This window comes from Streptomyces sp. NPDC111516 (assembly GCF_055635345.1).
Genome location: NZ_JBVKBV010000016.1, coordinates 112451 through 170121, shown reverse-complemented (window position 1 = coordinate 170121; position 57671 = coordinate 112451). Strand labels below are relative to the sequence as shown.

Sequence of the window (57671 nt, the reverse complement as noted above, 5' to 3'; positions counted from 1 at the left end):
GCTCGGCCAGCCGGGGGACATCGGCCCCGATCGCGTACCCGGTCAGGAACAGCTCGGGGCAGACCAGCAGCCGGGCCCCAGCGTCCGCGGCCCGCTGCGCCGCTTGGTCGAGCACCTTGATGTTCTCGTCCACGTGCCCGGGTCGTCCGGAGCTCTGGAGCAGGGCGGTGCGCAACGGCGGCATGGCTGACCTCGGGCGGTACGGGCGGGGCGGGGACGTATAGACCGTACGGTCCACCGCGCGGGCCCGACAAGGCACGACCGTTGCGCGCACACCATCGATCCATTGCGCGCCGACGGCCGGTGGCGGCGATTCATTGCGCGCGACGTCTTCGCAGGTCAAGCGGGTGACCCAGGTCTCGGCCCAGCAGGCGGATCAAGCCCGCCCGGCACCTGGGCCCCTCTTACTCGGGCGCCCCCGACGAGTACCGCCGCAACAGCGGCGAAAGCACCAGCACGGACTTCGTCCGCTCCACGTACGGCTCGCCCGCGATCTGTTCGAGCACCTGCTCGAAGTGGCGCATGTCTGCGGCGAAGACCTGCACGATCGCGTCGGCCTCCCCCGTCACCGTGGAGGCCGAGGCGATCTCCGGATACCGGGCGAGCCCCCGCTTGATCGCCTCCGGCGACGTGTTCCGGCTGCAGTAGATCTCGATGAACCCCTCGGTCTCCCACCCCAGCGCCGCCGGATCCACCCGCACCGTGAAGCCGGTGATCGCGCCCTCGGCGCGCAGCCTGTCCACCCGGCGCTTCACGGCGGGCGCGGACAGGCCGATGATCGCGCCGATGTCCGCGTAGGAGCGCCGGGCGTCTTCGGCGAGGGCGTGGACGATGCGTTCGTCGAGGTCGTTCAGGCGCACTTCGGGCGGTTCACTTCTCTGCGATGGTCTACTTCGGGGGCGGCAGGAGCCGCCCCCGAAGTAGACCATGGCGCCGCCTCGCCGGGCGCGCTCACCGCATCCGGTGACCGGTCAGAACGGGAACTGCGAGCGGCCGTGCTGCACCGAGATCCACTTCTGCGTGGTGAAGGCATCGACCATCGAATCGCCGTTCAGGCGGCCGAGGCCGGAACTCTTCTCGCCGCCGAACGGGACGATCGGCTCGTCGTGGACCGTGCCGTCGTTGATGTGGATCATGCCGGTGTGGACGCGCTGCCCGATCCGGACACCGCGCTCGATGTCGCCGGTGTGCACCGCACCGCTCAGGCCGTACGGGGTGTCGTTGGCGATCCGTACCGCCTCGTCGTCACCGTCGAACGGCACGAGAAGTGCGACCGGCCCGAAGATCTCCTGGGAGAGGACGGGAGAATCGGCGGCCAGCCCGGTCAGCACGGACGGGCTCACCAGGTTGCCGTCGGCCCGGCCGTGCAGCAGGGCGGTCGCACCGGCCTCGACGGTCTGGTCGACGAGCGAGGAAATGGCCTCGGCCTGCGAGGAGTTGATCAGCGGGCCGATCACGGTCTCCGGGTCGGCCGGGTCACCGACCCGGAGCGACGCGACCTTGGCGACGAACTTCTCGGTGAACTCCTTCTCCACCGCCCGGTCGACCAGGATCCGGTTCGCGGCCATGCAGACCTGGCCCTGGTGCACGTACCGACTGAAGACGGCCGCGTCCACGGCGTAGTCCAGATCGGCGTCGTCGAGGACGATGAGCGCGCTGTTGCCGCCGAGTTCGAGCACGGCGCGCTTGAGGTTCGCCGCGCACACCGTGGCGACGTGCCGTCCCACCTTGTCCGAACCGGTGAAGGAGATGACCTGCGGAATGGGGTGCTCCAGCAGTGCGTCACCGATCTCGGCGATGTCGGTGACCACGACGTTCAGGAGACCGGCCGGCAGCCCCGCCTCCTCGAACACCTTCGCCACCAGCGTGCCGCCGCAGACCGGCGTGTTCTGGTGCGGCTTGAGCACCACCGCGTTGCCGAGCGCCAGCGCGGGGGCGACGGACTTCAGCGAGAGCAGGAACGGGAAGTTGAACGGGCTGATGACGCCCACGACACCGACGGGCACCCGGTAGACGCGGTTCTCCTTGCCCTCGGTCGGCGAGGGCAGAATCTGTCCGACGGGCCGCAGCGCGAGCTGGATCGACTCCCGCAGGAACTCCTTGGCGAGATGCAGTTCGAAGGCCGCCTTCAGCCGGGTGCCGCCCAGCTCCGCGACGATCGCGTCACTGATCTCGGGCTCACGTTCCTCGACGACGCGCAGCACCCGCTCCAGCACCTGCCGTCGGGCATACGGGTTGGTGTCGCCCCACGCCCGCTGCGCGGCCTCGGCGGACCGGTAGGCCTGGTCCACCTCGTCGGTCGTGGCGACCGTGATCGAGGCGAGCTTCTCCCCGTTGTACGGATTGAAGTCGATGATGTCCCAGGACCCCTTGCCCGGCCTCCACTCGCCGTCGATGTACTGATGGGCCAGATCGGTGAAGAAGGACATGAGATCCCTTACCACAGAGGAACAGGCGGCTGATTGGGTTTCATGTTACTTACATTCCAACGAGGTTGAGGCGGATCGCGGCGGTATCCAGGGGCCGGATTCGGACATCCGTGCCACCCTCGAAGGCACCCGGAAACGCCGTTGCCCCCCATGGCCCGAACGGCCGTGGAGGGCAACGGCGTTGCCGGATTACGGGATCAACTCCAGCTGGCGTGCAGCGGTTTGCCCTCGGCGTATCCGGCGGCGCTCTGCACCCCGACGACCGCCCTCTCGGCGAACTCCTCCAGGGAGGCCGCACCGGCATAGGTGCAGGAGGAACGGACGCCCGCGATGATCGAGTCGATCAGGTCCTCGACGCCGGGCCGGGCCGGGTCGAGGAACATCCGAGAGGTGGAGATGCCCTCCTCGAAGAGCGCCTTGCGAGCCCGGTCGTACGCCGACTCGTCCGACGTACGGTTCTTCACGGCGCGGGCGGATGCCATGCCGAAGGACTCCTTGTAGAAGCGGCCGTCGGCGGACTGCTGGAGGTCGCCGGGCGACTCGTACGTACCGGCGAACCAGGAGCCGATCATCACGTTGGACGCACCCGCGGCGAGCGCCATCGCGACATCGCGAGGGTGGCGCACACCACCGTCGGCCCAGACGTGCTTGCCGTACTTCTTCGCCTCGGCGGCGCACTCCAGGACGGCGGAGAACTGCGGCCGCCCCACGCCCGTCATCATCCGGGTGGTGCACATGGCGCCCGGTCCGACACCGACCTTGATGATGTCCGCACCGGCCTCGACGAGGTCGCGCACGCCCTCGGCGGCGACGATGTTGCCCGCGACGACGGGCACCTGCGGGTCGAGCCCGCGAACGGCCCGGACCGCGTTGATCATGGACTCCTGATGGCCGTGGGCGGTGTCCACGACGAGCGCGTCGATGCCCGCGTCGAGGAGCTGCTTGGCCTTGCCCGCGACATCGCCGTTGATCCCGACGGCGGCGGCGATCCGCAGCTTGCCGCCGGCGTCGGTCGCGGGGGTGTACAGGGTGGCGCGGAGCGCGGCCTTCCGGGTGAGGATGCCGACGAGCCGGCCGTCCGCGTCGACCGCGGGGGCGAGCTTGCGGTGGGCGCCGTCGAGCTTGTTGAACGCGTCGCGCGGGTCGATGTCCGCGTCGAGCAGCACCAGGTCCCTGGACATGATCTCGGAGAGCTGGGTGAAGCGGTCGACACCGGTCAGGTCGTGATCGGTGACGACACCGACGGGCCGCTGCTCCTCGTCGACGACGACGCCGGCGCCGTGCGCGCGCTTGGGCAGCAGGGACAGGGCGTCGGCGACTGTCTGGCCGGGGGCCAGCACGATCGGCGTATCGAGCACCAGATGGCGCGTTTTCACCCACGAGACGACGTCGGCGACGACCTCGAGCGGGATGTCCTGCGGGATGACGACGAGCCCGCCGCGGCGGGCGACCGTTTCGGCCATCCGGCGGCCCGCGATGGCCGTCATGTTCGCCACCACGAGGGGGATGGTGGTGCCGGTACCGTCGGGGGAGGAGAGATCGACACCCTGGCGGGATCCGACCGCCGAACGGCCCGGGACCATGAAGACATCGTCGTACGTGAGGTCGTACGGGACCGAGGGGGAGTCTGTGTAGCGACCGGTGCCGGGCTCAAGAAAACGCATAACACTCATGTTTTCACACGAAACGGAGCAGGTCGCTTCCACGAAGACACAGCAAATACCCCCCACGTTCGTACGTTCCTCCAGAGGAACCGGGCGGGAGTACCGGGCAAGTGGAACCTGCCTTGCCGACGGACCCTACCCGAACCGCGTCCGAATCATTCGCGATCAGACCTTCCCTGGACCTGGTGGAAGGGGTCGGGTAGCTTCCAACCCGCAGGTCCCGTGGGTCGCCGCGTCGCCCCGGAGGAACATGCGGAAGGGTCACAACTTCCGTAATCCACACGACCGGAGAGGATCACGACCCACCCGTGGAGAGCGAACTTCCGGACATCTACTGCCCGTTCCCCCAGCGGACGAATCCGCACGTCGGGGACACCAGAGTTCATCTCGACGACTGGATCCGCAACACCGGTCTGGTACACCGCGATTCAGCCAGGGAACGCTTCGAGCAGGCGGACTTCGGGGCGTTCGTCGGCATGGTGTACCCGACCGCCGACGGCAAGAATCTCGAGCTCGTCGCCGACTGGTTCGTGTGGCTGTTCCTCGTCGACGACCAGCTCGACGACGGTCATCTCGGCCGCAGCCCGGAGCGGGTGCGGGACGTGGTCGCGGTGATGCGGTCCGTGATCGAGGGCAACGGTACGGGCGGTCCGGCGGACCATGAGCTCCCCGCCGCCGTGGTCGCTCTGGTCGATCTGTGGGAACGGACGACGCCGGCCGCGGCCGCACACTGGCGCGCCCGGTTCGGTCGGCACCTGGTCACGTATCTCACGACGGCCACCACCTGGGAGGCCGGGAATCGGGCCGCGGGTGTGGTGCCGCCCGAGGAGACGTACATCGCCAAGCGCCGCCACACCGGCGCGATACATGTCTGCATGGACCTGATAGAGATCGTGGCCGGGATCGAGGCACCCGAATCGATCCACAACGACCCCCGGTTCATCACTGCGGTGGAAGCCTCGTGCAACGTCGTGTGCTGGGCCAACGATGTGTACTCCTACGAGAAGGAGCAGGTGCTCGGCGAGATCCACAATCTCGTCCACCTGGTCCGCCACCACCGCGGTCACGGCAAGCAGCAGGCGCTGGAACACGTCTGCGCGGAGATCGCCACGGAGACGGAGCGGTTCCTCGCCGCCGAGGCCGAGCTGCTGGCCGCGCACCCGCAGCTGTCCTGGATGCTCACGCCGTACCTGGACGGGATGCGGAGCTGGATGCGCGGCAACCTGGACTGGTCCCGGCAGACCCCCCGCTACAACCCGGCCGATGTGAGCCAGTACGAGAAGCCGGAGCAGTACCTGGAGGCCTCGGTCCTGGGCATGGCCCAGGACTGAAGCGGCGAACCGCCCGGGCAGCTCACCCGCTGTCCGGGCACATCACTCGCCGCCACCCGCACGGCTCGACAGCCGTGCGGCACAATCGAGCCCGTCCGGCGATCGAGGACAGAACGCTCACCGGGTGGCCCCGGCAACGACCACCGCTGCCGCCGCCCCCGGCGCCCCTCAGACGCCGTCCGGATCCGCCCGCTCCAGGGCCGGCCGCCGCGGCGCCGACGACTCCGTCAGCAGGTAGTCCGCCGCCGCCGTGTCCGTCACCAGGCTGGTGACCAGACCGGACCGCAGGACCGCCCCGATCGCCGCGGCCTTCCGCTGGCCGCCCGCGATCGCCACCACCTCGGGGATCCGGCGCAGCCGGTCGGCCTCGACCGTGATGCAACGCTCCCCCAGGTCCCGGCCGACCCGCCGTCCCTCCGTGTCGAAGAGGTGCGCGGACATCTCGGCGGCGACGCCGAGCGACGCGTAGTGCGCGCGCTCCTCGTCCGTCAGCATGTCGTGGACGGTGGAGATGCCCGGCTCCCAGGAGCCGATGGACACCGCGGCGACCGTCACCTTGTCGAAGTACTCGAAGGCGCGGGCGATACCGGTCTGGTGGCGCAGCGCGGCGGCCGTGGCCGGGTCGGGCAGCAGCATCGGGGCGTAGATGGGGTGGGCCTCACCGCCGGCCACCTGGGCGGCCCGGCGGACCGCCTCGACCGAGCCGCGCTCGGCCGTCCCCGCGTCGTACACCCCGGTGAGCTGCACGACCGTGCACGGCGGCAGCCGGTCGAGGGCCGCCGCCATGTGGATCGTGGAGCGGCCCCAGGCCAGGCCGAGCACATCGCCCTCGTTCACCAGTTCGCCCAGGAGATCGGCCGCGACCTCCCCCAGGTTCTCCGGGTCGGGTGCGTCGTCCTGCTCCTCCGCGGGGGATTCGACGACGACCGCGTGACGCAGCCCGTAGCGGGCCCGGAGCGCGTCGGAGCGCTCGGCGTCGAGCTCGGCGGGGACCCGGATCTCGATCCGCACGAGGTCGCGTTCCAGTGCCGTCTCCAGGACCCGGGCCACCTTGAAGCGGCTGACGCCGAACTCCTCGGCGATCTGGATCTTCGACTTTCCTTCGAGGTAGAAGCGGCGGGCCATGGCCGCCGCCTGCACCAGCTCCGCGGGCCCCATCCGCAGGGCGGACCGGCCCGCCGACATTGCAGACACCGCGATCTCCTCACTGCTGTTCACACTCTCGATACGCCGTTCATCCTGTCAGATCCGGCGATCCTTGATCGGTCCCGTCGGACCACGTTCATCCGCCCTTGGCCGGGCCGACCCGCAATCGGGGGCCGGAGTGGCCGCCGGCTCCACTTCCGGGTTCAGTGGCCGCATGCCCAGGCCGCCGATGCCGTGGCCGCGTCGGCCCTGGCCCGCAGTGCGCGCACGGCTTCGGCCGGGTCAGCGGCCCCGTACACCGCCGAACCCGCTACGAACACGTCCGCACCGGCCTCGGCGCACCGCTCGATGGTGGACTCGGAGACGCCGCCGTCGACCTGGAGCCAGAGTTCGAGGCCGTGCTTGGAGATCAGCTCACGGGTGCGGCGGATCTTCGGCAGCATGATGTCCAGGAACGCCTGGCCGCCGAAGCCCGGCTCCACCGTCATGATCAGCAGCATGTCGAGCTCGGGCAACAGGTCCTCGTACGGCTCGATGGGCGTCGCGGGCTTGAGCGCCATGGAGGCTCGGGCGCCCTTGGCCCGGATCTCCCGCGCCAGCCGTACGGGGGCTGCCGCCGCCTCGACGTGGAAGGTGACGGAACCGGCGCCCGCCTCGATGTACTGCGGCGCCCAGCGGTCCGCGTCCTCGATCATCAGATGGCAGTCGAGGGGGGTGTCCGTGGCCCGGCTGAGCGATTCCACGATCGGCACGCCAAGGGTCAGATTGGGCACGAAGTGGTTGTCCATCACGTCGACGTGGAGCCAGTCGGCGCCTTCGACCGCCTTCGCCTCCTCGGCGAGACGGGCGAAATCGGCGGACAGGATGCTGGGGTTGATCTGGGCCATGTGCCAAGCCTGCCATGCTCGGCGCCACTTCCCAGCCCCGGTGCGGGCCAAAGCCTCACGGGATCATTACAGTTCGCTCGATCCGGGCCGCCCACTCCGCGCGATCCGGGCGTTTCCGCCCGCGTCGGACCCGTCAGGCGGTGCGCCGCAGCAGTGCCAGGTACATCGCGTCCGTGCCGTGCAGATGCGGCCACAGCTGGACGTCGGGGCCGTCGCCGAGCGCGGGCACGCCGGGCATCAGCGGGCGGGCGTCGACCCACTCCGCCTCGACCGGCTCTCCGCCCCGCCCCTTGAGCACGTCCTCGACGACGACCCGCGTCTCCGCGAGATGCGGTGAGCAGGTCGCGTATCCGACGATGCCGCCGACCCGCACCGCCTTCAACGCCTCGCGCAGCAGCCCGCGTTGCAGCGGTGCGAAGCTCTCCAGGTCCTCCGGGCGGCGCCGCCAGCGGGCCTCCGGGCGGCGCCGCAGCGCGCCGAGTCCCGAGCACGGCACGTCCATCAGGATCCGGTCGAAGGTGCCGGGGCGCCACGGCGGCCGGGTGCCGTCGGCAGTGATCACCTGGTACGGGCCGGGGTTGCCGGCCAGCGCGCGCTCGACGAGGCGGGCCCGGTGCGGCTGCTTCTCGGCGGCGAGCAGGGCCGCGCCCCGTTCGGCGGCGAGGGCCGCGAGCAGGGCGGCCTTGCCGCCGGGCCCGGCACAGCCGTCGAGCCAGCGGGTGTCGCTGCCCTCCACCGGCGCGTTGGCGAGGGCGGCGGCCACCAGCTGGCTGCCCTCGTCCTGGACTCCGGCGCGGCCCTCCTGCACGGCCGCGAGGGCGCCGGGCTCGCCGCCCTCGCCCATCCGTACGGCGTGGGGCGACCAGCGGCCGGGCAGGCCGTTCCCGTCGCCGAGGGCGGCGAGCAGCTCATCGGTGGTGGAGCGGCCGGGGCGGGCGACCAGCGTGACCTCGGGCCGTTCGTTGTCCGCCTCGAGGAGGTCCTCGATCCCGGCGCGGCCGCCGCCCAGTGCGTCCCAGAGCGCGGACACGATCCACCGCGGATGCGAGTGCACGACCGCGAGGTGGTCCTCGGCGTCCTCGTCGTACGACGGGGCGACGCGCGCCAGCCAGCCGTCGAGATCGTCCGCGGAGACCTTCCGGAGGACGGCGTTGACGAACTTGGCACGCCCCTCGCCGAGCACCACCCGGGCCAGCTCCACACTCGCGGAGACGGCGGCGTGGGTGGGGATACGGGTGCCGAGCAGCTGGTGCACGCCCATGTCGAGCACGTCGAGAACCGGCGGGTCGACCTCGCGCAGCGGCCGGTCGATGCAGGCGGCGACGATCGCGTCGTACGTGCCCTGGCGGCGCAGCGTCCCGTAGACCAGCTCGGTCGCCAGCGCCGCGTCCCTGGCGTCGAAGTCGCCCTTGGCGCGTGCCTTCTTCAGCAGCGGGGGCAGGACGAGGTTGGCGTACGCGTCGCGTTCGTCGACGGCCCTGAGCGCCTCGAAGGCGAGGAACCGGACCGGGTCCTTCTGGGGCCGGCGATGCGGCTTGGCGGGACGGCGACGCTGCTGGTCGTTCACGTGAAAGGTGCTCCGCTGATGGTGAGAGGACGAACCCTTCCAGCCTACGTCGCCGCCCCGGTCCGGATCTTCCTGGTGCCCCTCCCGGCAAGCTTTGCCCCGTCGGGGCGAACAATGCCGGTCACGGCACTTGGCCCTGTCCTGCCGGTCTTCGCGGGCCCGGAACGACTGGCACGGCACCTCGCCGCGTTGTCGTCAGTCGCCCAAGTACGTGTCCGGTACGAGGACGATCCTCCGCCTTGCGATGCACCGCACCAGACGCCCCGGGTCGATCCACGAAGATCGACAGGACAGAACCTAACTGCCCAGCAGCTCGCCGTGGACGATACGCACCCCGCGGGCCCAGTCCGCGGCCCGCATCGGCTTCTTGCCCTGCGGCTGGACCCAGAGCAGCTCGACGGCGTGCGATCCGGTGCCCACGTACACGTTGTTCTTGGCCGCCGACAGTTCGCCGGGGGCCAGGTCGGCGCGGTCCGGTACGGGCACCGCCTGGATCAGCTTCAGCCGTTCCCCGCGGAACAGCGTCCACGCCCCGGGAGCGGGTGCGCAGCCGCGCACCACCCGGTCGACCCGCAGGGCGGGGGCGGACCACTGCACCTGGGCGTCCTCGACGGTGATCTTCGGTGCGAGGGTGACGCCCTCGGCGGGCTGCGGCACGGTGTGCAACGTGCCGTCCTCGATGCCGTCCATGGTCGCGACGAGCAGCCCCGCCCCGGCGAACGCCAGCCGGGTGAGCAGGTCTCCGCTGGTGTCGGTGGGCCGCACTTCTTCGGTGAGGACGCCGTACACCGGGCCGGAGTCGAGCCCCTCCTCGATCAGGAAGGTCGACGCACCGGTCACCTCGTCCCCGGCCATGATCGCGTGCTGTACGGGGGCCGCGCCGCGCCAGGCGGGCAGCAGCGAGAAGTGGAGGTTGACCCAGCCGCGGGCGGGTACGTCGAGCGTGGTCCTGGGCAGCAGCGCCCCGTAGGCGACGACGGGACAGCAGTCCGGGGCGATCTCCCGCAGCCGCGCCAGGAAGTCCTCGTCGCGCGGGCGGGCGGGCTTGAGCACCTCGATCCCGGCCTCCTCGGCCCGCTCGGCGACGGGGCTGGCGACCAGCCGACGGCCTCGCCCGGCGGGGGCGTCGGGCCGGGTGACGACGGCGGCCACCTCGTGCCGACCGGAGGCGATCAGGGCGTCCAGGGCGGGTACGGCTACCTCGGGGGTGCCTGCGAAGACGAGCTTCATGGGTGGCTGACTGCCTCTCAGGCCGAAACGTACGGTGACGAGCAACGCATCTGGGACCGGCACGCGTGGGGCGGGAGAAAGGCGGGGCGGGATGCGTGCAGCCGCAAGGCGGAGGACTACGGCATGGCGCGCCATGGTGATGGACGACAATGCCGCAGATGTGCGTGCCCAGCCCCGCGGCGCCGCCCCTGTGTGCCGGTCGGTCCAAGTCTAGGGGCCGGGCGCCCCGGGGGCGTACGCAGCACTTCGCGCCCCTTGGACAAGCGCACGCGCCCCTCCAGCGTGACCAGATCCACGGCTGACGCGTTGGTCAAGAGAGATTGACCGAAGCGAGCCGCCACGTGCGGCCCGATCCCTTTCAACGCCGGTTCGAGAGGCTTCTTCATGGCCGACCACGCAACCCACGACGCCCAAGCGAGGGCCAGTCTGCATCTGTTGGTGCGGGACATCGAGCGGGTCCGGCGGCAGGTGGACGCGCTGCGCACGCTCACCGCCCAACTGGGCAACGTCTACCGTCCGCGCCGCTCCGGCCCGTCCACGGGCTTCGTCGTCTACGGCCGGGCCCCGGCCCCCACCGTCAGGCTGGCCCAGGAACTGCGCGACAGCGTCGAGACCCTGGTCACCGCGGCAGTGGACTTCGACCGCTCGCTGGGCTTCTCCTGGGACGCGGTGGGCTCCGCGCTCGGGGTCACCAAGCAGGCGGTGCACCGCCGCTACGGCGCCCGCCGCAACGCCCGCCAGCCGGGGGCGGCGACCGAGACCGCCGCGGAGACCGCGGTGGCCCGCCCCCTGCCCATGGCACCCGGCTCCACCGATACGCCACCGCTGCCCGCCGTGCCCGCCGCTCGCTCCATGCCACCGCAGCCGTCGGTGGACCGCCCGTCACTGCACGAGGACCTGCGCCCGGGCGCCTTCCCCGGCCCACGCAACGGCTGATCACGCCACCCCGCGTCCTGCCCCGCCGCGCCCGTCGCCCGGCGGGGCAGCCGCGTCTCCTCGCCCGGTCCCGCGCCCGCCATCACCCGATGTCCGGCGGATCCACCCGGATCCGGACCTGCTCACCGCTCCCCCGGGCCATCCGCGCCGCCTGCGCCGCCTTCAACGCGGCCGCCAGCGCCGCCCCGCTCCCCGGAGGCACCCTGAGCAGGGCGCGCTCCCACGATTCCCCCGGCGGTGCGTCCCCGGGCCTGCGGGGCCTGCCGGGTTCGGCGCCCGGCACCGGGACCGGGCCGAGCACCTCCGCGTCCGGCGGCAGTTCGGCGGCTGTGAGGAACGCGGCGAGCGCCTCCGGCGAACCGGTCACCGAGGCCATCCGGGACACCGGCGGAAAGCCGAGCTCGGCCCGCTCCGCCAGCTCGCGGCGGGCGTGCCCGACCGGGTCCCAGCGCACCAGTGCCTGCACCGGCCGCAGGGTCGGCTCGGCGACGATCACCACCGTGCCGCCCTCCGGCTGCCCGCGCACCAGCGAGGCCGCGGCCGTCCAGCGGCGCAGCGCTTCCTCGCCCGCCCGCAGGTCGGGGCGGCCCACCATCGCCCACCCGTCCAGCAGCAGCGCTGCCGCGTAGCCGCCCTCGGCGACGGGTTCGGCGCCCGGGGTGCTGACGACCAGTGCGGGCACGTCCGGCACCGAGTCCAGGATGTGGTCGCGGCCCGACGTCCGTACCGGCACGGCCGGGAACGCCCGGCCGAGCTCCTCGGCGGTGCGACGGGCGCCGACGATCTGAGCCCGCAGCCGGCCCCCGCCGCAGGCGAGGCAGTGCCAGGCGGTCTCGGCCCGTCCGCACCAGGCACAGTCGAGATCCCGCTGATCCGGTGCCTGGAGCGGTCCGGCGCAGTGCCGGCACCGAGCGGGTTCACGGCAACGCTCGCAAGCGAGACGGGGCGCGTATCCACGGCGCGGCACCTGGACCAGGACGGGACCCTCGCGCAACCCGTCCCGTGCCGTCTGCCAGGCCAGGCTGGGCAGCCGGGCCGCCCGTGCGGCCCCGTCCCGCGCCAGCTCCCCGTCGCCGACCGTACGCACCAGGGGCGCCGCGATCCGCAGCTGTTCCCGGTCCGCGCGCAGCGGGAGCGCCCAGCCGCTCTCCACCAGCTGTGCGGCCTCCACGGTGCAGTTCGTACCGCCGAGCAGGAACGCGCACCGGCCGTACGCGGCCCGTAGTTCGAGCACTTCCCGGACGTGCGGGAAGGGGGCGTTGTCGTCGCTGTGGCTGGAGTCCCCGTCGTCCCAGACGGCGACCAGGCCGAGATCGGCGACGGGGGCGAACATCGCGGCCCTTGTCCCGACGACGGCCCGCACGGAGCCGCGCCGCACGGCGAGCCACTCCCGGTACCGCTTCTCCGGTCCGGAGTCGGCGGTCAGCAGGGCGTGGCGTCCCCGGCCGAGCAGCTCGGTGAGCGCGGCATCCACCCGGCCGGCGGCCCGGCCGTCGGGCACGACGACGAGTGCGCCACGCCCGGAGGCGAGGGTCGCGGCCATGGCCCTGGCGATCTCCTCGGGCCAGTACGGGCCGGGCAGCGCGGTCCAAACGGCCCGGGGCGCACCGCCCTCGGCCAGTGCCCGCAGGAACGCCGGCCCCTGTGGGTATCTCTCCCAGCTCCCCGCCGCCGGGGCGGGCGGCGGGGGCAGCGGCTCGGGCGAGGGCTTGGCCTCGGCCCGTCCGTTCCTGGGCGGCACGGCGAGCTGCAGCACATCGGCGAGGCTGCCCGCGTAACGATCGGCGACGGCCCGTGAGAGGGCGAGCAGCTCCGGTCCCAGCACCGGTTCGGAAGATACGACGTAGGCGAGCGCGGCGAGGGCACCCGGGTAGTCCGATTCGGCGAGCCGCTCCACGAGGAACCCGTCGATCAGCCCGCCGCCCTCGCGCCGGCCGCCGCGGACATTGCGTGCCCCGGCCCCGAATCGCACCCGCACGCGCACCCCGGGCTGTGCGTCGGCGTCGAGCTCCTCGGGGACGGCGTAGTCGAAGTACTGGTCGAGATGGAGCACGCCCTTGTTGACCAGCACCCGGGCGACGGGCAGCTCCTTGGCGAGCGCGGCGCCGCGCCAGGTCCGCGGCTTGGCCCGCGGCACCTTGGCCTTCCGGACCGTCTCCCGAATCAGCGCAAGCTGCTCCGGGGCCCCGCTCCCGGGGTCCTCGGATCGCTCGTTGTCGCTGCTCACAGCCAAATTCCTACCAGACTCCACTGACAGCGGCCCCGGCGCGAGCGCACCCGCGGCCGCACGCACGAGGGCCCGGACACCGCGTACGGCGTCCGGGCCCCGGCGTACAGACTGCAAGAGCGGCAAGCTTATGTGCGGGGAGCAACAGAGCCCGAGCGGGCTCTGTTCGCCCCAGGTCGTTACAGACCGGCCGCCGTGCGCAGCGCGTCCACTCGGTCCGTGCGCTCCCAGGTGAAGTCGGGAAGCTCGCGGCCGAAGTGGCCGTACGCCGCGGTCTGGGCGTAGATCGGGCGCAGCAGGTCGAGGTCGCGGATGATCGCGGCCGGGCGGAGGTCGAAGACCTCCCCGATGGCGTGCTCGATCTTCTCGGTCTCGACCGCGGCGGTGCCGAAGGTCTCGACGAACAGACCGACGGGCTCGGCCTTCCCGATCGCGTAGGCGACCTGTACTTCGCAACGGGCGGCGAGGCCCGCGGCGACGACGTTCTTGGCGACCCAGCGCATGGCGTACGCGGCGGAGCGGTCGACCTTCGACGGGTCCTTGCCCGAGAAGGCGCCACCGCCGTGACGGGCCATGCCGCCGTAGGTGTCGATGATGATCTTGCGGCCGGTCAGACCGGCGTCGCCCATCGGGCCACCGATCTCGAAACGACCGGTCGGGTTGACCAGCAGCCGGTAGCCGTCGGTGTCCAGCTTGATGCCGTCCTCGATCAGCTGCCCGAGCACGTGCTCGACGACGAACTCGCGGATGTCCGGCGCGAGCAGCGAGTCGAGGTCGATGTCGCTGGCGTGCTGCGAGGAGACGACGACCGTGTCGAGACGGATGGCCTTGTCGCCGTCGTACTCGATGGTGACCTGCGTCTTGCCGTCCGGGCGCAGGTACGGGATGGTCCCGTTCTTGCGGACCTCGGAGAGCCGTCGCGAGAGCCGGTGCGCCAGGTGGATCGGAAGCGGCATGAGCTCGGGCGTCTCGTCGCAGGCGTAGCCGAACATCAGGCCCTGGTCGCCGGCGCCCTGCTTGTCGAGCTCGTCCTCATCGCCCTCGACCCGCTTCTCGTACGCGGTGTCGACTCCCTGCGCGATGTCGGGCGACTGCGCGCCGATGGACACCGAGACACCACAGGAGGCGCCGTCGAAGCCCTTCTTGGAGGAGTCGTAGCCGATTTCGAGAACCTTGTTGCGTACGAGCGTCGGGATGTCGGCGTAGGCCTTGGTCGTGACCTCACCCGCAACATGCACCAGACCGGTGGTGATCAAGGTCTCGACGGCGACGCGGGACCGGGGGTCCTCACGGAGCAGTGCGTCGAGAATGGTGTCGCTGATCTGGTCAGCGATCTTGTCGGGGTGGCCCTCGGTGACAGACTCCGAGGTGAAGAGACGGCGGGACACATCGCTCCCTGGGGTTGCAGCGGCTGCTGGCTGATCATTTGGCGGACCGCCGGGAGCTGCGCCCGACACGGTCCGCAGGCCAGTTTATCGGTCACTTCCGTTCGGCGGACAACGTGTCTCGCCCTTTGGTAGTTCTGTGACCTGTGGCACGTCCCGCGGCGGTGGGGAAATCTGCTGTCCGGAAAGCTTTCTGCGCCCGTATTTCAAGGGTTTCCGCCTACGCGAAGAAGGAGAAAGGAATTTCATCCGAGCCGCGACGACACGAGATCCCAGACCGTGTCGGCGAGCGCCTCCTTGGGGCCGTGGGGCACCGGGGTCTCACCGCCGTCGGCTGCCAGGACCACCGCTTCGTTCTCCTCGGAGCCGAATGTCCTGTGTTCCCCCACCTCATTGACGACGAGCAGATCGCAGCCCTTGCGACGGAGCTTCTCACGGCCGTTGGCGAGGACGTCGTCGGTCTCGGCGGCGAAACCGACGACGATCTGGTCCGGGCGGGCACGTTCACCGGCGACCTCGGCGAGGATGTCCGGATTGCGGACCAGTTCGATGGGCGCGGGCTCCTGGCCGTCCTTCTTCTTGATCTTCCCCGTCGCGTACTCCGCGGGGCGGAAGTCGGCGACGGCCGCCGCCATCACGACCACGTCGGCGTCCGCCGCGGCCTTCAGCACCGCCTCACGCAGCTGTATGGCGGTCCCCGCGTGCAGGACGTCGGCGCCGGCCGGGTCGGGCAGGCCGGTGTTGGCCTCGACGAGGGTGACCCTGGCGCCGCGGGCGACCGCGGTGCGGGCCAGGGCGTAGCCCTGCTTGCCGGAGGAGCGGTTGCCGAGGTACCGCACCGGGTCGAGCGGCTCTCGCGTGCCACCCGCGCTGATCACGACATGGCGGCCGGCCAGGTCGGCTTCGACGGGTCCGCGGGCCAGCACCCGGCGGCACACCTCGAAGATCTCCCCGGGCTCAGGGAGCCGGCCCTTGCCGGTGTCGACGCCGGTGAGCCTGCCGACGGCGGGCTCGATGACGACGGCGCCGCGGCGGCGCAGCGTGGCGACGTTCTCCTGGGTGGCGGGGTGCTCCCACATCTCGGTGTGCATGGCGGGCGCGAAGACGACCGGACAGCGGGCGGTGAGGAGCGTGTTGGTGAGGAGGTCGTCGGCGAGTCCGTGGGCGGCCTTGGCGAGCAGGTCGGCGGTGGCGGGGGCGACGACGACGAGGTCGGCGCCCTGTCCGATCCTGACGTGCGGCACCTCGTGGACGTCGTTCCAGACCTCCGTGGAGACCGGGTGGCCGGAGAGCGCCGACCAGGTGGCCGCCCCCACGAAGTGCAGCGCCGACCCGGTCGGGACGACGCGCACATCGTGACCGGACTCGGTCAGCCGACGCAGCAGCTCGCACGCCTTGTACGCGGCGATGCCCCCGCTGACCCCAAGAACGACCTTCGGCTTGTCCACTGCGTCTCCCCGCACTCGGATACGAACACCACCATGCTGCCTCACCGCGACCGGTCCGACGCCGTCGCCCCGGACACACCACTGACCCTCCGGGCACACCACAGGCCCGGCGGTCGTGGCCGCCGGGCCTGTGGTGAAGGTGCAAACCCTGCTTACTGCGCGGGGCCCTCGATGGCCTCGGAGGTGAGCAGGCCCGCGTTGATCTCGCGGAGCGCGATCGAGAGCGGCTTCTCGTGCACGTGGGTGTCGACGAGCGGACCGACGTACTCCAGGAGACCCTCGCCGAGCTGCGAGTAGTACGCGTTGATCTGGCGCGCGCGCTTGGCGGCGTAGATCACGAGGCTGTACTTCGAGTCGGTGGCCTCGAGGAGCTCATCAATCGGCGGGTTGATGATGCCCTCGGGCGTGGTGATGGAAGAGGACACTCTCTGCCTTCCGAAGGGGGGTAAAGATCAAAGAAATCTTTGACAGTGCGGAGTTCCGTGATGGCGGAGCTCCGTTGTGCGTGTGCGCCGACCGTCAGTCGCTGTCGACACGGTGGCCGGAAGCCTCCAGCATCAAGGCTAGCAGCTCACGGGCCACGTCCTCGACGGAGGTGTTGACCAGCGTCGTATCGAACTCGGACTCGGCGGCCAGTTCGATCCTGGCGGCGGCGAGCCGGCGCTCGATCACATCGGCGGACTCGGTCCCACGACCGGTGAGCCGGCGGACCAGCTCCTCCCAGCTCGGCGGGGCCAGGAAGACGAGCCGGGCGTCCGGCATCGACTGCCGGACCAGCCGGGCACCCTGGAGGTCGATCTCCAGCAGCACCGGCTCGCCCGCTTCCAGGCGCTCGAGCACGGCGCGGCGGGGCGTGCCGTACCGGTTGCCCGCGAACTCGGCCCACTCCAGCAATTCGCCGTTGGCGATCAGCTTGTCGAACTCGTCGTTGTCCACGAAGAAGTAGTGGACACCGTTGCGCTCGCCGGGGCGCGGCTTGCGGGTCGTCGCCGACACCGAGAGCCAAACCTCGGGGTGGGCCTTGCGCATATGGGCGACGACCGTGCTCTTGCCGACCCCCGAGGGGCCGGAGAGCACGGTCAGCCGCGGACGTACGTCCGGGGGTGCGGGGGACGTCCCCCGGGATGTTGCAGCCATGGAGCGATTATCCAGGTTCTCAGGAGTGCCTGAGAACGTCAGGCGGCGCTGCCGCCGAACTCACGCTCCAGGGATGCGATCTGGTTGGAGCCGAGTCCCCGGACCCGGCGGCTCTCGGAGATGCCGAGACGCTCCATGATCTGCTTGGCGCGGACCTTGCCCACGCCCGGCAGGGACTCCAGGAGGGCGGAGACCTTCATCTTCCCGATGACGTCGTTCTCCTGGCCCTGCTTGATGACCTCGTGGAGGGAGGCGCCGGAGTGCTTGAGTCGATTCTTGACCTCGGCCCGCTCCCGGCGAGCCGCGGCGGCCTTTTCGAGCGCGGCTGCGCGCTGTTCAGGGGTAAGGGGCGGAAGAGCCACGCCTACGTCACCTCGGATGTCGATCTGTCGGATACGGACCGGTGCGGACGCTGGACGCTCCACACCAGGTGAGCGACGGACAACATGTGTACGTCGGCTCTCGACGGAGACTAGCGGCCAAGGCCGTCCGAGTCAGCGAGAACCAACGAAAAGTCCTGGTCAGCCTCAGCCGACCAGGACATTTCAGACATAACAACCGAGTTTTTTGGTCAGGATTCAGTCAACACCCGGATACGTGGCATGGTCATCTACGTGCGACGGCCTTCCGGACCTCGTCCGTGAGCCGATCGGCTGCCGCCCGCAGCCCCGCCATGTCCGGTCCCCGGCTCAGTACGCCGCGGCTCACACTGGGCACCACATTGCCCACCGCGTCGCCGAAGACACCGGGCAGATCGGCGGGCGTCGCGCCCTGGGCACCGATCCCGGGGGCCAGCAGCGGACCGTTGATGGCGAGATTCACACCCGCGTCCCCGAGCGTGGCACCGACCACCGCGCCGACGGAACCGAGCGGGGTCACTCCCTCGTTCTCGGCGGCCATGTGGTCGAGCATCAGCTGGGCCAGCGAACGCCCGTCGGCGGCGGTGGCGCGCTGCACCTCCGCCCCTTCCGGGTTGGACGTCAGGGCGAGCACGAAGACACCCGAGCCGGAGAGGACCGCCGCGTCGAGCGCCGGGCGCAGCGAACCGAAACCGAGATACGGCGAGACGGTGACCGCGTCGGAGAACAGCGGCGAGTCCTTGTCCAGGTAGGTCGCCGCGTAGGCGCCCATGGTGGAGCCGATGTCCCCGCGCTTGGCGTCCATCAGGACGAGCGCGCCGGCCGCGCGCGCCTCCTCGACGGCCTTCTCCAGGACCGCGACGCCGCGCGAGCCGAAGCGCTCGAAGAACGCGGACTGCGGCTTGAGCACGGCGACCCGGTCCGCCAGTGCCTCGACGACGGTACGGGTGAACCGCTCCAGACCCGCGACGTCGTCGTTCAGGCCCCAGGCGGTGAGGAGCGAGGCGTGCGGGTCGATGCCGACGCAGAGCGGCCCGCGGGTGTCCATGGCGTGGCGCAGACGTGCGCCGAACGGTTCCGGGATCATGCGGTGGCCTTCCTGCTTTCCGCGCCGACGGCTTCGGCGAGGGTGGCGTACGGGGATGCGGCCAGGCGCGCGGCCAGGCCCTTGTGGATCGCCCGGGCGTAGAACGGGCCCTCGTAGATGAAGGCGCTGTAGCCCTGGACGAGCGTGGCGCCGGCGAGGATGCGCCGCCAGGCGTCCTCGGCGTTCTCGATGCCCCCGACACCGACCAGGGTGATCCGGTCGCCCACCCGCGCGTACAGGCGGCCGAGAACCTCCAGGGAGCGTGCCTTGAGGGGCGCCCCGGAGAGTCCGCCGGTCTCCGCGACGAGGGACGACGAGGAGTTCAGGCCGAGGCCGTCCCTGGCGATGGTGGTGTTGGTGGCGATGATGCCGTCCAGTCCCAGCTCGACCGCGAGATCGGCGACCGCGTCGACGTCCTCGTCCGCGAGGTCCGGGGCGATCTTGACGAGCAGCGGGACCCGCCGGTCGGTGACGGCCCGGTCGGCCGCGTCGCGCACGGCGCCGAGCAGGGGGCGGAGCGCCTCGGTGGCCTGGAGATTGCGCAGGCCGGGCGTGTTGGGCGAGGAGACGTTCACGACGAGGTAGTCGGCGTGGCGGGCGAGCCGCTCGGTGGACTTCACGTAGTCGCCGACCGCTTCGGCCTCCGGTACCAGCTTCGTCTTGCCGATGTTGACGCCGACCGTGGTCCTGAAGACCGGCCTGCGGGCGGCCAGCCGCTCGGCCACGGCGGCCGAGCCCTCGTTGTTGAAGCCCATGCGGTTGATCAGCGCGCGGTCCGCGACGAGACGGAAGAGGCGCTTTTTGGGGTTGCCGGGCTGCGGCTCGCCGGTGACCGTACCGATCTCGATGTGGTCGAATCCGAGCATTGACATGCCGTCGATCGCGACGGCGTTCTTGTCGAAGCCGGCGGCGAGGCCGAAGGGGCCGTGCATCCGCAGGCCGAGCGCCTCGGTGCGCAGCTCCTTGTGGCGGGGGGCGAGCACGGCGGCGACGAAGGTGCGCAGCACGGGGATGCGGGCCACGAGGCGGATCCAGCCGAAGGCCAGGTGGTGCGCCTGCTCCGGGTCCATCCGCCTGAAGACCAGCTGGAAGAAGAACTTGTACATCGGGAGTGTCCTCACAGAGAGGGGGACACCGTTTCCGGTGTCCCCCTGCCGGTCTGCTAGTCGCGGGCCGCGGTCAGACGCTCCGCGTGTTCCTGGAGGGAGCGGACGCCGACGTCTCCGTGGGTGAGCGCGTCGATGCCCTGGACGGCGGCGGCGAGCGCCTGGACCGTGGTCAGGCAGGGCACGGACCGGGCCACGGCCGCGGTACGGATCTCGTAGCCGTCGAGTCGGCCGCCCGTGCCGTACGGGGTGTTGACGATCAGGTCGACCTCGCCGTCGTGGATCAGCTGGACGATGGTCCTCTCGCCCTGCGGGCCCACGCCCTCGGACTGCTTGCGCACCACCGTGGCGTTGATGCCGTTGCGCTTGAGGACCTCGGCGGTGCCGGAGGTGGCGAGCAGTTCGAAGCCGTGGGCGACGAGTTCGCGCGCCGGGAAGATCATCGAGCGCTTGTCGCGGTTGGCGACCGAGATGAACGCGCGGCCCTTCGTCGGCAGCGGGCCGTAGGCGCCGGACTGCGACTTGGCGTACGCCGTGCCGAAGACCGAGTCGATGCCCATGACCTCACCGGTGGAGCGCATCTCCGGGCCGAGGACGGTGTCGACGCCGCGGCCGTGGATGTCGCGGAAGCGCGACCACGGCATGACGGCCTCCTTGACGGAGATCGGCGCGTCGAGCGGCAGGGTGCCGCCGTCGCCTTCCACCGGGAGCAGGCCCTCCGCGCGCAGCTCGGCGATGGTCGCGCCCAGCGAGATCCGGGCGGCGGCCTTGGCGAGCGGGACCGCGGTCGCCTTCGAGGTGAAGGGGACGGTGCGCGACGCACGCGGGTTGGCCTCCAGGACGTACAGGATGTCGCCGGAGAGCGCGAACTGGATGTTGATCAGCCCGCGGACGCCGACGCCCTTGGCGATGCCCTCGGTGGAGGCACGCAGCCGCTTGATGTCGTAGCCGCCGAGGGTGATCGGGGGCAGGGCGCAGGCGGAGTCGCCGGAGTGGATGCCGGCCTCCTCGATGTGCTCCATGACGCCGCCGAGGTAGAGCTCGGTGCCGTCGTAGAGCGCGTCGACGTCGATCTCGATCGCGTCGTCGAGGAAGCGGTCGACCAGGACCGGCCGGGTGGGGCTGATCTCGGTGGACTCGGCGATGTACGAGGAGAGCCGCGTCTCGTCGTACACGATCTCCATGCCGCGGCCGCCGAGCACGTACGACGGGCGTACGAGGACGGGGTAGCCGATCTCGTCGGCGATGGCCTTGGCCTCGTCGAACGTGGTGGCGGTGCCGTGCTTCGGGGCCGGCAGTCCTGCCTCGGCCAGGACGCGGCCGAAGGCGCCGCGGTCCTCGGCGGCGTGGATGGCCTCCGGGGACGTACCGACGACCGGCACTCCGTTGTCCTTGAGCGCCTGCGACAGACCGAGCGGGGTCTGGCCGCCGAGCTGGACGATGACACCGGCGACCGGGCCCGCGAGGGTCTCGGCGTGCACGATCTCCAGCACGTCTTCCAGCGTCAGCGGCTCGAAGTACAGGCGGTCGGAGGTGTCGTAGTCGGTGGAGACGGTCTCCGGGTTGCAGTTGACCATCACGGTCTCGTAGCCCGCGTCGCTCAGCGCGAAGGAGGCGTGGACACAGGAGTAGTCGAACTCGATGCCCTGGCCGATGCGGTTGGGGCCGGACCCGAGGATGAGCACCGCGGGCTTGGTGCGGGACGCGACCTCGGACTCCTCGTCGTAACTGGAGTAGAAGTACGGCGTCCTCGCGGCGAACTCGGCGGCGCAGGTGTCGACCGTCTTGTAGACCGGGCGGATACCGAGGGCGTGCCGCACCTCGCGGACGACGTCCTCGCGCAGGCCGCGGATGTCGGCGATCTGGACGTCGGAGAAACCGTGCCGCTTGGCCTCGGCGAGCAGCTCGGGGCCGAGCTCTTCGGCGGCAGCCAGCTCGTCGGCGATCTCCTTGATCAGGAAGAGCTGGTCGACGAACCAGGGGTCGATCTTCGTGGCGTCGAAGACCTCCTCCTGGGTGGCGCCGGCCCGGATAGCCTGCATGACGGTGTTGATCCGGCCGTCGGTCGGGCGGACCGCCTCGGACAGCAGCTCGGCCTTGTCGCCGGTCTCACCGGTGAAGGAGAACTGCGAGCCCTTCTTCTCCAGGGAACGCAGCGCCTTCTGGAGCGCCTCGGTGAAGTTCCGGCCGATCGCCATGGCCTCGCCCACCGACTTCATGGTGGTGGTGAGGGTGGAGTCGGCGGAGGGGAACTTCTCGAAGGCGAAGCGCGGGGCCTTGACCACTACGTAGTCGAGGGTCGGCTCGAAGGAGGCCGGGGTCTTCTCGGTGATGTCGTTCGGGATCTCGTCGAGCGTGTAGCCGACGGCCAGCTTGGCGGCGATCTTGGCGATCGGGAAGCCGGTGGCCTTCGAGGCGAGTGCCGAGGAGCGGGAGACGCGCGGGTTCATCTCGATCACGATGACCCGGCCGTCGGTCGGGTCGATGGCGAACTGGATGTTGCAGCCACCGGTGTCGACGCCGACCTCGCGGATGATCGCGATGCCGATGTCGCGCAGCCGCTGGTACTCGCGGTCGGTGAGGGTCATCGCCGGGGCGACGGTGATCGAGTCACCGGTGTGGACGCCCATCGGGTCGAAGTTCTCGATGGAGCAGACGACCACGACGTTGTCGTGCTTGTCGCGCATCAGCTCCAGTTCGTACTCCTTCCAGCCGAGGATGGACTCCTCCAGGAGCACCTCGGTGGTCGGCGAGAGAGTGAGGCCCTGGCCGGCGATGCGGCGCAGATCGTCCTCGTCGTGCGCGAAGCCGGAGCCGGCGCCGCCCATGGTGAAGGAGGGGCGGACGACGACGGGGTAGCCGCCGAGCGTCTCGACGCCCGCCAGGACATCGTCCATGGAGTGGCAGATGACGGAGCGTGCGGACTCGCCGTAACCGATCTTCGCCTTGACGGCCTCGACGACGCCCTTGAAGAGGTCGCGGTCCTCGCCCTTGTGAATGGCTTCGACGTTGGCACCGATGAGCTCGACGCCATACTTCTCCAGGACACCGTTCTCGTGCATGGAGATCGCGGTGTTGAGCGCGGTCTGGCCGCCCAGCGTGGGCAGGAGCGCGTCCGGGCGCTCCTTGGCGATGATCTTCTCGACGAATTCGGGGGTGATCGGCTCGACGTACGTGGCGTCGGCGATCTCCGGGTCGGTCATGATCGTCGCCGGGTTGGAGTTGACCAGGATGACACGCAGGCCCTCGGCCTTGAGTACGCGGCAGGCCTGGGTGCCGGAGTAGTCGAACTCGGCGGCCTGCCCGATGACGATCGGGCCGGAGCCGATGACCAGGACGGACTGGATATCGGAGCGCTTAGGCACGCTGGCCCTCCATCAGGGAAACGAAGCGGTCGAAGAGGTACGCGGCGTCGTGCGGGCCCGCGGCCGCTTCGGGGTGGTACTGGACGCTGAAGGCCGGCTGGTCGAGGAGCTGGAGGCCCTCGACGACCTGGTCGTTCAGGCAGACGTGGGAGACCTCGGCGCGGCCGAACGCGGTGTCGGACACCTTGTCGAGCGGGGCGTCGACGGCGAAGCCGTGGTTGTGCGCGGTGACCTCGACCTTGCCGGTCGTACGGTCCTGCACGGGCTGGTTGATGCCGCGGTGGCCGTACTTCAACTTGTACGTGCCGAAGCCGAGGGCGCGGCCCAGGATCTGGTTGCCGAAGCAGATGCCGAAGAGCGGGGTCTTCCGCTCCAGGACGCCTCGCATCACGGAGACCGGGTGGTCGGCGGTGGCCGGGTCGCCGGGGCCGTTGGAGAAGAAGACGCCGTCGGGCTCGACCGCGTACACCTCCTCCAGGGTGGCGGTGGCGGGCAGCACGTGCACCTCGATGCCGCGCTCGGCCATCCGGTGCGGGGTCATGCCCTTGATGCCGAGGTCGATCGCCGCAACGGTGAACTTCTTCGTGCCGATCGCGGGGACGACATACGCCTCCTTGGTCGCGACCTCGGCGGAGAGGTCGGCGCCCACCATCTCGGGAACCTGCTGGACCCGGGCGAGCAGCGTGGCGTCGTCGGCGAGTGCGTCACCAGAGAAGATGCCGACGCGCATGGCGCCGCGCTCGCGCAGGTGGCGGGTGAGAGCGCGGGTGTCGATGCCGCTGATGCCGACGACGCCCTGACGCTCCAGCTCCTCGTCGAGCGAGCGCCGCGAGCGCCAGTTGGAGGGCACCCGGGCGGGGTCGCGGACGACGTAACCGGAGACCCAGATCCGTCCGGACTCGGGGTCCTCGTCGTTCACACCGGTGTTGCCGACGTGCGGGGCGGTCATCACGACGACCTGGCGGTGGTACGAGGGGTCGGTCAGCGTCTCCTGGTAGCCGGTCATGCCGGTGGAGAACACCGCCTCGCCGAAGGTCTCCCCCACGGCCCCGTAGGCACGGCCGCGGAAGGCGCGGCCGTCCTCCAGGACGAGTACGGCGGGAGCTTGGGCGGCTCCCCGGGTGGAGATCGTCATCGTGCGGTGCCTTCCGTAGTGCTGGTCAGATGGTTGATGGCCTCGACCCAGGCCGGGTGCTCGGCCGAGCGGTCGGAGCGGAATCCGGAGTCGATCAGCTGGTCGCCGTGCGCCCAGGTGATGATCAGCAGGCCGCCCTCGGGGAGGACCTTGCCGGCGATGCCCTTGTCGAGCCGGGCCTCGCGCAGTGCGGCGGCCGGTACGAAGAAGTCGGCCGCCCCGGGACGTACGACGTCGAGGCCCTGGTCGGTCAGGGTGAGCTCGACGCGGCTGCGGGTACCGAGGCCGCGGGCGACGATCCGGTCGAGCCACTGTCCGGCGGTCGTCGAGGCGTGGTACCGGCCGGTCAGCGTCAGCAGCGTCTCGCCGTCGGCGAACCCGTCCGGGGTGGTCTCGAGTTCCGGCAGGTCGGACTGGAGACTCCCCCGCCACTTCCATCCCTGGCGCATCAGCCAGTAGACGAAGGCGATGAGGACCATCAGTCCGATGACCCAGCTGATGCGCGCGGGCCAGTCGGTCACTTCGGCCGACTTCTGCTCGGCGGCGAGCTGGAGGTACAGGGGGGTGAGTGATGTCACGCGAGCTTCCCGTCGACGACCGTGGCACGGCCCCGCAGGAAGGTGTGGGTGACTCGGCCCGGCAGCTCGCGACCCTCGTACGGAGTGTTGCGGCTGCGGGACGCGAAGCCCGCGGGGTCCACTACACCACGGTATGCCGGATCGACCAGGGTGAGGTTGGCGGGCTCACCGGCCGAGACGGGCCGGCCGTGTCCGTCGAGACGGCCGATGGCGGCGGGACGGAACGACATCCGGTCGGCGACGCCCGCCCAGTCGATGAGGCCGGTGTCGACCATCGTCTGCTGGACGACGGAGAGCGCGGTCTCCAGGCCCACCATGCCCATGGCGGCGGCGGCCCACTCGCAGTCCTTGTCCTCGTGCGGGTGCGGGGCGTGGTCGGTGGCGACGCAGTCGATGGTGCCGTCGGCGAGCGCCTCGCGCAGGGCCATGACGTCGGCCTCGGTGCGCAGCGGCGGGTTCACCTTGTAGACCGGGTTGTAGGACCGTACGAGCTCGTCGGTGAGGAGCAGGTGGTGCGGGGTGACCTCGGCGGTGACGTTCCAGCCCTTGGACTTGGCCCAGCGGATGATTTCGACGGAGCCGGCGGTCGACAGGTGGCAGATGTGCACCCGGGAGCCGACATGGGCGGCGAGCAGGACGTCGCGCGCGATGATCGACTCCTCGGCGACGGCGGGCCAGCCGCCGAGACCGAGCTCCGCGGAGACGACGCCCTCGTTCATCTGGGCGCCCTCGGTGAGGCGGGGCTCCTGGGCGTGCTGGGCCACGACACCGTCGAAGGCCTTCACGTACTCCAGCGCGCGACGCATGATCACCGCGTCGTCGACGCACTTGCCGTCGTCGGAGAAGACCTTCACTCCGGCGGCCGAATCGTGCATGGCGCCGAGCTCGGCGAGCTTCTTGCCCTCCAGGCCGACGGTGACGGCGCCGATCGGCTGCACGTCGCAGTAGCCGGACTCCTTGCCGAGCCGCCAGACCTGCTCGACGACGCCGGCGGTGTCGGCGACGGGGAAGGTGTTCGCCATGGCGTGCACGGCGGTGAAGCCTCCGACGGCCGCCGCCTTCGTCCCGGTGAGGACGGTCTCGGAGTCCTCGCGGCCGGGCTCGCGCAGGTGGGTGTGGAGGTCGACGAGGCCGGGCAGCAGGATCCGGCCGGCCGCCTCGACGACGGTCGCGTCGCCACCGTCCAGTCCGGTGCCGACCGCCGCGATGGTCTCGCCGTCGATCAGGACGTCCTGGGGTTCGCCGCCGAGGATCTTCGCGCCGCGGATAAGGATCTTGCTCATGATTACTTGTTCTCCTCGGTACGGGTGGCGGGCGACGGGTGGGCCGGGGCGGCGGGCTGGGAGCCGCCCAGCAGCAGGTACAGGACGGCCATGCGGATCGATACGCCGTTGGCGACCTGCTCGACGGCCGTGCACCGGTCGGAGTCGGCGACCTCGGCGGTGATCTCCATGCCGCGGACCATCGGGCCCGGGTGCATCACGATGGCGTCCGCGGGCATCTTCGCCATGCGGTCGGCGTCCAGGCCGTAGCGGCGGGAGTACTCGCGCTCGGTCGGGAAGTATGCGGCGTTCATCCGTTCGCGCTGCACACGCAGCATCATCACCGCGTCGGACTTCGGCAGCACCTCGTCGAGGCCGTAGCTGATGTCGCACGGCCACTGCTCGACGCCGACCGGGACGAGAGTCGGTGGGGCCACCAGGGTGACGTGGGCGCCGAGCGTGTTCAGCAGGTGGACGTTGGAGCGGGCCACCCGGCTGTGCAGGATGTCGCCGACGATGGTGATCCGGCGGCCTTCGAGGTCGCGGCCGAGACCGCTGTCGGCCCCGACGAGGCGGCGGCGCATGGTGAAGGCGTCCAGGAGGGCCTGGGTGGGGTGCTCATGGGTGCCGTCACCGGCGTTGACGACGGCGCCGTCGATCCAGCCGGAGGTGGCGAGACGGTACGGGGCGCCGGAGGCGCCGTGCCGGATGACGACGGCGTCGGCGCCCATCGCCTCCAGGGTCAGCGCGGTGTCCTTGAGCGACTCGCCCTTGGAGACGGACGAGCCCTTCGCGGAGAAGTTGATGACATCGGCGGAGAGGCGCTTGGCCGCGGCCTCGAAGGAGATGCGGGTACGCGTCGAGTCCTCGAAGAAGAGGTTGACGACGGTACGGCCGCGCAGGGTCGGGAGCTTCTTGATCGGCCGGTCCGCGACCCGTGCCATTTCCTCGGCGGTGTCGAGGATCAGGACGGCGTCGTCGCGGGTGAGATCGGCGGCCGAGATGAGGTGACGCTTCATCTGGGTGTTCTCCGGAGGGCTGGAGGGTTCAGGCATGCGGGCGCGCGGAGGCAGCCGTACAGGCTCGAGGTACGCCGTACGGGTGAAGTGCAGCTACTGCGCGCCCGCCGGGGCGGTCTGCTGGACACCGAGCAGCACGGCGTCGCGGCCGTCCTCCTCGGCGAGCTGGACCTTGACCGTCTCCCGCAGCGACGTGGGGAGGTTCTTGCCGACGTAGTCGGCACGGATCGGGAGTTCGCGGTGACCGCGGTCGACGAGGACCGCGAGCTGCACCGCACGGGGCCTGCCGATGTCGCCCAGCGCGTCGAGCGCGGCGCGGATCGTGCGGCCCGAGAAGAGGACATCGTCGACGAGGACGACCAAGCGGCCCTCGATGCCCTCGCCGGGGATCTCGGTGCGGGCCAGGGCGCGCGCCGGGCGCAGCCGCAGGTCGTCGCGGTACATGGTGATGTCGAGGGAGCCGACCGGCATCTTCCGGCCGGTGATCTCCTGGAGTTTTTCGGCGAGCCGACGGGCGAGGAAGACGCCCCGCGTCGGGATGCCGAGGAGCACCACATCGTCGGCGCCCTTGGCGCGTTCGACGATCTCGTGGGCGATCCGGGTCACTACTCGGGCGATGTCGGGAGCCTCGAGAACGGGGCGTGCCGCGTTGCCGGTGGCTTCGTGCTGTGCGTCCATAAGAAACGGACCTCCTTCTCCGCCTCACGGGACGGACGTTAAAGGACGTCGAAATTGCGTCATCAACGTTACCAGGGCTTGCACCAGGCCCTGGTCACACCCCCCGAAGGTGCCGGTCCGGACCATTCGGCTTGACGCAGCCAAGTAACGCTGCGTAACCTCACAGTGAGTTACCAGCCACGCGGCGGAGCCGCAGAATGTCCCAGCGTCCGGGGAGCCTTATGTCCAGCGAATACGCAAAACAGCTCGGGGCCAAGCTCCGCGCCATCCGCACCCAGCAGGGCCTCTCCCTCCACGGCGTGGAGGAGAAGTCGCAGGGCCGCTGGAAGGCCGTCGTGGTCGGTTCGTACGAGCGCGGCGACCGTGCCGTGACCGTACAGCGTCTCGCCGAGCTCGCGGACTTCTACGGGGTCCCGGTGCAGGAGCTCCTGCCCGGTACGACGCCCGGCGGTGCCGCCGAGCCGCCGCCGAAGCTCGTCCTGGACCTGGAGCGCCTCGCCCACGTCCCGCCGGAGAAGGCCGGACCGCTGCAGCGCTATGCCGCGACGATCCAGAGCCAGCGCGGTGACTACAACGGCAAGGTGCTCTCGATCCGCCAGGACGACCTGCGCACGCTGGCCGTCATCTACGACCAGTCGCCGTCCGTGCTGACGGAACAGCTGATCAGCTGGGGCGTACTGGACGCGGACGCGCGCCGCGCCGTCGCTCACGACGAGGGCTGAGGCCCCTCCGCAGAAACGTGCCGCCGTGTTGACGCGGGCCCCTTCCGGGTCTCCGTCGACACGGCGTTCTCGTTTGTACGGCAACCGGCTGCGCGGTTGGGGCCTCTCGTTCGGATCACGCCGGGCTCGCGTGCCGAAGGGCCCACGGTCGTCCGGCCGTGGGCCCTTCGTCGGCTGAACGCCGCCGGAGGCTACTGCTCCCGGCGGAGGTTCGGCTTGAGGTCCTTGAAACGGGCGAGCAGTCCGTTCACGAAGGACGGGGAGTCATCGGTGGAGAACTCCTTGGCGAGCTGGACCGCCTCGTCGATCACCACCGCGTCCGGGGTGCCGTCCTCCCAGATCAGCTCGTAGGCACCGAGCCGCAGGATGTTCCGGTCGACGACCGGCATGCGGTCGATCTCCCAGTCCACGGCGTAGGTCACGATGAGGTCGTCGATCCGGTCCGCGTACTGCGCGTACCCCTCGACGAGCTCCATCGTGTACTCGGTGACCGGCGGCTGACGGTCGTCGGTCCGCGAGTGCCGCACCCAGTCCGCAAGGACCGTCTGCACGGACTCACCGCGCTGGTCGGCCTCGAAGAGGATCTGGAAGGCGCGCTTGCGGGCCTTGTTCCGGGCAGCCACGGTTAGCTGTTCACCCGGCCGAGGTAGTCGCCTGTGCGGGTGTCGACCTTGATCTTCTCACCCGTGGTGATGAAGAGCGGGACGCCGATCTCGTAGCCGGTCTCCAGCGTGGCGGGCTTGGTGCCACCGGTGGAACGGTCGCCCTGGACGCCCGGGTCGGTGTGCTGGACGGTCAGCTCGACGGCGGCGGGCAGCTCGACGTAGAGCACCTCGCCCTCGTGCTGGGCGACGGAGGCGGTGAAGCCCTCGATCAGGAAGTTGGCGGCGTTGCCGACAGCCTTGCGGTCGACCATGAGCTGGTCGTAGGTGTCCATGTCCATGAAGACGAAGTACTCGCCGTCCATGTACGAGAACTGCATGTCGCGACGGTCGATGGTGGCCGTTTCGACCTTCACGCCGGCGTTGAACGTCTTGTCGACGACCTTGCCGGACAGCACGTTCTTGAGCTTGGTGCGCACGAAAGCCGGGCCCTTGCCGGGCTTGACGTGCTGGAACTCGACGACGGACCAGAGCTGGCCTCCGTCGAGCTTGAGCACCAGGCCGTTCTTGAGGTCGTTCGTGGAAGCCACGGTTGCGGAATCTCCTGGACTGAAGCTGGTGGAACGACCGAGGATGCGCGCTAGAGCGCGAGCAGCTCCTTGGTCGTAATGGTGAGTAGCTCGGGTCCGCCGTCCGCCTCGGGGCGCACGACGAGCGTGTCATCGATCCGGACCCCGCCCCGGCCCGGGAGGTGGACCCCCGGTTCGACGGTGACCGGCACACAAGCGTCCAGTTTACCCATGGCGGCAGGTGCCAGCTGCGGGTCCTCGTCGATTTCGAGCCCCACCCCGTGCCCCGTCCACGGTGCGAGGCTCCGGCCGTGGCCGGCGGAGTCCAGAATGTGGCGGGCCGCACGGTCCACATCGCGGTAGGCCGCGCCGGGTACGAGAGCCTCGCGCCCGGCCCGCTGAGCGGCGAAAACCAGGTCGTAGAGCTCGATCTGCCAGTCGGCGGGCGTCGTCCCGATGACGAACGTACGGCCGATCTCGCAGCGGTAGCCACGATAGTTGGCGCCGAGGCAGACGGAGAGAAAATCCCCTTCCTCCACCCGTCGGTCCGAGGGGCGGTGGCGGCCCTGGCCGGAGTTCGGCCCGGTGGCCACGGAGGTGGCGAAGGCGGGGCCGTCGGCGCCGTGGTCCACCAGGCGGCGCTCCAACTCCAGGGCGAGATGGCGTTCGGTGCGGCCCACCAGAATCGATTCGAGAAGTTCGCCCAGGGCCTGGTCGGTGATCTCGGCGGCGATCCGCAGACAGGCGATCTCCTCCTCGTCCTTGACGACCCGGAGCTGCTCGACGGTGGCACCGAGATCGGCGAGCCGGAGCCGCGGAGCGACGGAGCCCATGGCCCGGTGGCGGGCGACCGTCAGATGGTGTTCCTCCACGGCCAGGGACTCCGCACCCGAGGAACCGGCCAGAGCGGCGGCCGCGACCACCGGATCGCCGTCGCTGTCCGGCAGCGGGGACACTCGCAGCCGGTCGTCCGTGGGCCCGTCGGAAGGATTGTCGGCCGGGTCGCGGGGGCAGAGCAGCACGTCCTCGCCGGGGCCGAGCAGCAGCACGGCGCCCGGGGGCGCTCCGCCCGCGAGATAGCGGACGTTGGCGGGGCGGGAGACCAGAGCGGCCGCGGATCCGACGGCGGCGCACCGGTCGCGGAGCTGCCCGCGGCGGACGGCGTACACGTCTGACATGTCACGAGCCTACGAGCGGTGGCGTCGGCCTGCTCGGTCAGCGCACCCGACCGGGGCCGCGGCCTGCCCTCACCGGACCGGGAGCGCCGCCCGGTGAGGGTTCACCAGGCCGGTGGGCTGGCTATGGAGCGGGCGAGTATGTCGTCGAGGACGCGGGCGGTGGTCGCCACGTCGTACGTCGAGTTGTCGATGATCGGCAGCCCGGAGCCGTACCACCCGGCCATCCGGCCGTGGATCCGGGCCACCTCCTCGTCCGAGAGGCGGCGGTTCCCGCTGCGGGCGGCATTGCGTTCCAGCACGACCTCCAGGCCGGGCAGCAGGACGACGGGCAGCAGTCCGGGGCCGACATGGCGTTTCCAGCCGCCGAGGCCGACGACCGGCCGGTCCGGGAACACGGCGTCGTCCAGGATGCAGGAGATGCCGTTGGCGAGGAAGTTGCGCGCGGCGAAGCCGCAGGTGCGACGGGCCAGGCGGTACTGGGCCTCGGAGTGGTCGTTCCACCCGGCCTGGGGGTCGGCGAAGCCGGAGCAGACCCATTCACGGACGTCGTCGAGGCTGACGTGGGCCGTGGGAACCCGCCGGCGGCTGGCCCAGAGCTTGGCCACGGTGGTCTTGCCGGCGCCCGCGGGACCGATCAGCAGGACGGCGAGGGTCGCGCTGCCGGTGCCGGGCTCGGCGGGTGGCGCGGGCAGCGGGACGGGGCCGCCGGGCGGCAGCTGGACGTGCCCGGTGGTCTCCCTGGAGGGCGGGGCCGGGGCGTGCTGCGGGGCGGGGCCGCTCCAGCCCCGGGGCGTGGGGGGCGCGGGAGGGGTGGTGGGCGGCGGCCCCGGCTGTCCGGGGTGCTGGGCCTGGTGCGTCCAGCCGACAGGTCCGCTTCCGGGGCCTTGGGGCGGCGGCAGCGGGGCCCCCACTGCGTGCTGCATCCGGTGCCACTCCGTCTCGTACAGGCAACTGGGGCTGGTGGAACGGCAACCGTACCGTCCCCGGCCGCCGATGAGGGAACGGTCGGGGACGGTCCACGGTGCCCGGCCGACCGGGTCGGCCGTCCGGTGTACGGGTCCGTCAGTCGGTCAGCTCGTCCGCGAGGGCGCGCAGAGCGAGGCGGTAGGAGCCGATGCCGAACCCGGCCACCGTCCCCGTGGCGACCGGTGCGACCACGGAGTTGTGGCGGAATTCCTCCCGTGCGTACGGGTTCGAGATGTGCACCTCGATCAGCGGGGCGGTGCGCTGGGCCGCCGCGTCCCGCATTCCGTACGAATAGTGGGTGAAGGCTCCCGGGTTGAGAACGACCGGAATTGAACCGTCCGCGGCCTCGTGGAGCCAGCGGATCAGCTCGCCCTCGTCGTTGGTCTCCCGGACGTCGACGGCGAAGCCGAGCTCCCTTCCGAGCGCCTGGCAGGTCTCGACGAGCCCGGCGTAGGACGTGGCGCCGTACACATCGGGCTCGCGGGAGCCGAGCCGGCCGAGGTTCGGCCCGTTGAGGACGAGAACCCGGCGGGTCACGCCGACACCTCCCCGTAGGCGGCGAGCAGCACGGCCGGATCGGGACCCTCCAGCACGGTGGGCTTGCCGAGGCCGTCGAGGACGATGAAGCGCAGCAGGTCGCCGCGGGACTTCTTGTCGACCTTCATGTTCTCCAGCAGCTTGGGCCACTGGTCGCCGCGGTAGGTGAGCGGGAGTCCGACGGACTCCAGGACGGCGCGGTGCCGGTCGGCGGTGGCGTCGTCGAGGCGCCCGGCCAGCCGGCCCAGCTCGGCGGCGAAGACCATGCCGACCGAGACGGCCGCGCCGTGCCGCCACTTGTAGCGCTCGTTCTTCTCGATGGCGTGGGCCAGGGTGTGGCCGTAGTTGAGGATCTCGCGCAGCCCGGATTCCTTGAGATCGCTGGAGACGACCTCGGCCTTGACCCGGATGGCCCGCTCGATCAGCTCGGCGGTGTGCGGTCCGGTGGGCGTACGGGCGCCTTCCGGGTCCGCCTCGATGAGGTCGAGGATCGCGGGGTCGGCGATGAAGCCGGCCTTGATGATCTCGGCCATGCCGCTGACGTAGTCGTGCACGGGCAGCGAGTCCAGCGCGGCGAGGTCGCACAGGACCCCGGCGGGCGGGTGGAAGGCGCCGACGAGGTTCTTGCCCTCGGCGGTGTTGATGCCGGTCTTGCCGCCGACGGCCGCGTCGACCATGGCGAGCACCGTCGTGGGGACGGCGATCCAGCGGACCCCGCGCAGCCAGGTCGCCGCGACGAATCCGGCCACGTCGGTGGTGGCCCCGCCGCCGACGCCGACGATGACGTCGGTGCGGGTGAATCCGGTCTGCCCGAGCGCCTTCCAGCAGTAGGCCGCGACCTCGACGGTCTTGGCCTCTTCGGCGTTCGGCAGCTGGATCGCGATGGCCTCGTAGCCCTGCTCGGCGAGGTCCTGGCGGACCGCCTCACCGGTCTCGGCGAGTGCCTCGGGGTGCAGGACGGCGACCCGCTTGGCGCGGTCGCCGATGAGCGTGGGCAGCTCGCCGAGGAGCTGCCGGCCGATCAGCACCTCGTACGGGTCGGTGCCCGCGCTGCCGGCGATCTGGATACGGGTGGGGCCCTGCTCGGTCATACGTGTGTTCTCCCGGCCGGGGGTTACGGGGTCGTCCGTGCGCTCCGGCAGTTCCAATGCGTCGAGGACCGCCTGGGCGACCTCTTCGGGGGTGCGCTCGTCGGTGGCGACGGTCACCCGGGCCACCTCGGTGTACAGGTGGCGGCGGGCGTCCATCAGCTCGCGCCACTGCCGGCGCGGGTTGACGGCGAGCAGCGGGCGGGCGGCGTTCAGGCCGACCCGCTTGACTGCCTCCTCGACGTCCATCGAGAGATAGACGACGGGGTGGTCGGCGAGCAGCACGCGGGTCGTCGCGTCGAGCACGGCGCCGCCGCCGAGGGAGAGGACACCCGTGTGCTCGGCGACGGCGGTGTGCACGGCCTGTCGCTCCAGCTCGCGGAAGTGTTCCTCGCCCTCGTCGTAGAAGATCTCGGGGATCGGCTTGCCGGCCGTGGCGACGACGTCCGCGTCGGTGTCCCGGTAGGTGGTGCCGAGCCGGGCGGCGAGCAGTTCACCGACCGTGGACTTTCCGACGCCCATCGGCCCGACGAGGACGATCAGCGGGCCGCTCATCGGATCTGCAGGTGGTCGAGGTACGACTGCACGTTGCGACGGGTCTCCGCGACGCTGTCGCCGCCGAACTTCTCCGCGACGGCGTCGGCCAGGACCAGTGCGACCATCGCCTCGGCGACGATGCCCGCAGCCGGAACGGCACAGACATCGGAGCGCTGGTGGTGGGCCTTGGCGGGCTCACCGGTGACGACGTCGACGGTGGCGAGCGCGCGCGGCACGGTCGCGATGGGCTTCATCGCGGCGCGGACCCGCAGCAGCTCACCGGTGGTCAGACCGCCCTCGGTGCCGCCGGAGCGGCCGGAGGCGCGCCTGATGCCGTCCTCGGTGACCAGGATCTCGTCGTGCGCCTTGGAGCCGGGGACCCTGGCCAGGTCGAAGCCGTCGCCGACCTCGACACCCTTGATGGCCTGGATGCCCATCAGCGCCGCGGCGAGCCGGGCGTCGAGGCGGCGGTCCCAGTGGACGTGCGAGCCGAGGCCGACGGGCACTCCGTACGCCAGCACCTCGACCACGCCGCCGAGGGTGTCGCCGTCCTTGTGTGCCTGGTCGATCTCGGCGACCATTTCCTTGCTCGCGTCGGCGTCCAGGCAGCGCACCGGGTCGGCGTCCAGCCGCTCGACGTCGGCGGGCGTCGGGTAGACGCCGTACGGCGCCTTGGCCGCGGCCAGTTCGACGACATGGCTGACGATCTCGATGCCCGCGGTCTCCTTGAGGTACGACCGTGCGACGGCACCGAGCGCCACCCGGGCCGCCGTCTCCCGGGCACTGGCGCGCTCCAGGATCGGCCGTGCCTCGTCGAAGCCGTACTTCTGCATCCCGGCGAGGTCGGCGTGGCCGGGCCTCGGGCGGGTCAGCGGGGCGTTACGGGCCAGCTCGGCCAGCTCCTCGGGGTCGACCGGGTCGGCCGACATGACCTGCTCCCACTTGGGCCACTCGGTGTTGCCCACCATCACGGCGACCGGAGAGCCCATGGTGAGACCGTGGCGCACCCCGCCGAGGAAGGTGACCTCGTCCTTCTCGAACTTCATCCGCGCACCGCGGCCATACCCGAGCCGCCGCCGGGCGAGTGCGTCCGCCACCATCTCCGTGGTGACCGGGACACCGGCGGGAAGACCCTCCAGCGTCGCCACGAGTGCGGGGCCGTGCGACTCCCCCGCGGTCAGCCAGCGCAACCTGCTCAACGGTGCTCCTCATGCTCGCGCCTGGAACTGCAACGGCGCGACCGGGTGCGCGGCCCTGGCCCGCCGCCTTCGATCCTCCCACGGCCGGGCGCGTGAACCGGCCGTCGGTCCAGCAGACGGACGGACCGGGGCCCGCACGTGCGCGTGGTCAGCGCGCGGCCAGCGCCTCTTCGCCGGCCTGCCGCATCGCCGCGAGCGGGGCGGGCGCGCGGCCCGTCATCTGCTCGACCTGGAGGACCGCCTGGTGCACCAGAAGGTCGAGACCTCCGACGACTGCGCCGTTATGGGCCGTCCAGGCGGCCGCGAGTCCGGTCGGCCAGGGCTGGTACAGCACATCGAAGAGCGTGCCGGGCCGGTCCGGCACGGCATCGGCCAGCGCGTCCGTGGCACCGGCCGGGGTGGTGGCGATGACCAGCGGGGCGTGCAGCGCCTGCTCGGCCTCCGCCCAGTCGGAGATCCGGACTTCGACGCCGAGGCGTTCGCCCCAGCCACGCATCTCCTGGCCCCGTGCCCGGCTGCGCACGTATGCGGTGACCGGTCCCGTACAGATCTCGGACAGCGCCGCGAGCGCCGAGGAAGCGGTCGCTCCGGCGCCGAGCACGGCGGCGGAGTCGGTCTTCGCCACACCGCGTTCGCGCAGCGCGGCGATCATGCCGGGGATATCGGTGTTGTCGCCGGTCCTTCGGCCGTCATCCGTGAAGACGACCGTGTTGACCGCCTCCACCGAGGACGCCGTCTCGCTGACGGAGTCCAGCAGCGGGATGATCGCGCGCTTGAGTGGCATGGTAAGCGAGAGCCCGGCCCATGTGGAGTCGAGCCCCGCCATGAAGGCGGGGAGGCCCGCCTCGTCGACCTCGAACCGGTCGTACGTCCAGTGGTTGAGGCCGAGTTCGGCGTACGCGGCCCGGTGCAGGACCGGAGAGAGCGAGTGGGCGATGGGCGAGCCGAGAACGGCGGCCCGTCGCACCTCGTTACTGGAGGCCATGCTGTTCCTTGAACTTCTGGTTGAGCTTCTCGTGGTCGGCGGCAGTCTTGGTGAACTTGGTCTTCTTGCCGTCGAGCGAGATGAAGAACATCCAGCCGTCGTGGGTCGGATTCAGCGTCGCACGGAGCGCATCTTCACCGGGGTTACCGATCGGCCCCGGCGGCAGGCCCGCGTGGTAGTAGGTGTTGTACGGGTGGGGGTTGGTCCGGATCTCCCTCGAACTGATCTTGATCTTGCTCTGCTTCTTCAGGTAGTTGAACGCCGAGTCGAACTCGAGCTTGCGGTTGGTGGCCGTGTTGTCCGGCTTGAGGCGGTTGTAGACCACCTCGGCCATCTTCCGGAAGTCGTCGTGCGTCAGGCCTTCCGCCTGCACCAGGCTGGCCACGGTGAGCACCTGCCAGGGGCCGCTCAGCTGATACTTCTTGGCCGTTCCCTCGAGATCGAGCTTGTTGTACTCCTCGTTGGCCCGGGAGACCATCTTCTTCAGGACGGCCTCGGGCTTCATCCCCTTGGCGACCGGGTAGGCCGCCGGGAACAGGAAGCCCTCCAGCGGGTCCATGATCTTCGGATCGTTGTTGGCCCATTCCGGCAGACCGAGTTTGCCCGCGTCGGTCTTGGCGATGCCCTGCGTGGTCCCGGCCTTGAGGCCCAGCCTCTTGTCGATCTTCTCGTAGACCGCGATGCTGCGGGTGCCCTCAGCAATGACCAGCAGATTCTGGCTCTTCGGGTCGACCATCAACTTCACGGCCTCGGCCGCGGACATCTTCTCGTGGAGCAGATAGACGCCGGCCTGGATCGAATTGCCCTTGGGGTTCTCCTTCTGCGCGGCGACGAACGCGTCGACGCTCTTGACGACACCCTTCTGCTTCAGGATGTTGCCGATGTCGTAGCCCAAGGCGCCCTTCTGGATCTCGACCTCGACCTCGCCGGTGCCCGTGCCGGCGTAGTCGGGCGGCGCACCGAATTTGTCCTGCCAGTACGAGTATCCGAGGTAGCCCGCTCCCCCGAGGCCGCCGACCAGGACCAACGAGACGACCAGGCAGGCGCAGCCGCTGCGGCTCTTCTTCTTGCCCTTGCCCCGGCGTTCGTTGCCGCCGCGACTGCCGCGGCGTGACTCACGCGGGTCGTCGTCGTACTCGTCGTCCTTGTCGTCCCCGTCGTCCGCGCCCGTGAAGAAGGGGTGGGTCTCCTCCGGCTGGACCTCCGGGTCCCAGTCGGGACTCTGCGCGGGGGCCTGCTCGGGGACGTCCTGCCGGCGGCCCGGAGGCTGCGGCGGCGGGTAGGCCTCCGGCGTGCCGTAGTAGTCATGCGTCTCGCCGTAACCGGCCTGCCGGCCGCCGTACTGGTCGGCCGACTGAGGGTCGTAGGGCATCCCGGCGGACTGCTGCCCGGTGTCCCAGCCACCGTTGTTGTACTGGGGCTGCTGGGGCTGCTGCTGCGCATACGGGTCCTGCGGGACTCCGTACGCGGGCTGCTGCTCGTACGGCTGCTGCTGCGCGTACGGATCCTGCTGTGTGTACTGGCCCTGCTGCGGCTGCTGCGGGTAGGGCTGCTGCTGGCCGCCGTACTGGTTCTGGCCGTGGGCAGGCTGTTGTCCTCCCCATCCCTGGTCCCCGTACAAGGGATCCTCGGGATGCCACGGTTCGGAGCCGGGGCCCCGGCCATACTCAGTCATCGATCCCCTAGAGCCGCGAGACGACATTCCGTCTCTTTGCTGTGCGGTGTTTGTTCGAACACCGCCGCATCGCGCGGAACGTTACCGTATCGCGATCAGAGAGCCACTTCGACGCCTTCGCCCGGGGCTTTACCCGACGTCCGTTCGGACTCCAGAGCGTTCTGAAGGATCACCACAGCGGCAGCCTGATCGATGACGGAACGGCCTTTCTTGGACTTCACGCCCGAGGCGCGCAGTCCTTGACTGGCCGTCACTGTGGTCATCCTCTCGTCCACCAGTCGCACCGGAATGGGCGTGACCGAGCGGGCGACCTCCTGGGCGAAGACCCGGATCTTGGCGGCGGCGGGGCCTTCACCGCCGCCGAGGGACCGTGGCAGGCCGATGATGATCTCGATCGGCTCGTACTCCTGGACGATCTGTCCGAGCCGCCGGTGGGCCGCCGGGACATCGCGTCCCGGAACGGTCTCCACCGGCGTGGCGAGGATCCCGTCGGGGTCGCACGAGGCGACCCCGATCCGGGCGTCCCCGACGTCGATCGCGAGCCGACGGCCGCGGCGCATCCGCGTCATCCCCGCCGTCACGCCGTCTCGGCGACGAGGCGTTCGACAGCGGCCACGGCGGCGCCGATGGCCTCGGGGTTCTGGCCGCCGCCCTGGGCGACGTCCGGCTTGCCGCCGCCACCGCCACCGAGGGTCTTGGCGGCCGTGCGGACCAGGTCCCCGGCCTTGAGTCCGCGCTCACGAGCGGCCTCGTTGGTGGCGATCACGGTCAGCGGGCGGCCGTGGGCGGTGGTGAAGAGGGCCACGACGGCCGGGCGGCCGCCCTGGATGCGGCCACGGACGTCGAGGACGAGCCTGCGCAGGTCGTCGGCCGAGGTACCGTCCGGGACCTGACCGGTGACCAGAGCGACGCCGTGTACGTCCCTGGCCGAATCGACCAGCCCGGCGGCAGCCTGGAGGACCTTCTCCGCGCGGAACTTCTCGATCTCCTTCTCGGCGTCCTTCAGCTTGCCGAGCATTCCGGCGATCTTCTCCGGGAGCTCCTCGGGGCGGCCCTTGACCAGCTCCTGGAGCTGGGCGACGACCGTGTGCTCCCTGGCGAGGAAGTTGTACGCGTCGACGCCGACGAGGGCCTCGATGCGACGCACACCGGAACCGATGGACGATTCGCCGAGCAGCTTCACCAGGCCCAGCTGGGCGGTGTTGTGGACGTGCGTACCGCCGCAGAGCTCCTTGGAGAAGTCGCCGATGGTGACGACCCGGACCCGCTCGCCGTACTTCTCGCCGAACTCGGCGATGGCGCCCTGCTTCTTGGCCTCGGCGATCGGCATGACCTCGGCCTGGACGTCGAGTTCGCGGGCGAGGACCTCGTTGATCTTCTGCTCGACGTCGGTGAGGACCGTGCCGGGTACGGCGGCGGGCGAACCGAAGTCGAAGCGGAAGCGGCCCGGCGAGTTCTCCGAACCGGCCTGGGCGGCCGTCGGGCCCAGTGCGTCGCGCAGCGCCTGGTGCGTGAGGTGCGTGGCACTGTGGGCGCGGGCGATGGCGCGGCGGCGGGTGGTGTCGATGGCGGCGTACACGGAGGCGCCGACGGTCACCTCGCCGACCTGCACCGAACCCTTGTGGACGGAGACGCCCGGGACGGGCTGCTGGACGTCGCGGACCTGGATGACGGCGCCGCTGTCGAGCCGGATCCGCCCCTGGTCGGCGAGCTGGCCGCCGCCCTCGGCGTAGAACGGGGTGCGGTCCAGGACGACTTCGACCTCGTCGCCCTCGGTGGCGGCGGGCGAGGGCACGCCGTCGACGAGCAGGCCGACGATCGTCGACTCGCCCTCGGTGGCGGTGTAGCCGGTGAACTCGGTGGTGCCGGAGTTGTCGGCGACCTCGCGGTAGGCGGACAGGTCGGCGTGGCCGGTCTTCTTGGCCTTGGCGTCGGCCTTGGCTCGCTCCCGCTGCTCCTTCATCAGGCGGCGGAAGCCGTCCTCGTCCACGGCGAGGCCCTGTTCCGCGGCCATCTCCAGGGTGAGGTCGATCGGGAAGCCCCAGGTGTCGTGGAGCAGGAACGCCTTGTCGCCGGCGAGCACCTTGCCACCGGCGGCCTTGGTCTCGGTGACGGCGGTGTCGAGGATGTTGGTGCCGCCCTTGAGGGCCTTGAGGAAGGCGGCCTCTTCGGCGAGGGCGACGGTCTCGATGCGCTTGCGGTCGGTGATGAGCTCCGGGTACTGCTGCCCCATCGTGTCGATCACGACATCGATCAGTTCCTTGACGACCGGCCCGGTGGCACCCAGCAGGCGCATGTTACGGATGGCGCGACGCATGATGCGGCGCAGCACATAGCCGCGGCCCTCGTTGCCGGGGGTGACGCCGTCACCGATGAGCATCACGGAGGTACGGATGTGGTCGGCGACCACGCGGAGCGAGACGTCCGAACCGTGCTCGGCGCCGTACCGGACGCCGGTCAGCTCGGTGGCCCTGTCCATGACGACGCGCAGGGTGTCGGTCTCGTACATGTTCTGTACGCCCTGCAGGATCATGGCGAGGCGTTCCAGGCCGAGACCCGTGTCGATGTTCTTCGACGGCAGGTCGCCGAGGATCGGGAAGTCCTCCTTGCCGTCACCGGCGCCCCGCTCGAACTGCATGAAGACCAGGTTCCAGATCTCCACGTAGCGCTCGTCGTTGACGGCCGGGCCGCCCTCGACACCGAACTCGGGGCCGCGGTCGTAATTGATCTCGGAGCAGGGGCCACAGGGACCGGGCACGCCCATGGACCAGAAGTTGTCCTTCTTGCCCAGCCGCTGGATCCGCTCGGCCGGTACGCCGATCTTGTCGCGCCAGATCTGCTCGGCCTCGTCGTCGTCGAGGTAGACCGTGATCCACAGCCGCTCGGGGTCGAGACCGAAGCCGCCGTCCGCCACGGAGCTCGTCAGAGCCTCCCAGGCGTAGCTGATGGCGCCTTCCTTGAAGTAGTCGCCGAAGGAGAAGTTGCCGCACATCTGGAAGAACGTGCCGTGCCGGGTGGTCTTGCCGACCTCCTCGATGTCCGGCGTACGGACGCACTTCTGCACGCTGGTGACGCGCGGGGCGGGCGGCTTGACCTCGCCGAGGAAGTACGGCTTGAAGGGGACCATGCCCGCGGGGACCAGCAGCAGAGTCGGGTCGTCCGCGATGAGCGACGCCGAAGGGACGGCAGTGTGACCGCGCTCCTCGAAGAAGCTCAGCCAGCGGCGACGAATTTCAGCCGACTCCATCAGTGGTCCTCATTCCGGTTGTACGAGTTGTAGGGGAGCGTGCGGTAGTGGGTGCCTTCGAGAGGCCGGTCCGGTCCGACGGACTCGGCCGCCTCGACGGCGAAGTGGCGCCGCACCGGAAGCTCGGGGTCGACCGGTGCCTCCAGGCCCAGCGCCTCGCCCAGTTCGGCCTCGCGCCGGGCCATGGACTCACGGACGTCGAGAGCGAAGTCCTTGAACCTGTGGCCGGTCTCGATCGCCTTGTCGGCGGCCTGCGCCGCGAGGCTCTCGGGGGTCAGCTGTTTGAGCTTGCGGTTGACCTTGGTGGTGGCCCAGACACCGGCGGCGGCGCCGGCGGTGAACCAGAACGTACGGCGGAACATCGCTGCGTCAGTCCTTCGATCCGCGGGAGCTTGTGCCGGTGCGCTTCCGACCGCGCGCGGACGGCACGGTACGGCCGACGATCACCGTACGACGGGACGGCCGGCGCGCAGGTTCCGGTTCCGGACTGGTCTTGCGGCCGATGGCCTGACGCACCCCGTAACCGAACGCGGCGACCTTGACGAGCGGGCCGCCGAAGGTCGAGGCGACGGTGGTGGAGAGTGCCGAGGCGTTGGAGGTGACTTCCTGGACGTCCGTGGCGATCGCGTCGACCTTGTCGAGCTGGGTCTGCGCGGAACGCACGGTGGCGGAGGCGTCGGCAAGCAGCGGGACCGCCTGCTCGGTCACGTCCGCCACGAGCTTGGTGGTCGCCCTGAGCGTCTGGGCCAGCCTCACCAGCACGACGGCGAGGAACGAAACCAGGATCGCCCAGAAGACGGCCACCAGGATCCCGGCCACCTCTCCACCGGACACAGTGCACCGCTCTCTAGCTTGTCGCTGTCTCTGTACTGTCTGTTCTCTGCTCGGTCCGCCGACCGCTGCCGCAGCAGCCAGTCGTCGTCCCCCGAGCCTATCGCGCCGGTGGTCGCGCCCCGTACTGCATTACCGGGAGAACGCGGCGGCCCGCCGCCTCCCGTACGACGGGAAGGGGCGGGCCGGAGCGCTGGTGAGAGCGGCTACGCCTGGATCAGCGGGCGTAGTACTCGACGACGAGCTGCTCGTCGCAGATCACGGGGATTTCCTTGCGGTTCGGGTCCCGGTCAAGGCGGAAGGCCAGGGCCTTCAGGTTCACCTGCAGGTAGCGCGGGGTCTCGCCGTCGGGGGCGTAACCACCCTCGCGGGCAACCTGGAAGGGGTGCTTGTCGCGGCTGCGCTCGCGGACCATCACGATGTTGTCGGGACGGACGCGGAAGGACGGCTTGTCGACCTTGCGGCCGTCGACCTCGATGTGACCGTGCACGACCATCTGGCGGGCCTGGTAGATGGTGCGGGCGATGCCCGAACGCAGAACCAGCGCGTCGAGACGACGCTCGAGCTCGACGACCAGCGCCTCGCCCGTCTTGCCCTCGGCCTTCTTGGCGCGGTCGTAGGCGCGCGCCATCTGACGCTCGCTGATGTCGTACTGGGCACGCAGACGCTGCTTCTCCAGCAGACGGACCTTGTAGTCCGAGTTCTGCTTGCGGCCACGGCCATGCTCGCCCGGCGGGTAGGGGCGGGCCTCGAAGTACTTGACGGCCTTCGGCGTCAGCGCGATGCCGAGCGCGCGGCTCTTCTTGACCTTGGGACGCGACTGGTTAGGCACGTTCTCCAGACCTCCATCGTAGGTTAGGTTAGGTTCACCTTACTTGAGGAGATCGCGTGTCTCGCCCGGGGAACACCACACACATCACGGACAGCACTGACAGCGTCGACACCTCTCAGGGTGCCGATACGACGGAGGACCGATCAGATCGTGGTCAGCCGCGTCCGGCGGGCTTGAAAACACTCGGATGCCGTCAGCAGCCGAGCGCACACGAACTCTCGTACAGAGTACCTGTTCGGCGGTGCTGCTCGTTCCCGGGCTGAACGGGGCCGGCCCGGGCGGCTGATGCCGTCGACCAGGAATGTGGGCCCCGACGGGGGCCTGTTCCTCGAACTCCCCGTGGATTCCCCGGCCGTACGGGCCGCGACGCATGCCGAGGGCGTCGGACAGACCGCTGTGCTGGAGATCACGGACGTCGCCCCGGTCTCCGTGCCGCACCGCATCCGCGCGCGCCCGGGTCTCCGGCCGGCTCGCCACCGTACCCGGCCGCCGGCCTTCCGGCCCCACCCGGTCTCGAGTCCCGCACTTCCCCCTCAGAGCCTGTCGGGTGACGGGCTCGCGTCGCCGTCGGAGCCCGGGCGGCCGAGGCGCTCGCGGACCCGCTCCACCACATCCGCGTAACGCGCCTCCGCGCCGTAGCGCGTGGGCTGGTAGTAGTGCTTGTCGCGCACGGCGTCCGGGGCGTACTGCTGGGCGGCGATGCCGCCGGGGACGTCGTGCGGATACACATAGCCCTGGGCGTGGCCCAGCTTGGCCGCGCCCTTGTAGTGGCCGTCGCGCAGATGGGCCGGTACGGGGCCCGCGAGCCCCTTCCGTACGTCCTCCTGGGCGGCGAAGATCGCCAGCGTCGCCGCATTGGACTTGGGGGCGAGGGCCAGGGCGATCGTGGCATGGCTCAAGGTGAGCGCCGCCTCCGGGAATCCGATCATGGCCACCGCCTGGGCGGCCGCGACGGCGACGGGCAGTGCCGTGGGATCGGCGAGACCGATGTCCTCGCTGGCCGAGATCATCAGCCGCCGGGCGATGAACCGGGGGTCCTCCCCCGCCTCGATCATCCGGGCCAGGTAATGCAGCGCGGCATCGACGTCGGAGCCGCGGATCGACTTGATGAGCGCGCTCGCCACGTCGTAGTGCTGGTCGCCGTCCCGGTCGTACTTGACGGCCGCGCGGTCGACCGTTTCCTCCAGGGTCAGGAGGGTGATCTCCTTCTCCTGCTTGGACAGCGCCGCTCCGGCCGCCGCCTCCAGCGCCGTCAGCGCCCGACGGGCGTCGCCGCCCGCGATACGCAGCAGATGTGTCTCGGCGTCGCCCGGCAGCGCCACCGCGCCACCCAGCCCGCGCTCGTCCGTGAGGGCACGCCGCAGCAGGCCACGCAGATCGTCGTCGGTGAGCGATTCCAGGGTGAGCAGGAGCGAGCGCGACAGCAGCGGCGAGATGATCGAGAAGTACGGATTCTCGGTGGTCGCGGCGATCAGGGTCACCCAGCGGTTCTCCACGGCCGGAAGCAGGGAGTCCTGCTGCGCCTTGGAGAAGCGGTGGATCTCGTCGAGGAAGAGGACGGTCTCCTTGCCGTAGCCGCCGGTGGCGCGGCGGGCGCCCTCGATGACGGCCCGTACTTCCTTGACGCCCGCGGTGATCGCGGACAGCTCGACGAAGCGCTTGTTGGTGGCCTTGCTGACCACGTAAGCGAGAGTCGTCTTCCCGATGCCGGGCGGACCCCAGAGGATCACCGACGAGGGCCCCGCGGGCCCGCCGTTCCCCTCGCCGACGAGGCGGCGCAGCGGCGAGCCCGGCTTGAGCAGATGCTGCTGGCCGACGACCTCGTCGAGGGTGCGGGGGCGCATCCGGACAGCCAGGGGGCTGCTGGACGGGTCCTTCTCCTGGCGGTCTTCGGCGGCTGCGGTAAAGAGGTCGGGCTCCACGTTTTGAAGCCTATGTCACGGCACCGACATCCCTGCCGGGCCGGTCGCCCGGCGGGAGCGGCGGCCCGGTCAGCTGGTCCAGAAGTCCCACCAGCGGGTCAGGATCAGCATGCCGATGATGCCGATCCACAGGACCGGCGGCACCCAGTGGAACTCCGTCAGTCCGCTGCGAAGCCAGTTCGGCGCGGGCAGGATCCGGTGCTTGATGTTGTGCGTGGTGACGTAGCAGAACATGAAGATCGTGGCGACCCAGGCCAGGCAGCACCACAGGCAGAGCGAGTTGATGTTGTAGAGCGACTGGTACTGGAGCCAGGTGCAGAAGCCGACGCCGAACAGCGTGCCGGCGTTCATCCCCAGCCAGTACCAGCTGCGGAAGCGGGCACCCGCGAGCAGTGCCAGGCCGATGCCGATGATCACTGAGTAGGTGACCAGGCCGAGCATCGGGTTCGGGAAGCCGAAGGCGGCCGCCTGGTCGCTCTTCATGATGCTGCCGCACGCGACGACCGGGTTGAGACTGCATCCCGGTGTGAAGTTGGGATCTTCCAGCAGCTTGAACTTGTCGATCGTGATGGCCCAGGCGGCGAGGAGTCCGGCCGCGCCCGTGATCACCAGCAGCAGTGCCAACGCCCGGCTGCCGCCGATGGTCCTCTTCCCGCCCTCCTCGTCCTGGTCGGAGGAGGGGTGGTCTACCGCTGCAGTCGTCATATCGCCGTTCCATCAGTGAGTGGCCTGCTGGGCACGGTCATTGTGCCGCACCGCATCGCGGGTCCTCTGTTCGATGGACATAAAGGTGTACGCGAAGCTTCACGCACGAGCGGTACGGCGCGCGCCCGGTCCGCGGGAGATTCTGCCGGGCCATCGCAGCCGTGACGGGGGAACCGTGTCGGTGCTCGGCGAGGACCCGGCTTCCGCCGACCGCCGTTGGCGTTCGCGGGTCGGAGTCGTCTGGCAGGGTGAATCCGCGCCTGCCGAGTTGACGGTGCGCGAGACGGTGACGTGCTTCGCCCACTACTGCCCGAGGCCGCGCGACTGCGAGGACGTCATCGCGCTGGTGGGTCCGGAACAGAAGGCCGACGCCCGTATCAAGGAGCTCTCCGGTGGCCGACGGCTGGTGCTGGGGGCCTGGAGCGTCGCCGGTCCGGTGCTGTGCCTGCTGACCTTCCGGGAAGGACCGGCACGACGCTGAGCGGGGTGCGTCGCCGGTCGCCGGGCGGGCTGGGAATTCAGCCCGTCCGGCGGCGCGGAGGCGCTACGCCAGGCGCTCGCGGATCGTCTCGGCCACTTCCGCCAGGGGGACCGCCGTCTGCTCGCCGGACTCCATGTCCTTGAGCTGGACCACGCCCTCGGCCAGGTCCCGCTCGCCCGCGACGATCGTGAACCGGGCGCCCGAGCGGTTCGCGCTCTTCATCGCACCCTTGAGGCCGCGGTTTCCGTACGCGAAGTCCGCCGCCACACCCTCGCGGCGCAACTGCGTGACGATCCCGAAGAGCACCCGCCGGGCCTCCTCGCCGAGCGGTACCGCGAAGACGCTGGTGGCCGCGGGCAGTTCGAGCTCGATGCCCTCCGCCTCCAGCGCGAGCACCGTGCGGTCCACGCCGAGCGCCCAGCCGACCGACGGGAGCGCCGGGCCGCCGATCATCTCGGACAGGCCGTCGTAACGGCCGCCGCCGCCCACCGCGGACTGCGAGCCGAGTCCGTCGTGGACGAACTCGAAGGTGGTGCGGGTGTAGTAGTCGAGGCCGCGGACGAGCCTCTCGTCGTCCTCGTACACCACACCTGCCGCGGCGAGCAGATCGCGTACCTCCTCGTGGTACGCCTTGCAGGCGTCGCACAGGTAGTCGCGCAGCACCGGTGCGCCGGCCAGCTGCTTCTGTACCTCGGGCCGCTTGTCGTCGAGGACCCGGAGCGGGTTGATCTCGATGCGGCGGCGGGTGTCGTCATCCAGATCGAGCTCGCGCAGGAAGCCCTGGAGCGCGTCCCGGTAGACGGGGCGGCACTCCTTGTCGCCCAGCGAGTTGAGCAGAATGCGGAAGTTCCGCAGACCCAGCGTGCGGTAGGCCTGGTCGGCCAGGATGATCAGCTCGGCGTCGAGCGCCGGGTCCTCGGCGCCGATCGCCTCCGCACCGACCTGCGAGAAGTGCCGGTAGCGGCCCTTCTGCGGGCGCTCGTAGCGGTAGTAGGAGCCGGAGTACCAGAGCTTCACGGGCAGGTTGCCGAGCTTGTGGAGGTTGGCCTCCAGTGCGGCGCGCAGCACGGACGCGGTGCCCTCCGGGCGCAGCGCCAGCTGGGAGCCGCCCTTGGTGGTGAGGGTGTACATCTCCTTGGTCACGATGTCGGTGGACTCACCGACACCGCGCGAGAAGAGGGCGACGTCCTCGAAGCCTGGCGTCTCGATGTAGCCGTAGCCGGAGTTCTTCAGGGGTGCGGCGATCGCCTCGCGCACCGCGAGGTACTTCGCGGAGTCGGGCGGGGTCAGGTCGTACGTGCCCTTGGGGGCCTTGAAGGTGCTCACGGTTTTTCTCTCGTCACATTCCTCGTCGGGGCGCGTCCATACCGTGCAGATACGGATTCGAGGCGCGCTCGCGGCCGATGGTCGTCTGGGGGCCGTGGCCGGACAGCACCACGGTCGAGTCGTCGAGCGGCAGGCACACACGGGCCAGCGACTCGAGCAGCTCGGCGTGGTCGCCGCCGGGCAGGTCGGTGCGTCCGACGGAGCCGGCGAAGAGCAGGTCGCCCGAGAAGAGGATCTGCGGAACATCCGCGGCCTCGGGCATCCTGAACGTCACCGACCCCTTGGTATGGCCGGGCGCGTGCGCGACACCGAACTCCAGACCGGCCAGCTTCAGCAGCGCGCCGTCGCTCAGCTCCTTGACGTCGTCCGGTTCCCCCACCGTCAGCTCGCCCATGAGCGGCATCCCGATGGAGCGGCCGAGGGCCTTCTCCGGGTCGCTCATCATGTACCGGTCCTCCGGGTGGATCCAGGCGGGGACGTCGTGCGCGCCGCACACCGGGACGACCGAGGCGACGTGGTCGATGTGGCCGTGGGTCAGTACGACGGCGACGGGCTTCAGCCGATGCTTCTTCAGTGCTTCCTCGACTCCGGATGCGGCCTGATGGCCCGGGTCGATGATCACGCACTCCTCGCCTGCGGCCGGGGCGACCAGGTAACAGTTGGTCCCCCAGGCTCCGGCGGGGAACCCGGCAATGAGCACGATCGTCCTTACTGGTCGTCCGACGATGGATTGCGACTGAGAAGGTCGCGGCAGTTCAGAGCCTACCGGCGCTCCTCATTCCACAGCTAACCCATATACGGTACGGGCAGCCCAGGCCCCATCACACGACCTACAAGGAGATCACCCGGTGGTCAGCAGCGATCAGCGGCGGCGGCAGCTCGCCAGGGAGAAGTTCGAGCGGCAGCAGCAGCGCCGGGAGGAGGCCCGCCGCCGGACGCGGCGGCTGACGGTCGTCATCGCGTCCGCGGTGGCCGTGGTGGCGGTCGTCGGGGTGGGCGCGTATCTCGCCCTCGACGGAGACGGCGACGGCAAGAAGGACAAGAGCGACGCGGCCGCGAGCCCTTCGGCTTCGCCGTCGCCGAGCGAGAGCAGCGCGCCGGAGCCCGCGATGAAGATCGACAAGACGTCGAAGTACACGATGTCGGTCAAGACGAGCCAGGGCGACATCGCGTTCACTATGGACGCGGCGAAGACCCCGCACACCACGAACTCGTTCAAGTCGCTGGCCGACAAGGGCTTCTTCGACGGTACGAAGTGCCACCGCCTCACCACACAGGGCATCTTCGTCCTGCAGTGCGGTGACCCCAAGGGCGACGGCACGGGCGGCCCCGGCTACACCATCCCGGACGAGAACCTGACCGGGCTGGGCAAGGCGGGCGCGGACGGCACGGTGACCTACCCCGCGGGCACGGTGGCGATGGCGAACACCGGCCAGCCGCACACCGGCGGCAGCCAGTTCTTCCTGGTGTACAAGGACAGCAAACTGCCGCCCACCTACACCCCGTTCGGCACGATGGACGACGCCTCGCTGAAGGCCGTCAAGGACATCGGTGCGGCGGGGGTGGCCGGCGGTGCCGCTGACGGTGCGCCGAAGAAGGCCGTGGACATCTCGAAGGCCGCTGTCGCGAAGTCGTGACGCGGCCGGGGCGGCCGGACGGGCCGTCCGGCGGTGACGGCAAAGCGCGGGCCGGAATATTTTCAGCCGCGCTGAGTGCGGACAGCCGGGCGGCCGGTCGCCTAGATTGGCGTTGTGCAGGGCGGGCGCTGCCCGCCCCAGGAAACTGTGGACGATGCCAGGGGGGCGAACCCTCTCGCAGGCATCAGGTGGAGGAGGCGCTGTGAGCAGCGACCCGTGGGGCCGTGTCGATGAGACAGGCACCGTGTACGTGCGTACAGCCGATGGCGAGCAGGTCGTCGGATCGTGGCAGGCGGGTTCCCCCGAGGAGGCTCTGGCCTACTTCGAGCGCAAGTACGAGGGCATTGTGGTCGAGATCGGCCTCCTCGAACGGCGGGTGAAGACCACCGACCTGTCGGCGAAGGACGCCACGACCGCCATCGAGCACCTGCGCCTGCAGGTGGACGAGCATCACGCCGTCGGCGACCTCGACGCGCTCCGTAAGCGACTCGACGCGCTGGCCGCGACGGTCGAGTCGCGGCGCGAGGAGCGCAAGGCCCAGAAGGCGAAGCAGACCGACGAGGCGAAGCACGCCAAGGAGGCGCTGGTCGCCGAGGCCGAGGAGCTGGCGCAGAGCGAGCAGTGGCGCTCCGCGGGCGAGCGGCTGCGCGCGCTCGTCGACACGTGGAAGGGCCTTCCGCGGCTCGACCGCAAGTCCGACGACGAGCTGTGGCACCGCTTCTCACACGCCCGCTCGGCGTTCTCCAAGCGCCGCAAGGCCCATTTCGCCTCGCTGGACGCCCAGCGCGAGGAGGCCCGTAAGGCCAAGGAGAAGCTGGTCGCGGAGGCCGAGTCGCTGTCCGGTTCCACGGACTGGGGAGCCACGGCCGCCCGTTACCGGGACCTGATGACGGAGTGGAAGGCGGTGGGCCGCGCCCAGCGCGAGGCCGAGGACGATCTGTGGAACCGTTTCCGCGGGGCTCAGGACGTCTTCTTCGCCGCCCGCAGCGAGGTCTTCGCCGAGCGGGATGCGGAACAGGGCGAGAACCTCAAGCTGAAGGAGGAGCTCGCCGCCGAGGCCGAGAAGCTGGTGCCGGTGAAGGACCTGAAGGCGGCCAGGGCCGCGTTCCGGGCCATCAACGAGCGCTGGGAGGCCATCGGCCATGTGCCGCGTGACGCCCGTCCGAAGGTCGAGGGGCGGATGCACGCGGTGGAGCGGGCCCTTCAGGAGGCCGAGGAGTCGGAGTGGCGCCGGACGAACCCGGAGGCGCGTGCGCGCGCCGCGGGTCTGACGGGTCAGCTGCAGGCGGCCGTGGACAAGCTGCGTACGCAGATCGACACGGCCCGCGCCTCGGGCAACAACGCCCGGGCCGACAAGCTGGCCAAGGAGCTCGAAGGCCGGCAGGCACTGCTGGACCAGGCGCTGAAGGGCCTGGAGGAGTTCGGCGGCTGATCCCCTGGTACGTCAGGCCGAAGGGCCCCCGTCAGGACGGGGGCCCTTCGGCCTGTTCGGGTCGAGGAAGTGCGCGCCGTCCTCCTCCTCGGCCGGTCAGGGCCTGCGCGCCGAGGTGACGCGGTAGACGTCGTAGACACCCTCCACGCCCCGTACAGCCTTCAGTACGTGTCCGAGGTGCTTCGGGTCGCCCATCTCGAAGGTGAAGCGCGAGGTGGCCACCCGGTCCCGGGAGGTCTGGACGGCCGCCGACAGGATGTTGACGTGCTGGTCCGACAGGACGCGGGTGACGTCCGAGAGCAGCCGCGACCGGTCCAGGGCCTCGACCTGGATGGCGACCAGGAAGACCGAGGACTGGGTCGGCGCCCACTCGACGTCCAGGATCCGTTCCGGCTGTTGCGACAGGGAGTCGACGTTGACGCAGTCTGCGCGGTGCACGGAGACCCCGCTGCCCCGGGTGACGAAGCCGATGATCGGGTCGCCGGGGACGGGCGTGCAGCAGCGGGCCAGTTTGACCCAGACGTCCTCGACGCCCTTGACGACGACACCGGGATCGGCGTTGGAACGGCGCTTGCCTCGGCCGCGCGAGGGCAGCGAGCTCTCCGCGATGTCCTCGTTGGCGGCGTCCTCGCCGCCGAGCGCCTGGACGAGCTTCTGTACGACCCCGGCGGCGGCCACATGGCCCTCGCCGATCGCCGCGTACAGGGACGAGATGTCGGGGTAGCGCATCTCGTGGGCGAGGGTGACCAGGGAGTCGCCGGTGAGGATGCGCTGGATCGGCAGGTTCTGCTTGCGCATGGCGCGCGCGATGGCGTCCTTGCCCTGCTCGATCGCCTCGTCGCGACGCTCCTTGGAGAACCAGGCACGGATCTTGTTGCGGGCGCGGGGCGACTTGACGAAACCCAGCCAGTCCCGGGACGGTCCGGCACCGGCCGCCTTCGAGGTGAAGACCTCCACCAGGTCGCCGTTGTCGAGGGTCGATTCGAGCGGTACGAGCCGACCGTTGACCCGTGCCCCTATGGTCCGGTGGCCGACCTCCGTATGGACGGCGTACGCGAAGTCGACCGGCGTCGCACCCGCGGGGAGCGCTATGACGTCGCCCTTGGGCGTGAAGACGAAGACCTCGTTGCGGGAGAGGTCGAAGCGCAGCGACTCCAGGAACTCGCTGGGGTCCTCCGTCTCCTTCTGCCAGTCCAGGAGCTGGCGCAGCCACGCCATGTCGTTGACGGTGTCCTGGCGCGCGCCCTTGCCGGTGCTCCTGGGTACGTCGGTGCGCACCTTGGAGGCGCCCGCGACGGCCTCCTGCTTGTACTTCCAGTGCGCGGCGATGCCGTACTCGGCGCGGCGGTGCATGTCGAACGTACGGATCTGCAGCTCGACCGGCTTGCCGCTGGGACCGATCACCGTCGTGTGCAGGGACTGGTACATGTTGAACTTGGGCATCGCGATGTAGTCCTTGAACCGGCCGGGGACCGGATTCCATCGCGCGTGGACGGTGCCGAGCGCCGCGTAACAGTCGCGGACGGTGTCGACGAGGACCCGGATGCCCACCAGGTCGTAGATCTCGGCGAAGTCCCGGCCCCGCACGATCATCTTCTGGTACACGCTGTAGTAGTGCTTCGGCCGGCCGGTGACGGTGGCCTTGATCCGGGCGGCACGCAGGTCGGCCTGGACCTCGTCGGTCACTATGGCGAGGTACTCGTCGCGCTTGGGGGCCCGCTCGGCGACGAGGCGGACGATCTCGTCGTACATCTTGGGGTAGAGGATCGCGAAGGCGAGGTCCTCCAGCTCCCACTTGATGGTGTTCATGCCCAGGCGGTGGGCCAGGGGCGCGTAGATCTCAAGCGTCTCGCGGGCCTTCTTCTCCTGCTTCTCCCGCTTGAGGTAGCGCATGGTGCGCATGTTGTGCAGCCGGTCGGCGAGCTTGATGACGAGGACCCTGGGGTCCTTGGCCATCGCGACGACCATCTTGCGTACGGTCTCGGCCTGGGCAGCCTCGCCGAACTTGACCTTGTCCAGCTTGGTGACGCCGTCGACGAGCAGGGCGACCTGGTCGCCGAAGTCCCGTCGCAGGGTGTCCAGGCCGTACTCGGTGTCCTCGACCGTGTCGTGCAGCAGGCCGGCCATCAGCGTCGCCGGGTCCATGCCGAGCTCGGCGAGGATCGTCGTGACGGCGAGCGGGTGCGTGATGTACGGGTCGCCGCTCTTGCGCTTCTGGCCGCGGTGCCAGCGCTCGGCGACCTGGTAGGCGCGCTCGATCTGCCGCAGCGTGGCCGTCTCCATCTTGGCGTCGTTGCTGCGGACGATGCGCAGCAGCGGTTCGAGCACCGGGTTGTACGGGCTGGAGCGCTGCACACCGAGGCGGGCGAGCCTGGCCCGTACCCGGTTGGAGGAGCCACCGGAGCGGCTCGCGGGAGCGGCCGGGGTGACCGGCTTGGCGGCGGGCTTCGCCGGGGGCTTCGGGGCGGACGCGGCCGACGAGGCGGGCGTGACCGGCTGGGCGGGGGAAGCGGGCGCGGGCCGCAGCACCGCGGCACCGGTCGGCGCCGGTCCCGTACCGGGCTCGGGTGCCGGGGGCTTCGGCTTCTGCGCAGGCTGCTTCTTCCCGGGCATGCCTGAGGCCGCCGCGGGCTTGTCGGGCTGCGGGGCGGCGGCGACTGGCTGGGCCTCGTCTGGCAAGAGCGCTCCTCATGCGGATCCGGATACCCGGAAAGGCCATCGTATCGATCCTGTGGCTCGTCCTCCCCCGGGGACCGTGAGACCCCTCACAACGCTGAACGGGCACCCGGTTGTTCCCGGGTGCCCGTCCTTCGCGCATGAGCCGTTGCCACGTACGGTCCGCTGCCGCTCAGACCGTGATCAGAACCTCCAGCGGCGCGCCGCGCAGGCCCTGCTCCAGCCGGGCGCGACCGGGCAGGAAACCGAGCTCCATGAGGACCGCGACGCCCGCGACCTCGGCCCCGGCCCGCCGGATCAGCTCCAGCGAGGCCTCGGCGGTGCCACCGGTCGCGAGGATGTCGTCGATGACCATGATCCGGTCGTCGGCGGACAGGTCCTCCGCGTGGATCTCGATCTCCGCGGTGCCGTACTCCAGGTCGTACGCCTGGCGGAGCGTGGCTCCGGGCAGCTTCCCCGCCTTGCGGACAGGTACGAAGCCGAGCCCGGCCCGGATCGCGACCGGGGCGGCCAGGATGAAGCCGCGGGCCTCAAGACCGACGACCTTCGTGGCGCCGTGGCGTACGCACAGTTCCGCGAGGGCCTCGGTGAGGGCCGCGAACGCTGCCGGGTCCGCGAGCAGCGGGGTGATGTCCTTGAACAGCACGCCCGGCTTGGGGTGGTCCGGCACATCACGGATCCGGCTGAGCAGGAGCTCGCGGACGCTCTCGGTGGTGCTGCTGGTCATCGACGCTTCCCAGAGGTCCGGCCGTGGCCCCTGGGGGGCTCCTGGCGCTGGCCGACGACCGCGGCGGCGGGTACGGCGTCCTGGAGGGAGTCGTCGTCCGAGGGCTCGTCCTCGGCGGACTCGCCCTTGGCGGCGGCTGCCGCACGCTTGGCGAGGACCCGCTTCTTCAGGGCCTTCATCTGCGGGTCGCGTTCCTTGAGGTCGGCGACGAGCGGGGTGGCGATGAAGATCGAGGAGTACGCACCGGCCGCGAGGCCGACGAACAGCGACAGCGAGATGTCGTTCAGCATGCCGGCGCCGAGGACACCGCCGCCGATGAAGAGCAGACCGGCGACGGGGAGCAGAGCCACGACGGTGGTGTTGATGGAGCGGACCAGCGTGCCGTTGATCGAGCGGTTGGCGATCTCGCTGTACGTCCACCGGGTCTGCTTGGTGATGTCGTGCGTGCTCTCCCTGAGGCTGTCGAAGACGACGACCGTGTCGTAGAGGGAGTAACCGAGGATGGTCAGCAGACCGATCACGGTGCCCGGGGTGACCTCGAAGCCGACCAGGGCGTAGATCCCGACCGTGATGGTGATGTCGTGGATCAGCGCGACCAGGGCCGCGATCGCCATGCGCCACTCGAAGGCGATGGCCAGGTAGATCACCACGAGGACCATGAAGACGCCGAGGCCGGTCCAGGCCTTGTTGGCGATCTGCTCACCCCAGCTGGGGCCGACCAGGTCGGCGGCGATCTTCTCCGTCGGGACGTTGAGGCCCTTGGAGAGCTGTTCCTTGATCTGGTCGGACTTCGCGGTGTCGACCTCGGTGATCTGGATACGCAGACCGCCGCTGTTGCCGAGCTTCTGGACGATCGCCTGGTGGCCGGAGGCCTCCGTGGCGAGGTCCTCCGCATGGGCGACGCTGACGCTCGTGTTCGGGGTGGTGAAGACCGCGCCGCCCTTGAACTCGATGCCCATGTTCAGACCGCTGACCGCCAGGCCGACAATGGCCGTGATGGTGATCAGGATCGAGATCCCGTACCAGATCTTGCGCTTGCCGATGAAGTCGTAGCCGACCTCGCCTCGGTAGAGACGGGCGCCGAGACTGCCGAGTCGCGACATCTCACGCCTCCTTCGGTTCAGTGGGGGCGTTGACACGGCGCGAGCGGCGCAGCGGCGGCTTGGCGCCGAGCCGCTTCGGATCCAGACCGGACCACGGGTGACCGCTGGAGAAGAACTTCGTACGGGCCATCAGTGTCATGACGGGCTTGGTGAAGAGGAACACCACGACCACGTCGAGCAGGGTGGTGAGACCCAGCGTGAACGCGAAGCCCTGAACCTTGCCGACGGTGACGACGAAGAGCACCGCGGCGGCGAGGAACGACACGAAGTCGGAGACCAGGATGGTGCGCCGGGCGCGCGGCCAGGCGCGCTGGACGGCCGGGCGGAGCGTACGGCCGTCGCGGATCTCGTCGCGGATTCTCTCGAAGTACACGATGAAGGAGTCCGCGGTGATACCGATGGCCACGATGGCGCCGCAGACCGCCGGGAGGTTCAGAGCGAAGCCGATGGCCGGGCCGAGCAACGACATGAGCGTGTAGGTCAGGATGCCGGAGGCCATCAGGCTCAGGAGCGCGATGAACGCCAGTCCGCGGTAGTAGGCCACCAGGTAGATGATCACCAGGGCCAGACCGATGGCGCCGGCGATCAGACCGGCCTGGAGCTGCTCGCCGCCGAGCGCGGCGGTGACGGTGGTGACGCCCTGCTCCTTGAAGGAGAGCGGGAGCGCACCGTAGGAGAGCACGTTGGCCAGGTCCTCGGCGGACTGCTGGGTGAAGCTGCCGGAGATCTCGGCGCTGCCGCTGAGCGTCGTGCGCACGGAAGGCGCCGACACGACCTCGCCGTCCAGGGAGATGGCGAACTGGTTCTGCGGGGACTGCAGTGCGGAGAGCTTCTGGGTGATCGTCTGGAACTCTTTGGAGCCCTTCTTGGTGAACTCCATGTTGACGATCCACATGCCGCGCTGCTGGTCGAAGCCGGCCTTGGCGTTGGCTACCTCGGTGCCGGACACCTCGGCCGGGCCGAGGACGTACTTGGCGTCGCCCTCGGAGCTGCACGCGACGACCGTGTCGGTGGGCTTGGCGCCCCGTGCGGCCGCGGCGCGGGAAGCCTTGCTGGAGCAGTCGAGCGCCGCGAACTGCTTCTGGAGCTTGGCGGCGGCCGCCTCTTCCGCGGCGGAGGGAGCGGATGCGGAGGGATCCGGTGTCGTGGCGGCGGAGCCGCTCGCCTTGGGGCTCGGTGTGACGTCGGCCTTGAGGCCGTCGGTGACCGCGCGGCCCTGCGGGGAGGCGCCGGCGCTCGGCGTCGCCGACGCCTTTCCGTCGGCCGATGCCGAGCTGCTCGGGCTCGCGGACGGGCTGGGCTTGCCGGATGACGAGCCGCTGGGCGTCGGGGTGGGGGTGCCCTGGGCGACGGTCAGCACCGGCCGGAAGTAGAGCTTGGCGGTGGTGCCGACCTGCTCACGGGCCTGGGCGGAGTTCGTGCCCTTGGGGATGTTGACGATGATGTTGCGATCGCCCTGGGTCTGGACCTCGGCTTCGGAGACGCCAAGACCATTGACACGGCGTTCCATGATCTGGACCGCCGTGTCCATGTTGGTCTTGTTGATCGCCGATTCCTGGCCCGGCTCGCTCGTCGCCTCAAGCGTGATGGACGTGCCGCCCGCCAGGTCGATGCCCAGTCGTGGGGCCGTCTGACCCGCCAGGAACATCCCGCCGGTGAGCGCGACCATGGCGATCAGGATCAGAGCCAGGGCACGCCCCGGCCTGCCCTGACCGCCGGCCGGCCCTCGGCTCTTCTTCGGTGCTGCCACCTTCTCGTTTCTCCCTGTCCAACCGCCCCGCGCCGGGTACGCGCCCGAGCGGCCACGAAGTGTTGTGGGGACCCGCCCCCGCAGAAGATCGCACGGTCCGGGGAGTACCTGATGCCGGTGGGCTCATGGCATCCCCGGGTCGTGGGTTACTTCGCGTCGGCCTCGCCGTCGGTCTTGCCCTCGGACTTCTTGTCGGCCGCGGCGTCCTTCGGCTCGGCGTCGTCGGCGTCGTCGGCCTTCTTGCCGAGGTCGATCTTGGCGTCGTCCGAGGTGTCCTCGTCGGTGCCGGCCTCGGCCTCGGTCAGCGAGGAGGCATCGTCCGGCACGATCGCGCCGTCGAGGTCGAGGGCGTTCTCGTCGTCGCCGTGGACGATGCGGTTGTACTCCGCGTCGTCGAGGACGGCGCCGATGGCGTTCTTGGCGTAGACGGCGTGGACGCCGGGCGCGATCTCAAGGAGAACGGTGTCGTCGTGAAGTTCCTTGACGGTGGCGTACATGCCCCCGATCGTCCGGACGCCAGTGCCGGGCTGCATTTCGTTGCGCATCTGGACGGCGGCCGCCTGCTTCTTCTTGGCGGACCGCGTCATCAGGAACATGGCCCCGATGAGCACGATGAAGGGGAGAAGAGTCACGGGATTCACGGGACGAGTTTCCTTCGCACGACCGCGCTGGACGGCGGCCTGATCTACGGGGGTGGGTACACCGACCTTTAAGGGCGGCATCGGCGGAGTCTAAGCGAGTCCGCATCGATGGAACAACGCCCGGCATGGCTCGGTGGTTCCTGTCCGGGTGAACCTGTGACGCATCACGCCCCGAACAGACCCTGTTGTCCCTTTCCGTCATGCTGCGGCGGCGCGAGACCGAGGTGAGCCCACGCCGCGGGTGTCGCGACGCGCCCCCGCGGCGTCCTGGCCAGCAGCCCTTCCCGTACCAGGAAGGGCTCGGCGACCTCCTCGACCGTTTCGCGC

General features: G+C 70.3%; 51 protein-coding genes and 2 pseudogenes (2 of these 53 running past the window's edge). 7 read left to right on the top strand and 46 right to left on the bottom strand.

The genetic code is table 11. From position 1 onward, the window contains the following. The 4 genes from ACZ7L9_RS26820 to ACZ7L9_RS26805 all read right to left on the bottom strand — a co-directional run. On the bottom strand, nt 1-184 hold the 5' portion of the coding sequence (locus tag ACZ7L9_RS26820; RefSeq protein ID WP_471418956.1) for a carbon-nitrogen hydrolase family protein. The gene continues 614 nt to the left of window position 1, outside the view; only the first 184 of its 798 coding nucleotides appear in the window; the start codon lies at nt 182-184; its stop codon lies off the left edge, out of view. A 220-nt stretch (nt 185-404) separates the two neighbouring features. After that, the gene (locus ACZ7L9_RS26815) at nt 405-860 is read right to left on the bottom strand and encodes an Lrp/AsnC family transcriptional regulator (RefSeq protein ID WP_471418954.1); all 456 of its coding nucleotides are present in this window, start codon (nt 858-860) and stop codon (nt 405-407) included. Nucleotides 861-971: 111 nt separating this feature from the next. Further along, nucleotides 972-2429: an aldehyde dehydrogenase family protein gene (locus ACZ7L9_RS26810; protein ID WP_471418952.1), complete on the bottom strand. Its 1458-nt coding sequence runs from the start codon at nt 2427-2429 to the stop codon at nt 972-974. A gap of 197 nt (nt 2430-2626) precedes the next feature. Beyond that, on the bottom strand, nt 2627-4093 hold the full coding sequence (locus ACZ7L9_RS26805; RefSeq protein WP_471418950.1) for a GuaB1 family IMP dehydrogenase-related protein: 1467 nt from the start codon (nt 4091-4093) through the stop codon (nt 2627-2629). 308 nt (nt 4094-4401) lie between these two features. Between ACZ7L9_RS26805 and ACZ7L9_RS26800 the strand changes: the two genes are divergently transcribed. Then, on the top strand, nt 4402-5424 hold the full coding sequence (locus tag ACZ7L9_RS26800) for a terpene synthase family protein (RefSeq protein WP_471418948.1): 1023 nt from the start codon (nt 4402-4404) through the stop codon (nt 5422-5424). Nucleotides 5425-5592: 168 nt separating this feature from the next. Here ACZ7L9_RS26800 and ACZ7L9_RS26795 read toward each other — a convergent pair whose 3' ends face one another. The 4 genes from ACZ7L9_RS26795 to fmt all read right to left on the bottom strand — a co-directional run bounded on the left by ACZ7L9_RS26795 (nt 5593) and on the right by fmt (nt 10254). Continuing rightward, the gene (locus ACZ7L9_RS26795) at nt 5593-6609 is read right to left on the bottom strand and encodes a sugar-binding transcriptional regulator (RefSeq protein ID WP_471418977.1); all 1017 of its coding nucleotides are present in this window, start codon (nt 6607-6609) and stop codon (nt 5593-5595) included. Between the two features lie 164 nt (nt 6610-6773). Next, nucleotides 6774-7457 (bottom strand): ribulose-phosphate 3-epimerase, encoded by a 684-nt coding sequence (gene rpe / locus ACZ7L9_RS26790; RefSeq protein WP_471418946.1) that lies wholly within the window; start codon nt 7455-7457, stop codon nt 6774-6776. Between the two features lie 133 nt (nt 7458-7590). Further along, nucleotides 7591-9024, bottom strand: a complete 1434-nt coding sequence (locus ACZ7L9_RS26785; protein WP_471418944.1) for an RsmB/NOP family class I SAM-dependent RNA methyltransferase — start codon at nt 9022-9024, stop codon at nt 7591-7593. 297 nt (nt 9025-9321) lie between these two features. Further along, on the bottom strand, nt 9322-10254 hold the full coding sequence (gene fmt / locus ACZ7L9_RS26780; protein ID WP_471418942.1) for a methionyl-tRNA formyltransferase: 933 nt from the start codon (nt 10252-10254) through the stop codon (nt 9322-9324). Between the two features lie 384 nt (nt 10255-10638). On the opposite strand from fmt, the gene ACZ7L9_RS26775 reads away from it, so the two are divergent. Further along, nucleotides 10639-11190 (top strand): hypothetical protein, encoded by a 552-nt coding sequence (locus ACZ7L9_RS26775; protein WP_471418940.1) that lies wholly within the window; start codon nt 10639-10641, stop codon nt 11188-11190. 82 nt (nt 11191-11272) lie between these two features. Here the strand turns inward: ACZ7L9_RS26775 and ACZ7L9_RS26770 are convergent, their stop codons facing one another. The 14 genes from ACZ7L9_RS26770 to pyrR all read right to left on the bottom strand — a co-directional run bounded on the left by ACZ7L9_RS26770 (nt 11273) and on the right by pyrR (nt 27976). Next, nucleotides 11273-13417 (bottom strand): primosomal protein N', encoded by a 2145-nt coding sequence (locus ACZ7L9_RS26770; RefSeq protein WP_471418938.1) that lies wholly within the window; start codon nt 13415-13417, stop codon nt 11273-11275. A gap of 179 nt (nt 13418-13596) precedes the next feature. Further along, a complete protein-coding gene (gene metK / locus ACZ7L9_RS26765; protein WP_471418936.1) occupies nt 13597-14805 on the bottom strand; it encodes a methionine adenosyltransferase in 1209 nt (402 codons plus the stop codon). Between the two features lie 242 nt (nt 14806-15047). After that, complete coding sequence (gene coaBC, locus ACZ7L9_RS26760) at nt 15048-16250, bottom strand: bifunctional phosphopantothenoylcysteine decarboxylase/phosphopantothenate--cysteine ligase CoaBC (protein ID WP_471418934.1); 1203 nt, start codon at nt 16248-16250, stop codon at nt 15048-15050. 152 nt (nt 16251-16402) lie between these two features. Next, nucleotides 16403-16675 carry a DNA-directed RNA polymerase subunit omega gene (gene rpoZ, locus ACZ7L9_RS26755; protein WP_003970369.1) on the bottom strand — a complete coding sequence of 91 codons (273 nt, stop codon included), beginning with the start codon at nt 16673-16675 and terminating at the stop codon, nt 16403-16405. Between the two features lie 94 nt (nt 16676-16769). After that, nucleotides 16770-17387 carry a guanylate kinase gene (gmk, locus tag ACZ7L9_RS26750; RefSeq protein WP_471418932.1) on the bottom strand — a complete coding sequence of 206 codons (618 nt, stop codon included), beginning with the start codon at nt 17385-17387 and terminating at the stop codon, nt 16770-16772. Nucleotides 17388-17425: 38 nt separating this feature from the next. Continuing rightward, the gene (locus ACZ7L9_RS26745) at nt 17426-17749 is read right to left on the bottom strand and encodes an integration host factor (protein ID WP_014157387.1); all 324 of its coding nucleotides are present in this window, start codon (nt 17747-17749) and stop codon (nt 17426-17428) included. Between the two features lie 244 nt (nt 17750-17993). Continuing rightward, the gene (pyrF, locus tag ACZ7L9_RS26740; RefSeq protein WP_471418930.1) at nt 17994-18833 is read right to left on the bottom strand and encodes an orotidine-5'-phosphate decarboxylase; all 840 of its coding nucleotides are present in this window, start codon (nt 18831-18833) and stop codon (nt 17994-17996) included. Continuing rightward, a complete protein-coding gene (locus ACZ7L9_RS26735; RefSeq protein WP_471418928.1) occupies nt 18830-19939 on the bottom strand; it encodes a quinone-dependent dihydroorotate dehydrogenase in 1110 nt (369 codons plus the stop codon). The genes pyrF and ACZ7L9_RS26735 overlap by 4 nt, the downstream gene beginning before the upstream one ends. A gap of 56 nt (nt 19940-19995) precedes the next feature. Next, on the bottom strand, nt 19996-23304 hold the full coding sequence (gene carB / locus ACZ7L9_RS26730) for a carbamoyl-phosphate synthase large subunit (RefSeq protein ID WP_471418926.1): 3309 nt from the start codon (nt 23302-23304) through the stop codon (nt 19996-19998). Next, on the bottom strand, nt 23297-24439 hold the full coding sequence (carA, locus tag ACZ7L9_RS26725) for a glutamine-hydrolyzing carbamoyl-phosphate synthase small subunit (RefSeq protein ID WP_471418924.1): 1143 nt from the start codon (nt 24437-24439) through the stop codon (nt 23297-23299). The genes carB and carA overlap by 8 nt, the downstream gene beginning before the upstream one ends. After that, nucleotides 24436-25017, bottom strand: a complete 582-nt coding sequence (locus ACZ7L9_RS26720) for a PH-like domain-containing protein (protein ID WP_471418922.1) — start codon at nt 25015-25017, stop codon at nt 24436-24438. Before ACZ7L9_RS26720 ends, carA begins: the two co-directional genes overlap by 4 nt. Continuing rightward, nucleotides 25014-26300, bottom strand: coding sequence for a dihydroorotase (locus ACZ7L9_RS26715; protein ID WP_471418920.1), 1287 nt, complete (start codon nt 26298-26300; stop codon nt 25014-25016). Before ACZ7L9_RS26715 ends, ACZ7L9_RS26720 begins: the two co-directional genes overlap by 4 nt. A 2-nt stretch (nt 26301-26302) precedes the next feature. Further along, nucleotides 26303-27298 carry an aspartate carbamoyltransferase catalytic subunit gene (locus ACZ7L9_RS26710; RefSeq protein WP_471418918.1) on the bottom strand — a complete coding sequence of 332 codons (996 nt, stop codon included), beginning with the start codon at nt 27296-27298 and terminating at the stop codon, nt 26303-26305. 93 nt (nt 27299-27391) lie between these two features. Beyond that, complete coding sequence (pyrR, locus tag ACZ7L9_RS26705) at nt 27392-27976, bottom strand: bifunctional pyr operon transcriptional regulator/uracil phosphoribosyltransferase PyrR (protein WP_471418916.1); 585 nt, start codon at nt 27974-27976, stop codon at nt 27392-27394. A gap of 221 nt (nt 27977-28197) precedes the next feature. Here pyrR and bldD point away from each other — a divergent pair, with 221 nt between their 5' ends. Next, nucleotides 28198-28698, top strand: coding sequence for a transcriptional regulator BldD (gene bldD, locus ACZ7L9_RS26700; protein WP_014157378.1), 501 nt, complete (start codon nt 28198-28200; stop codon nt 28696-28698). 191 nt (nt 28699-28889) lie between these two features. Here the strand turns inward: bldD and nusB are convergent, their stop codons facing one another. The 14 genes from nusB to rpsD all read right to left on the bottom strand — a co-directional run bounded on the left by nusB (nt 28890) and on the right by rpsD (nt 42944). Beyond that, nucleotides 28890-29321, bottom strand: coding sequence for a transcription antitermination factor NusB (gene nusB / locus ACZ7L9_RS26695; protein ID WP_471418914.1), 432 nt, complete (start codon nt 29319-29321; stop codon nt 28890-28892). A gap of 2 nt (nt 29322-29323) precedes the next feature. Next, the gene (gene efp / locus ACZ7L9_RS26690; RefSeq protein WP_266745095.1) at nt 29324-29890 is read right to left on the bottom strand and encodes an elongation factor P; all 567 of its coding nucleotides are present in this window, start codon (nt 29888-29890) and stop codon (nt 29324-29326) included. A gap of 50 nt (nt 29891-29940) precedes the next feature. Then, the gene (locus tag ACZ7L9_RS26685; protein WP_471418912.1) at nt 29941-31047 is read right to left on the bottom strand and encodes an aminopeptidase P family protein; all 1107 of its coding nucleotides are present in this window, start codon (nt 31045-31047) and stop codon (nt 29941-29943) included. Nucleotides 31048-31148: 101 nt separating this feature from the next. Next, nucleotides 31149-31970, bottom strand: coding sequence for a Pro-rich N-terminal domain-containing protein (locus tag ACZ7L9_RS26680; protein WP_471418910.1), 822 nt, complete (start codon nt 31968-31970; stop codon nt 31149-31151). Between the two features lie 139 nt (nt 31971-32109). After that, the gene (aroQ, locus tag ACZ7L9_RS26675; protein WP_471418908.1) at nt 32110-32550 is read right to left on the bottom strand and encodes a type II 3-dehydroquinate dehydratase; all 441 of its coding nucleotides are present in this window, start codon (nt 32548-32550) and stop codon (nt 32110-32112) included. Beyond that, nucleotides 32547-34193: a 3-dehydroquinate synthase gene (aroB, locus tag ACZ7L9_RS26670; protein WP_471418906.1), complete on the bottom strand. Its 1647-nt coding sequence runs from the start codon at nt 34191-34193 to the stop codon at nt 32547-32549. The genes aroQ and aroB overlap by 4 nt, the downstream gene beginning before the upstream one ends. Then, complete coding sequence (aroC, locus tag ACZ7L9_RS26665) at nt 34190-35374, bottom strand: chorismate synthase (protein ID WP_471418905.1); 1185 nt, start codon at nt 35372-35374, stop codon at nt 34190-34192. Before aroC ends, aroB begins: the two co-directional genes overlap by 4 nt. Before the next feature lie 148 nt (nt 35375-35522). After that, nucleotides 35523-36359 carry a shikimate dehydrogenase gene (locus ACZ7L9_RS26660; RefSeq protein ID WP_471418903.1) on the bottom strand — a complete coding sequence of 279 codons (837 nt, stop codon included), beginning with the start codon at nt 36357-36359 and terminating at the stop codon, nt 35523-35525. Beyond that, nucleotides 36346-38034: an endolytic transglycosylase MltG gene (mltG, locus tag ACZ7L9_RS26655; protein WP_471418901.1), complete on the bottom strand. Its 1689-nt coding sequence runs from the start codon at nt 38032-38034 to the stop codon at nt 36346-36348. Before mltG ends, ACZ7L9_RS26660 begins: the two co-directional genes overlap by 14 nt. A 95-nt stretch (nt 38035-38129) precedes the next feature. Further along, the gene (gene ruvX, locus ACZ7L9_RS26650; protein ID WP_471418899.1) at nt 38130-38603 is read right to left on the bottom strand and encodes a Holliday junction resolvase RuvX; all 474 of its coding nucleotides are present in this window, start codon (nt 38601-38603) and stop codon (nt 38130-38132) included. Nucleotides 38604-38611: 8 nt separating this feature from the next. Then, nucleotides 38612-41281 (bottom strand): alanine--tRNA ligase, encoded by a 2670-nt coding sequence (gene alaS / locus ACZ7L9_RS26645; RefSeq protein WP_471418898.1) that lies wholly within the window; start codon nt 41279-41281, stop codon nt 38612-38614. Then, nucleotides 41281-41643, bottom strand: coding sequence for a DUF6167 family protein (locus ACZ7L9_RS26640; protein WP_471418896.1), 363 nt, complete (start codon nt 41641-41643; stop codon nt 41281-41283). Before ACZ7L9_RS26640 ends, alaS begins: the two co-directional genes overlap by 1 nt. 7 nt (nt 41644-41650) lie before the next feature. Continuing rightward, nucleotides 41651-42100: a DUF948 domain-containing protein gene (locus ACZ7L9_RS26635; RefSeq protein ID WP_471418975.1), complete on the bottom strand. Its 450-nt coding sequence runs from the start codon at nt 42098-42100 to the stop codon at nt 41651-41653. A gap of 229 nt (nt 42101-42329) precedes the next feature. Next, nucleotides 42330-42944, bottom strand: coding sequence for a 30S ribosomal protein S4 (gene rpsD / locus ACZ7L9_RS26630; RefSeq protein WP_030918857.1), 615 nt, complete (start codon nt 42942-42944; stop codon nt 42330-42332). 187 nt (nt 42945-43131) lie between these two features. On the opposite strand from rpsD, the pseudogene ACZ7L9_RS26625 reads away from it, so the two are divergent. Beyond that, nucleotides 43132-43431, top strand: a pseudogene (locus ACZ7L9_RS26625) (DUF2470 domain-containing protein); the annotation flags it as partial. Between the two features lie 46 nt (nt 43432-43477). On the opposite strand, the gene ACZ7L9_RS26620 reads toward ACZ7L9_RS26625, so the two are convergent. Continuing rightward, nucleotides 43478-44866: a replication-associated recombination protein A gene (locus ACZ7L9_RS26620; protein ID WP_471418894.1), complete on the bottom strand. Its 1389-nt coding sequence runs from the start codon at nt 44864-44866 to the stop codon at nt 43478-43480. 69 nt (nt 44867-44935) lie between these two features. Then, on the bottom strand, nt 44936-45571 hold the full coding sequence (locus ACZ7L9_RS26615) for a vitamin K epoxide reductase family protein (RefSeq protein WP_471418893.1): 636 nt from the start codon (nt 45569-45571) through the stop codon (nt 44936-44938). 136 nt (nt 45572-45707) lie between these two features. Here ACZ7L9_RS26615 and ACZ7L9_RS26610 point away from each other — a divergent pair. Continuing rightward, nucleotides 45708-46022: pseudogene (locus tag ACZ7L9_RS26610) on the top strand (ATP-binding cassette domain-containing protein); the annotation flags it as partial. Nucleotides 46023-46115: 93 nt separating this feature from the next. Here ACZ7L9_RS26610 and hisS read toward each other — a convergent pair. Together hisS and ACZ7L9_RS26600 are read right to left on the bottom strand one after the other, a co-directional pair. Further along, on the bottom strand, nt 46116-47378 hold the full coding sequence (gene hisS / locus ACZ7L9_RS26605) for a histidine--tRNA ligase (RefSeq protein ID WP_471418891.1): 1263 nt from the start codon (nt 47376-47378) through the stop codon (nt 46116-46118). A 13-nt stretch (nt 47379-47391) separates the two neighbouring features. Beyond that, nucleotides 47392-48078, bottom strand: coding sequence for an MBL fold metallo-hydrolase (locus tag ACZ7L9_RS26600; protein WP_266745112.1), 687 nt, complete (start codon nt 48076-48078; stop codon nt 47392-47394). Between the two features lie 148 nt (nt 48079-48226). On the opposite strand from ACZ7L9_RS26600, the gene ACZ7L9_RS26595 reads away from it, so the two are divergent. Together ACZ7L9_RS26595 and ACZ7L9_RS26590 are read left to right on the top strand one after the other, a co-directional pair. Beyond that, nucleotides 48227-49015 (top strand): peptidylprolyl isomerase, encoded by a 789-nt coding sequence (locus ACZ7L9_RS26595; RefSeq protein ID WP_471418889.1) that lies wholly within the window; start codon nt 48227-48229, stop codon nt 49013-49015. A 202-nt stretch (nt 49016-49217) separates the two neighbouring features. Continuing rightward, a complete protein-coding gene (locus ACZ7L9_RS26590; RefSeq protein WP_471418887.1) occupies nt 49218-50447 on the top strand; it encodes a DUF349 domain-containing protein in 1230 nt (409 codons plus the stop codon). Between the two features lie 96 nt (nt 50448-50543). Here the strand turns inward: ACZ7L9_RS26590 and ACZ7L9_RS26585 are convergent, their stop codons facing one another. From ACZ7L9_RS26585 to ruvB, 6 genes are all read right to left on the bottom strand, one after another. Beyond that, complete coding sequence (locus ACZ7L9_RS26585) at nt 50544-53126, bottom strand: RelA/SpoT family protein (RefSeq protein ID WP_471418882.1); 2583 nt, start codon at nt 53124-53126, stop codon at nt 50544-50546. Nucleotides 53127-53295: 169 nt separating this feature from the next. Continuing rightward, on the bottom strand, nt 53296-53850 hold the full coding sequence (locus ACZ7L9_RS26580) for an adenine phosphoribosyltransferase (RefSeq protein WP_471418880.1): 555 nt from the start codon (nt 53848-53850) through the stop codon (nt 53296-53298). Further along, nucleotides 53847-54953, bottom strand: a complete 1107-nt coding sequence (secF, locus tag ACZ7L9_RS26575; protein ID WP_471418878.1) for a protein translocase subunit SecF — start codon at nt 54951-54953, stop codon at nt 53847-53849. Before secF ends, ACZ7L9_RS26580 begins: the two co-directional genes overlap by 4 nt. Nucleotide 54954: 1 nt before the next feature. Then, the gene (secD, locus tag ACZ7L9_RS26570; RefSeq protein WP_471418877.1) at nt 54955-56703 is read right to left on the bottom strand and encodes a protein translocase subunit SecD; all 1749 of its coding nucleotides are present in this window, start codon (nt 56701-56703) and stop codon (nt 54955-54957) included. Nucleotides 56704-56849: 146 nt separating this feature from the next. Beyond that, the gene (yajC, locus tag ACZ7L9_RS26565; RefSeq protein WP_471418875.1) at nt 56850-57344 is read right to left on the bottom strand and encodes a preprotein translocase subunit YajC; all 495 of its coding nucleotides are present in this window, start codon (nt 57342-57344) and stop codon (nt 56850-56852) included. 164 nt (nt 57345-57508) lie between these two features. Then, nucleotides 57509-57671, bottom strand: the end of a protein-coding gene (ruvB, locus tag ACZ7L9_RS26560) for a Holliday junction branch migration DNA helicase RuvB (protein WP_471418874.1). It continues 935 nt past the right edge of the window; the window shows 163 of its 1098 coding nt (coding positions 936-1098); its start codon lies beyond the right edge, outside the window; its stop codon occupies nt 57509-57511.

Bases quoted from the DNA above. Each gene is read 5' to 3' on its own strand.
- ACZ7L9_RS26795 (WP_471418977.1), bottom strand. From the start codon at position 6,609: ATGTCGGCGGGCCGGTCCGCCCTGCGGATGGGGCCCGCGGAGCTGGTG.
- ACZ7L9_RS26640 (WP_471418896.1), bottom strand. From the start codon at position 41,643: ATGTTCCGCCGTACGTTCTGGTTCACCGCCGGCGCCGCCGCCGGTGTC.
- ACZ7L9_RS26715 (WP_471418920.1), bottom strand. From the start codon at position 26,300: ATGAGCAAGATCCTTATCCGCGGCGCGAAGATCCTCGGCGGCGAACCC.
- carA (WP_471418924.1), bottom strand. From the start codon at position 24,439: ATGACGATCTCCACCCGGGGAGCCGCCCAAGCTCCCGCCGTACTCGTC.
- ACZ7L9_RS26615 (WP_471418893.1), bottom strand. From the start codon at position 45,571: ATGACGACTGCAGCGGTAGACCACCCCTCCTCCGACCAGGACGAGGAG.
- ACZ7L9_RS26710 (WP_471418918.1), bottom strand. From the start codon at position 27,298: ATGAAGCGTCACCTCATCTCGGCCGCCGATCTCACCCGCGACGACGCC.
- ACZ7L9_RS26685 (WP_471418912.1), bottom strand. From the start codon at position 31,047: ATGTCAGACGTGTACGCCGTCCGCCGCGGGCAGCTCCGCGACCGGTGC.
- pyrR (WP_471418916.1), bottom strand. From the start codon at position 27,976: ATGGACGCACAGCACGAAGCCACCGGCAACGCGGCACGCCCCGTTCTC.
- ACZ7L9_RS26775 (WP_471418940.1), top strand. From the start codon at position 10,639: ATGGCCGACCACGCAACCCACGACGCCCAAGCGAGGGCCAGTCTGCAT.
- ACZ7L9_RS26805 (WP_471418950.1), bottom strand. From the start codon at position 4,093: ATGCGTTTTCTTGAGCCCGGCACCGGTCGCTACACAGACTCCCCCTCG.
- ruvX (WP_471418899.1), bottom strand. From the start codon at position 38,603: ATGACGCGGATGCGCCGCGGCCGTCGGCTCGCGATCGACGTCGGGGAC.
- gmk (WP_471418932.1), bottom strand. From the start codon at position 17,387: ATGGCTGCAACATCCCGGGGGACGTCCCCCGCACCCCCGGACGTACGT.
- alaS (WP_471418898.1), bottom strand. From the start codon at position 41,281: ATGGAGTCGGCTGAAATTCGTCGCCGCTGGCTGAGCTTCTTCGAGGAG.
- aroB (WP_471418906.1), bottom strand. From the start codon at position 34,193: ATGAGCGGCCCGCTGATCGTCCTCGTCGGGCCGATGGGCGTCGGAAAG.
- pyrF (WP_471418930.1), bottom strand. From the start codon at position 18,833: ATGATCCCGGAACCGTTCGGCGCACGTCTGCGCCACGCCATGGACACC.
- bldD (WP_014157378.1), top strand. From the start codon at position 28,198: ATGTCCAGCGAATACGCAAAACAGCTCGGGGCCAAGCTCCGCGCCATC.
- ACZ7L9_RS26810 (WP_471418952.1), bottom strand. From the start codon at position 2,429: ATGTCCTTCTTCACCGATCTGGCCCATCAGTACATCGACGGCGAGTGG.
- secF (WP_471418878.1), bottom strand. From the start codon at position 54,953: ATGTCGCGACTCGGCAGTCTCGGCGCCCGTCTCTACCGAGGCGAGGTC.
- ACZ7L9_RS26580 (WP_471418880.1), bottom strand. From the start codon at position 53,850: ATGACCAGCAGCACCACCGAGAGCGTCCGCGAGCTCCTGCTCAGCCGG.
- fmt (WP_471418942.1), bottom strand. From the start codon at position 10,254: ATGAAGCTCGTCTTCGCAGGCACCCCCGAGGTAGCCGTACCCGCCCTG.
- ACZ7L9_RS26735 (WP_471418928.1), bottom strand. From the start codon at position 19,939: ATGTACAAGTTCTTCTTCCAGCTGGTCTTCAGGCGGATGGACCCGGAG.
- rpe (WP_471418946.1), bottom strand. From the start codon at position 7,457: ATGGCCCAGATCAACCCCAGCATCCTGTCCGCCGATTTCGCCCGTCTC.
- ACZ7L9_RS26660 (WP_471418903.1), bottom strand. From the start codon at position 36,359: ATGGCCTCCAGTAACGAGGTGCGACGGGCCGCCGTTCTCGGCTCGCCC.
- mltG (WP_471418901.1), bottom strand. From the start codon at position 38,034: ATGACTGAGTATGGCCGGGGCCCCGGCTCCGAACCGTGGCATCCCGAG.
- ACZ7L9_RS26680 (WP_471418910.1), bottom strand. From the start codon at position 31,970: ATGCAGCACGCAGTGGGGGCCCCGCTGCCGCCGCCCCAAGGCCCCGGA.